32 protein-coding genes are annotated in these 40,608 nt (G+C 54.0%); 17 read left to right on the top strand and 15 right to left on the bottom strand.

The annotated features are described in order from the left end of the window. Positions 1 to 63 precede the first annotated feature (63 nt). From H559_RS0112810 to H559_RS0112800, 3 genes are all read left to right on the top strand, one after another. A complete protein-coding gene (locus H559_RS0112810; RefSeq protein ID WP_001067855.1) occupies positions 64 to 768 on the top strand; it encodes an IS6-like element IS26 family transposase in 705 nt (234 codons plus the stop codon). A gap of 39 nt (positions 769 to 807) precedes the next feature. Beyond that, entirely contained in the window at positions 808 to 1,032 is a 225-nt protein-coding gene (locus H559_RS22745) for a hypothetical protein (protein ID WP_245579374.1), read from the top strand. 231 nt (positions 1,033 to 1,263) lie between these two features. Next, positions 1,264 to 4,230, top strand: coding sequence for a Tn3-like element ISPa38 family transposase (locus H559_RS0112800; RefSeq protein ID WP_003100881.1), 2,967 nt, complete (start codon positions 1,264 to 1,266; stop codon positions 4,228 to 4,230). Positions 4,231 to 4,236: 6 nt separating this feature from the next. Here H559_RS0112800 and H559_RS0112795 read toward each other — a convergent pair whose 3' ends face one another. From H559_RS0112795 to zorA1, 9 genes are all read right to left on the bottom strand, one after another. Further along, entirely contained in the window at positions 4,237 to 4,653 is a 417-nt protein-coding gene (locus H559_RS0112795) for a hypothetical protein (RefSeq protein WP_155845419.1), read from the bottom strand. Positions 4,654 to 4,687: 34 nt separating this feature from the next. After that, the gene (locus H559_RS0112790) at positions 4,688 to 5,458 is read right to left on the bottom strand and encodes a DUF4391 domain-containing protein (RefSeq protein WP_028453011.1); all 771 of its coding nucleotides are present in this window, start codon (positions 5,456 to 5,458) and stop codon (positions 4,688 to 4,690) included. Next, on the bottom strand, positions 5,455 to 8,649 hold the full coding sequence (locus tag H559_RS0112785) for a helicase-related protein (protein WP_028453010.1): 3,195 nt from the start codon (positions 8,647 to 8,649) through the stop codon (positions 5,455 to 5,457). Before H559_RS0112785 ends, H559_RS0112790 begins: the two co-directional genes overlap by 4 nt. Before the next feature lie 597 nt (positions 8,650 to 9,246). Next, complete coding sequence (locus tag H559_RS22300) at positions 9,247 to 10,122, bottom strand: 3'-5' exonuclease (protein WP_081413052.1); 876 nt, start codon at positions 10,120 to 10,122, stop codon at positions 9,247 to 9,249. Positions 10,123 to 10,199: 77 nt separating this feature from the next. Next, positions 10,200 to 11,318 (bottom strand): hypothetical protein, encoded by a 1,119-nt coding sequence (locus H559_RS23050; RefSeq protein ID WP_211230942.1) that lies wholly within the window; start codon positions 11,316 to 11,318, stop codon positions 10,200 to 10,202. 849 nt (positions 11,319 to 12,167) lie between these two features. Next, positions 12,168 to 15,398 carry a type I Zorya anti-phage system protein ZorD gene (zorD, locus tag H559_RS0112755; RefSeq protein ID WP_028453007.1) on the bottom strand — a complete coding sequence of 1,077 codons (3,231 nt, stop codon included), beginning with the start codon at positions 15,396 to 15,398 and terminating at the stop codon, positions 12,168 to 12,170. A gap of 2 nt (positions 15,399 to 15,400) precedes the next feature. Beyond that, positions 15,401 to 17,128 (bottom strand): type I Zorya anti-phage system protein ZorC, encoded by a 1,728-nt coding sequence (gene zorC / locus H559_RS20325; RefSeq protein WP_081413051.1) that lies wholly within the window; start codon positions 17,126 to 17,128, stop codon positions 15,401 to 15,403. A 7-nt stretch (positions 17,129 to 17,135) separates the two neighbouring features. Continuing rightward, positions 17,136 to 17,864 (bottom strand): type I Zorya anti-phage system protein ZorB1, encoded by a 729-nt coding sequence (gene zorB1 / locus H559_RS0112745; RefSeq protein WP_028453006.1) that lies wholly within the window; start codon positions 17,862 to 17,864, stop codon positions 17,136 to 17,138. Positions 17,865 to 17,877: 13 nt separating this feature from the next. Further along, the gene (gene zorA1 / locus H559_RS0112740) at positions 17,878 to 20,085 is read right to left on the bottom strand and encodes a type I Zorya anti-phage system protein ZorA1 (protein ID WP_051279429.1); all 2,208 of its coding nucleotides are present in this window, start codon (positions 20,083 to 20,085) and stop codon (positions 17,878 to 17,880) included. A 501-nt stretch (positions 20,086 to 20,586) separates the two neighbouring features. Between zorA1 and H559_RS20320 the strand changes: the two genes are divergently transcribed. The 4 genes from H559_RS20320 to H559_RS0112720 all read left to right on the top strand — a co-directional run bounded on the left by H559_RS20320 (position 20,587) and on the right by H559_RS0112720 (position 23,015). Then, on the top strand, positions 20,587 to 20,796 hold the full coding sequence (locus tag H559_RS20320; protein WP_051279428.1) for a WGR domain-containing protein: 210 nt from the start codon (positions 20,587 to 20,589) through the stop codon (positions 20,794 to 20,796). 82 nt (positions 20,797 to 20,878) lie between these two features. Beyond that, positions 20,879 to 22,162, top strand: a complete 1,284-nt coding sequence (locus H559_RS20315) for a hypothetical protein (RefSeq protein ID WP_034641269.1) — start codon at positions 20,879 to 20,881, stop codon at positions 22,160 to 22,162. A 236-nt stretch (positions 22,163 to 22,398) separates the two neighbouring features. Continuing rightward, positions 22,399 to 22,674, top strand: coding sequence for a type II toxin-antitoxin system Phd/YefM family antitoxin (locus tag H559_RS0112725; protein ID WP_028453004.1), 276 nt, complete (start codon positions 22,399 to 22,401; stop codon positions 22,672 to 22,674). Continuing rightward, positions 22,674 to 23,015: a type II toxin-antitoxin system RelE/ParE family toxin gene (locus tag H559_RS0112720; RefSeq protein ID WP_028453003.1), complete on the top strand. Its 342-nt coding sequence runs from the start codon at positions 22,674 to 22,676 to the stop codon at positions 23,013 to 23,015. Before H559_RS0112725 ends, H559_RS0112720 begins: the two co-directional genes overlap by 1 nt. Before the next feature lie 389 nt (positions 23,016 to 23,404). Here the strand turns inward: H559_RS0112720 and H559_RS0112715 are convergent, their stop codons facing one another. Continuing rightward, positions 23,405 to 23,959 carry a hypothetical protein gene (locus H559_RS0112715; RefSeq protein ID WP_028453002.1) on the bottom strand — a complete coding sequence of 185 codons (555 nt, stop codon included), beginning with the start codon at positions 23,957 to 23,959 and terminating at the stop codon, positions 23,405 to 23,407. A gap of 402 nt (positions 23,960 to 24,361) precedes the next feature. Here H559_RS0112715 and H559_RS23330 point away from each other — a divergent pair, with 402 nt between their 5' ends. After that, entirely contained in the window at positions 24,362 to 29,512 is a 5,151-nt protein-coding gene (locus tag H559_RS23330) for a RecQ family ATP-dependent DNA helicase (RefSeq protein ID WP_028453000.1), read from the top strand. Here H559_RS23330 and H559_RS0112700 read toward each other — a convergent pair. Next, complete coding sequence (locus H559_RS0112700; RefSeq protein ID WP_028452999.1) at positions 29,497 to 29,928, bottom strand: hypothetical protein; 432 nt, start codon at positions 29,926 to 29,928, stop codon at positions 29,497 to 29,499. The two genes, H559_RS23330 and H559_RS0112700, sit on opposite strands and share 16 nt — an antisense overlap. 189 nt (positions 29,929 to 30,117) lie before the next feature. Continuing rightward, positions 30,118 to 30,609, bottom strand: coding sequence for a hypothetical protein (locus H559_RS0112695; RefSeq protein WP_028452998.1), 492 nt, complete (start codon positions 30,607 to 30,609; stop codon positions 30,118 to 30,120). Between the two features lie 344 nt (positions 30,610 to 30,953). On the opposite strand from H559_RS0112695, the gene H559_RS20310 reads away from it, so the two are divergent. The 4 genes from H559_RS20310 to H559_RS0112675 all read left to right on the top strand — a co-directional run bounded on the left by H559_RS20310 (position 30,954) and on the right by H559_RS0112675 (position 33,272). Continuing rightward, positions 30,954 to 31,571 carry a hypothetical protein gene (locus tag H559_RS20310; protein WP_034641266.1) on the top strand — a complete coding sequence of 206 codons (618 nt, stop codon included), beginning with the start codon at positions 30,954 to 30,956 and terminating at the stop codon, positions 31,569 to 31,571. A gap of 600 nt (positions 31,572 to 32,171) precedes the next feature. Further along, the gene (locus tag H559_RS0112685) at positions 32,172 to 32,642 is read left to right on the top strand and encodes a hypothetical protein (protein WP_028452996.1); all 471 of its coding nucleotides are present in this window, start codon (positions 32,172 to 32,174) and stop codon (positions 32,640 to 32,642) included. Between the two features lie 229 nt (positions 32,643 to 32,871). After that, positions 32,872 to 33,096 (top strand): hypothetical protein, encoded by a 225-nt coding sequence (locus H559_RS22735; RefSeq protein ID WP_155845416.1) that lies wholly within the window; start codon positions 32,872 to 32,874, stop codon positions 33,094 to 33,096. After that, a complete protein-coding gene (locus H559_RS0112675; RefSeq protein WP_028452995.1) occupies positions 33,093 to 33,272 on the top strand; it encodes a hypothetical protein in 180 nt (59 codons plus the stop codon). The genes H559_RS22735 and H559_RS0112675 overlap by 4 nt, the downstream gene beginning before the upstream one ends. Positions 33,273 to 33,423: 151 nt before the next feature. Here H559_RS0112675 and H559_RS0112670 read toward each other — a convergent pair whose 3' ends face one another. Then, positions 33,424 to 33,855 carry a DUF29 domain-containing protein gene (locus H559_RS0112670; protein ID WP_028452994.1) on the bottom strand — a complete coding sequence of 144 codons (432 nt, stop codon included), beginning with the start codon at positions 33,853 to 33,855 and terminating at the stop codon, positions 33,424 to 33,426. A 403-nt stretch (positions 33,856 to 34,258) separates the two neighbouring features. Between H559_RS0112670 and H559_RS0112665 the strand changes: the two genes are divergently transcribed. From H559_RS0112665 to H559_RS0112645, 5 genes are all read left to right on the top strand, one after another. Next, positions 34,259 to 35,071, top strand: coding sequence for a hypothetical protein (locus tag H559_RS0112665; protein ID WP_028452993.1), 813 nt, complete (start codon positions 34,259 to 34,261; stop codon positions 35,069 to 35,071). 194 nt (positions 35,072 to 35,265) lie between these two features. Further along, positions 35,266 to 35,724: a DUF4262 domain-containing protein gene (locus H559_RS21825; protein ID WP_051279426.1), complete on the top strand. Its 459-nt coding sequence runs from the start codon at positions 35,266 to 35,268 to the stop codon at positions 35,722 to 35,724. A 135-nt stretch (positions 35,725 to 35,859) separates the two neighbouring features. Continuing rightward, positions 35,860 to 36,081: a helix-turn-helix domain-containing protein gene (locus H559_RS0112655; RefSeq protein ID WP_028452992.1), complete on the top strand. Its 222-nt coding sequence runs from the start codon at positions 35,860 to 35,862 to the stop codon at positions 36,079 to 36,081. After that, positions 36,081 to 37,469 carry a HipA domain-containing protein gene (locus H559_RS0112650; protein ID WP_028452991.1) on the top strand — a complete coding sequence of 463 codons (1,389 nt, stop codon included), beginning with the start codon at positions 36,081 to 36,083 and terminating at the stop codon, positions 37,467 to 37,469. Before H559_RS0112655 ends, H559_RS0112650 begins: the two co-directional genes overlap by 1 nt. Positions 37,470 to 37,743: 274 nt before the next feature. After that, complete coding sequence (locus H559_RS0112645) at positions 37,744 to 39,018, top strand: DUF5623 domain-containing protein (RefSeq protein ID WP_028452990.1); 1,275 nt, start codon at positions 37,744 to 37,746, stop codon at positions 39,016 to 39,018. Positions 39,019 to 39,130: 112 nt separating this feature from the next. Here the strand turns inward: H559_RS0112645 and H559_RS0112640 are convergent, their stop codons facing one another. Further along, a complete protein-coding gene (locus tag H559_RS0112640) occupies positions 39,131 to 40,408 on the bottom strand; it encodes a Y-family DNA polymerase (RefSeq protein WP_034641262.1) in 1,278 nt (425 codons plus the stop codon). Beyond that, positions 40,405 to 40,608: LexA family protein (locus tag H559_RS0112635; RefSeq protein ID WP_028452282.1), on the bottom strand; the 204-nt coding region annotated here is incomplete at its 5' end. The genes H559_RS0112635 and H559_RS0112640, both read right to left, overlap by 4 nt.

Genomic DNA, 40,608 nt, shown 5'->3' with positions numbered 1-40,608 from the left:
GGCACTGTTGCAAATAGTCGGTGGTGATAAACTTATCATCCCCTTTTGCTGATGGAGCTGCACATGAACCCATTCAAAGGCCGGCATTTTCAGCGTGACATCATTCTGTGGGCCGTACGCTGGTACTGCAAATACGGCATCAGTTACCGTGAGCTGCAGGAGATGCTGGCTGAACGCGGAGTGAATGTCGATCACTCCACGATTTACCGCTGGGTTCAGCGTTATGCGCCTGAAATGGAAAAACGGCTGCGCTGGTACTGGCGTAACCCTTCCGATCTTTGCCCGTGGCACATGGATGAAACCTACGTGAAGGTCAATGGCCGCTGGGCGTATCTGTACCGGGCCGTCGACAGCCGGGGCCGCACTGTCGATTTTTATCTCTCCTCCCGTCGTAACAGCAAAGCTGCATACCGGTTTCTGGGTAAAATCCTCAACAACGTGAAGAAGTGGCAGATCCCGCGATTCATCAACACGGATAAAGCGCCCGCCTATGGTCGCGCGCTTGCTCTGCTCAAACGCGAAGGCCGGTGCCCGTCTGACGTTGAACACCGACAGATTAAGTACCGGAACAACGTGATTGAATGCGATCATGGCAAACTGAAACGGATAATCGGCGCCACGCTGGGATTTAAATCCATGAAGACGGCTTACGCCACCATCAAAGGTATTGAGGTGATGCGTGCACTACGCAAAGGCCAGGCCTCAGCATTTTATTATGGTGATCCCCTGGGCGAAATGCGCCTGGTAAGCAGAGTTTTTGAAATGTAAGGCCTTTGAATAAGACAAAAGGCTGCCTCATCGCTAACTTTGCAACAGTGCCAGCGTGGCTACCAGGCGTTTCGTGCGAGCGGCAGTCTCCAAGACTTCCGGCCTCAGCTCGACGAGCTGGGCCGCCTGCATCGGCAATGGCTGTCCGACCTGGAAGCCTTCAAAGACTCGCTGCGCACGCAGGGCGCAGAACCCAAGGTGCTGGAATACGTGAACGAGGCTTTCGGCCGCCTGGCCGAGCGCATCAAGCAGCTTGCCGGTTGATCGCCGGAATTTTCGGCGGTTCCGGCTTTGTCGCGCCGTGCACAAGAGTTCTGAGCAATTCCGATCTCTCGCGGCGCTTCGTGCATAGAACTTCTGACCGTTCCCGGTCAGAAGTTCTATGCACACACGGCGGCCAGCCCAGTGAACTGGTGCAGTCGCCTTCTGAAAACGACAGCCGGTTGCCTTGGCGGGCTTGTCACAAACCTACGTTTTCAAGAAGAAGGAAACCGCATGCCCCGCCGTTCGATCCTCTCCGCCGCCGAGCGCGAAAGCCTGCTGGCGTTGCCGGACACCAAGGATGAGTTGATCCGTCACTACACGTTCAGCGAAAGCGACCTCTCCATCATCCGGCAGCGGCGCGGCCCGGCCAATCGGCTGGGCTTCGCGGTGCAGCTCTGCTACCTGCGCTTTCCCGGCGTCATCCTTGGCGCTGATGAGCCACCGTTCCCGCCATTGCTGAGACTGGTCGCCAACCAGCTCAAGGTCGGCATCGAAAGCTGGGACGAGTACGGGCAGCGTGAGCAGACCCGACGCGAGCACCTGGTCGAGCTGCAAACGGTGTTCGGCTTCCAGCCGTTCACGATTGGCCACTACCGGCAGGCTGTCCAGTTGCTGACCGAGCTGGCCATGCAAACCGACAAGGGCATCGTGCTGGCCAGAGCCTTGATCGAGCACCTGCGGCGGCAGTCGGTCATTGTGCCCGCCCTCAACGCCGTCGAGCGGGCGAGCGCCGAAGCGATTACCCGCGCCAACCGGCGTCTCTACGACGCCTTGGCTGAGCCGCTGACGGACGTGCATCGCCGTCGCCTCGACGATCTGCTCAAGCGCCGCGACAACGGCAAGACGACGTGGCTGGCCTGGCTGCGGCAATCCCCGGTCAAACCGAACTCGCGGCACATGCTGGAACACATCGAACGCCTCAAGGCGTGGCAGGCGCTCGACCTGCCCTCCGGCATCGAGCGGCTGGTTCACCAGAACCGGCTGCTCAAGATCGCCCGCGAGGGCGGCCAGATGACGCCCGCCGACCTGGCGAAGTTCGAGCCGCAGCGGCGTTACGCGACCCTGGTGGCGCTCGCCATCGAGGGCATGGCCACCGTCACCGACGAAATCATCGACCTGCATGACCGCATCCTGGGCAAGCTGTTCAATGCCGCCAAGAACAAGCATCAGCAGCAGTTCCAGGCATCCGGCAAGGCGATCAATGCCAAGGTGCGGCTGTTCGGGCGCATCGGCCAGGCGCTGATCGAGGCCAAGCAAGCGGGCCGCGATCCGTTCGCCGCCATCGAGGCCGTCATGTCCTGGGATGCTTTCGCCGAGAGCGTCACCGAAGCGCAGCGGCTCGCGCAACCCGAGGACTTCGATTTCCTGCACCGCATCGGCGAGAGCTACGCCACGCTGCGCCGCTACGCGCCGGAATTTCTCGACGTGCTCAAGTTGCGGGCCGCGCCCGCCGCCAAGGACGTACTCGACGCCATCGAGGTGCTGCGCAGCATGAACAGCGACAACGCCCGCAAGGTGCCCACCGACGCGCCGACCGAGTTCATCAAGCCGCGCTGGCAGAAGCTGGTGATGACCGACACCGGCATCGACCGGCGCTACTACGAACTGTGCGCGCTGTCGGAGCTGAAGAACGCGCTGCGCTCCGGCGACATCTGGGTGCAAGGCTCGCGCCAGTTCAAGGACTTCGAGGACTACCTGGTGCCGCCCGCGAAATTCGCCAGCCTCAAGCAGGCCAGCGAATTGCCGCTGGCCGTGGCCACCGATTGCGACCAGTACCTGCATGACCGGCTGACGCTGCTGGAAACGCAGCTCGCCACCGTCAACCGCATGGCGCTGGCCAACGAGCTGCCGGACGCCATCATCACGGAGTCGGGCCTGAAGATCACGCCGCTCGATGCGGCGGTGCCCGATACCGCACAGGCCCTGATCGACCAGACGGCGATGATCCTACCGCACGTCAAGATCACCGAATTGCTGCTGGAGGTAGACGAATGGACGGGCTTCACCCGGCACTTCGCCCACCTGAAGTCAGGCGACCTGGCCAAGGACAAAAACCTGTTGCTGACCACGATCCTCGCCGACGCGATCAACCTGGGCCTGACCAAGATGGCGGAATCGTGCCCCGGCACGACCTACGCCAAGCTGGCCTGGCTGCAAGCCTGGCACATCCGCGACGAAACCTACGGGGCGGCACTGGCCGAGCTGGTCAACGCGCAGTTCCGACATCCCTTCGCCGAGCATTGGGGCGACGGCACCACGTCATCGTCGGACGGCCAGAACTTCCGCACCGGCAGCAAGGCCGAGAGCACCGGCCACATCAATCCGAAATACGGCAGCAGCCCAGGGCGGACGTTCTACACCCATATCTCCGACCAGTACGCGCCGTTCCACACCAAGGTCGTGAACGTCGGCGTGCGCGACTCGACCTACGTGCTCGACGGCCTGCTGTATCACGAATCCGACCTGCGGATCGAGGAGCACTACACCGACACGGCAGGGTTCACGGACCACGTCTTCGCGTTGATGCACCTGCTGGGCTTCCGCTTCGCCCCGCGCATTCGTGACCTGGGCGACACCAAGCTCTACATCCCGAAGGGCGATGCCACCTACGAGGCGTTGAAACCGATGATCGGCGGCACGCTCAACATCAAGCACGTCCGCGCCCATTGGGATGAAATCCTGCGGATGGCCACCTCGATCAAGCAGGGCACGGCGACGGCCTCGCTGATGCTCAGGAAGCTTGGCAGCTACCCGCGCCAGAACGGCCTGGCCGTCGCCCTGCGTGAGCTGGGACGCATCGAGCGCACACTGTTCATCCTGGACTGGCTGCAAAGCGTCGAGCTGCGCCGCCGCGTGCATGCCGGGCTGAACAAAGGCGAGGCGCGCAACGCGCTGGCCCGCGCCGTGTTCTTCAACCGCCTGGGGGAAATCCGCGACCGCAGCTTCGAGCAGCAGCGCTACCGGGCCAGCGGCCTCAACCTGGTGACGGCGGCCATCGTGCTATGGAACACGGTCTATCTGGAGCGGGCCGCGAACGCCTTGCGTGGCCACGGTCAAGCCGTCGATGACGGCCTGTTGCAGTACCTGTCGCCGCTCGGCTGGGAGCACATCAACCTGACCGGCGATTACCTCTGGCGCAGCAGCGCCAAGATCGGCGCGGGCAAGTTCAGGCCGCTACGGCCGCTGCAACCGGCTTAGCGTGCTTTATTTTCCGTTTTCTGAGACGACCCCATTTAGCACTTCATCGACGAAAAAAAGGATGAAGGCCAACGATTCCGACAGTGTTTGCTCGTCTTCTTCTTTGTGGTCGTAACGATGATGCTCAATCCGATTTCGACGACCTTGCATCTTCTCGATCACTTCACGCGACTGCTTGAAAAGTCCGAGCCCAAGATTATCGAGACGGTTCATCGCCTCTTTTGCACCGACCGTGATTGAATCATCTTTAACGGGCTTGTCGATATCCCGATAAATAAGCAGGGGGTTGACGCGATAAAGTTGTTCCTTGAGGAAAAGCTCTATCGCATGGAAAACCGTCATGATGGCGTGTTTGCGGCTCGAATAGCTCGAATCACGCATGAAGTAGTCGATCCCAACCTGAAGCGAATCAATCGCGTTCAAATAGATTTCGCTCCGCTGGCTATTCGCCTGGCCCTTACAGTTTTCCAAGGATTACCCCCAAATCGACTTGAATCCGTTTGATTGCGAGGTTCAGTTCAACCTGCTTGGCAACCTGCCTTTCCTTGGCGGCCAGGCTTCGGAGACGCCCAAGTTCAGTTTGCAAGCGTCTCGATTCCTGCAACGCCCGATGACGCTCAGCCGCCTGTTCGCGGGACGACGAAATACAAAAGACGCCCGTTACGAAAGCCGTTTGCAGCGCGAGCACGGTATCCATCCAGCCCTGGTAAAGTGCGTGAAGGGATGAGCGTGGCTGCTTTTCCAGCGGCAAGGCATCGACAAACAGTTCAACCAGGTCTGGCCGTTCAGTTGAATACAGGTTGGCCTCCAGGATGTCGCCGTCCAGCACAGTCTTGCCAGCTTCGTTTTGCGCCCAGCGTTTATGCGCCAGCGAGATGCTGATGCCGCCCTGGGATTGCGCCATCAGGAATGTCGGATAGGGGATGGCACGATGTACCAGTTCGGCAATACGGCTGGCTTTGGCCTCCGGGCGCAGGCTGATGCTCAGGATGGCGATTTCGAGGTAATCACGGGCCTCATCCTGATAGGCCGGAATCCCTACCGTTCCCGGCTTTAGTGCAGCCAGCCAATGAATGTCATCGATGCCGTCGGTGATGGCGCGTTTGTCTGCTGCCGTCGGCGCGCCCGTTTCGACCAGCATTTTCTTGGGAATACGCTGGTTGACCGCAGCATTCTCTGGGTAGCCCAGGGCTGCGACGAGATGAGGAAGATCGAAACTGACGGTCAAGCTGACTGCTCCGGCAGGATCACCATGTAGGCGATGACTTCAAAATCGTTACTACCAGCGAACTCACCTTTCAAGGCATGGGTTCCACCCGGCGAAAACAGGCTGGCTATCGCCCGTTCCTCACTCTTGCCGACAATCGAGGCTACGGCTGCCGCCAGCAATTGCTGCACAGAAGCCATGTCCGCGCCGTGCCTGGTCTGCTTGTCGAAACGGTGGATGGCCGCTGAGTCAGGGGTGTCACGGCCAAGGCTGACGCGCTTGAGCCAGTCCAGGATGCGCTTTGCCTGTGTGTAGGGCAGTTCGACCGCCCCTGCCTCGCTGACGTGGACGAGGAAATGCGGAGCTAACGGGTAGCCCGCATCGGTAATCTTCTGTGCGGCGGCCCCTTCGGCCCGCAGGCAAAAAACAACACCGGGCGTAATGTCAGCATCCATGCTGGTGGTAACGGAGCAAGCGCCCAGCGGCAACGATTCGAGCTTCCCGGGGTGCGCTTTGAGGTACTGCGCCAGGTCGATACGGAAATCGGTCAGCGTCAAATCGGTAATCGACACACCGGAAGACAGGTCTTCAAGGTCGATCACCGTGTCCTGCAGCTTGAGCAGTTGCTTGCGGCGGTACTCTAGGTCGTTCATGGGGTTGCCGGACTGCTGTTCAATCAGGTTTTCTTCGCCGGTTGCCGAAATGTCGAGCAAGACCATGCGACCACTGACCCGCTGTTCAAGATTGATGTACTCGTCCAGCTCCATGTTCGGCCAGAAATTCACCAGTTGAATGCGCTCGTTGGGGGAACCGATGCGGTCGATACGGCCAAACCGCTGGATGATACGAACCGGGTTCCAGTGAATGTCGTAGTTGATAAGCCAGTCGCAGTCCTGCAGGTTCTGGCCTTCGCTGATGCAGTCGGTGGCAATCAACAAGTCCAGTTCGCCTTCATGTGCCAGATCGGCGGGGCGCTCCTTGGATCGCGGTGAAAAGGCGGTCAGGATGGATGCGAGATCCTTGCGGAGATGTGGCAGGCTAGTCTGGTTCCGCCCGGAGCCTGTCACCAAGGCGCTTTCAATACCCAAGTCAGCCTTGGCCCAGACCGATAGCTGTTCGTAGAGGTAGGTTGCGGTATCGGCAAACGCCGTGAAGATGATGATTTTCTTGTTGCCTGCATTGGTTGGATGCTGGCACTTGTGGGCAATGACTTCGCGCAAGGCGGTCAATTTGGCATCCCGAGCCGCATCAACCTGCTTGGCTGCCGCATAGAGGGCTGCCAGGCGATTGCGATCCTCGATCAGGTCATGCCGCCAACGCAGTAGATCAACGTCAGTCAGCAGCACCTTGACTTTGCGCCCAACCAGCAGGCTTTCAAAGGCTGGATCGTCAATGTCTACGTCGGCAATGTCCAGTTCTTCAATCTCGGGATCGTGGGCCTCGATACGTGCCAGCGTTGCTTCCACATCCTTCAGTTGGCGCTGAACAGTCAGCGTGAAGGACGACACCGCGCTTTCCATACGCTTCAGCACATTGACGCGCAGCAGGTGGATCAGGCTCTCTTCACGGTCAACCTGCCGGAAGAAGCTTTCGCCGCCGCGAATCTGGGTGCTGTACTTGGCGTCGTAGTCAGCTTGCTTGTGCGGCAGGACATAGCGAAGCGGCGCATAGGCAGCCAGGTTCAGCCGACGAATCTCCAGGTTAATGTCTCGTATCGAACGGAATTCACCGGCGCGATCCACATCGGGCTTGATGTTGATCGGGGGCAGACGCTGAGGGAAGGAGCCGGTTTCAGCCGTACCGTAATACTTCTGAATGTGCCTACGTGACCGAGCAATGGTCAGGTGGTCCAGCAGCGTGAAGTAGTCGAAGCCCAACATCTCAACCAGGCGACTGGGTGTTTTCTCTTCATCGTCGAGGCTCAGCCAGCGGTTGAACTGGGCTTGCGCCTTGCGCGTGGTGGCCTCGATGCTGGCGATGCCATGTTCCATCAATGCCGTGTCGTCGCCTTCGGTGGCAAAGGCGATCTGGTTCCGTAGATCAGCAAGTCGGTTATTGACCGGCGTGGCCGATAGCATCAGCACACGGGTTTTGACCCCTTCCTTGATGATGCGGCGCATCAGGCGGTCGTACCGTGATTCGCGGCCCTTGTGCGTGGCCTTGTTGCGAAAGTTGTGTGACTCGTCGATGACCACCAGATCGTAGTTACCCCAATTCACATGGGCCAGGTCAATATCGCCCGACGTTCCACCTTCCCGCGAAAGGTCGGTGTGATTGAGTACATCGAAGTTGAAGCGGTCGGCAGCCAGCACATTTCGCTTGTCGTTGGCCTTGTACAGCGTCCAGTTGTCGCGCAACCGCTTCGGACACAGCACCAGCACTCGGTCGTTACGAAGCTCAAAATATTTGATGACGGCCAGGGCCTCAAAGGTTTTCCCCAGACCCACGCTGTCAGCAATGATGCAGCCGCCAAACCGGTTCAGCTTGTCGATGGCTCCGACGACGCCATCACGCTGGAACTTGTACAGCTTCTTCCAGACCAGCGTGTTGCGGATGCCGGTGGCAGACTTAACGATGCGCTCCTCATCCATTTCATCTTCGGCATGGCTGAAGAGGTGGGAAAGAATCAGCGCGTAGAGTGTAAATGGGGGGCAGTCGGCAGCCAGAGTTTCCAACGACTCGATAAACGCCTGCTTGCTGGCTTCATCGTGAGGAAGGCTGTTCCACTGCATGTCGAACCACTGGCTCAACATCGCGGCTTCATCAGCCGTATCGGATGCCTGGATGAGGTTGAGGGGGTTGCCAGGGGTAATCCCCAGACCATCGCTGGTTAGCCCAAAGGAGCCCATCACCACTTGCTGGGCAGCGCCATTCGAGTCACGGACAACCGCCACTCCTTGCGGCACCTTGCCTCTGGCAACGCGAACCTCTGCCTTTCCTTTGGCCCACTCCGCACATCGCTTTGCCAGCCAACGTGACAACAACTGATTCCTGGCCGGTCGGTCAGCTTCGTTACCCAACAATTTCAGTTCGCCATCAACGGAAGGAATAACGATGTTGCTCTGCTTGAGTGTCGCCAGCTTGGGATGCAGCGCCGAAAACGCGAACAACGAGAACTCCGGGGTCACAACATCGAGTTGACCGTCCTTCTGCAGCTTCGGATCAAGCAGGTCGATAACACGATCAGCGCCTGAATTTTTGAGCAAACGCATGGCCTAGTTCTCCCCTGGATTCTGCGCGGTCGCTGACGGTTGTAGCTTCGCCTTCTTGGCGTAGTCCCTGACCAGCACCTCGATCATGGACGCAAGGGAACGGTGTTCTTGCTCCGCAGCCTGACGTAGCAAGTCCTTAATCTCGGCAGTGGTCCTGATAGTCAGCGTTTCGTTCTTTTGGCGTGGCATGGCGGACCTCGTTGGCAAGACTGCCAATGTACTGCCATTTTGGGGGCAACTCAATGCTAAGCACTCAATATCTTGCTTGCACGAAAGGCCGATAGTGGGTAAACGAAATTTTACACCAATTCAAGCTTACTATTAATAATCCATCGGCATCAGTTAAGGCCGCTCCAGCGTCAGTTCGTCGCTATGCCGCAGTTCCTGCAATAGCATCCGACAGTGCTTCAATAACCAGGCATTCAAGGCCGTAAAGCTGCTTCAGGACGCAATCGTCTCTAATTGCGCATTCCGCCACCCACACAGCGTCATTCGACGGCACGCATAAAGAGAAGTATCGAAAGAGGATGGCGAGATTATCTCTGCCGGCACCCAGCCTGAGGCTAGACATGGCTAAATTTCAAACAGCCAATTAACTTACTTGATCCAGAATCCCCGAGCCGGAACAAACCCAAATCCAAGTGCCCGCAACTCCCGTCCCAGGTCACTGGAGCTTTCTCGATACTCAATCCAGAATGCCCCGCCTTTACTACGAAAATCATGAGTACCAATACCGTGGCTATGGCCTAATACTAGTTGTGTCGCCCTGAGGATCGACGCATCAACAGCGGCCTTCGACTTCATGGTTTGGTTGCGGACTTGAGGCGTCTGTGAGCTGGAACCTATGCGATCCAGTTGTGCCATCGGATTTGTCGAGCTTGCGAAGATGCTCACTAAAGCATCAGCTCGGACGCTTTCTGCTCGTTTGAGAGCGGCAAGCGTCAGCGCCTTACCGCAAGCCAGTTTCTCTGCATTGGACAGGATGCGCAGGAAAAGTCGTGCAGTGACATCGGCATCGACCAACGCACGGTGGAAATTGCCTTCGGCAGAAAGATTCAAACGTGCAGCCAGCGTACCCAATTTGTGGTTCGGCATTTCCGGATAAAACCGTCTTGCCAGCAACAAAGTACAGAGCGAGTCTGTTTTCGTTGAATGGCCTGCCAGCGCCGCCTCATGGGCGAGAAACTTCATATCGAACGACGCATTGTGCGCAACAAAGGTTGCCCCTTTTGTCAGAGCGAGCACTTCAGACATTACCTGGTGCGCAGCAGGAGCCTTGGCGACCATGGCATTACTGATCCCCGTTAACTGTGTGATGTGTGCCGGGATATAGACCCCTGCATTCACAAGACTCTGATAACGATCAGTGATGACACCTTGCTTGATCATCACCACGGCCACTTCGGTGATTCTGGCTCCCTGCGCTGGGCTGAGGCCGGTAGTCTCGAAGTCAATGACTGCAAAATTGTCCATGGTTCATCTCGGCAAATTGGCCGCAACAGGATTGAATAAGCCACCCAATGTTTCATGCTGCATAGGGCAATCGCCTGCTACGCAAACAGCTTTCCAAGCACCTGCTCCGATGCCCCACCAGTACGGTCAAACACCTCAAGCTCATCTACAGGCAGCGTGGCTAACCTGAAGGCGCCATTTCGGCGCGTGAGAACGCAGCCTTCGGAAGCACCTTCCTGCCATACCAGGACAAAACGTGCTTCACCATACTGGGAACACTGCGGCTCAAGTTTTCCTGAGAGCAGTGCCTTTGCCCCCTTAGGACCATCGATGGCATTTTCCAAGGAATGATGCGTGTTGACCTTCCGCCAGAGATGGTTTGCTTGAATTGCACGATACTTGATTTTGCCGCTGCCGCGCATCGCGGCTGTGATATGTAAGTTGTCGTTCCTGGCTTTCTGTAAGACGCTTGGAGCAATGACAGAGGCTACCGCTGCCGTAACTGGATGGCCCTGATTTTTTCCCTGCTTCGCCACCTTTGGTTGCGTGTTCGGCGCGGGACTAGCCTGCACATTGGGTGATCCCAAGGTCTGCACGGCATGGCCTGGCTTCACAAACCTCGGAAAACCTGGATACAAGGCTGTATGTGACCCAGCATGGTTACTCATCCCAGGAGCCGTCAACGTACCTTTGGGCTCGGCATAACTTTTGATCCAGCGCTCCGGGCTCTCACACCAACGAATATTGAATGCGGCTAATCGTGAGAAGAAGTACAGGCTGCTATATGGCAAATGATCGTGGATCCACCAGGCCATTTCCTGCCATGAACCACCCCGCTCAATCTGGTCGACTAACCAGGGTACCACGATGCAGGCAGTCGCACCGATGTGGCCATTTTTGTCGCGATAATCCCAGATGTGGTGGCCATAGTTGGCTGCATTACTTGCACAATTGAGCTTATTGCGATTGCCAAAATCATTCACTTCTGGAGAGCGATAAGCACTCCGAATATGAATCCGTCCAAAGGTATCCTGCAGTGGCTCCAGCAGCTCCTCACAGAGCCGTCGACCTGCATGGATGGCCAGGTCGGGAAACTCAGGCATGTTGACCAGCATGTAGGAAGCTGCGATTTCGCTATAGAGAAAATCGCGCATGAAGAAGCTCTTTGAAAGCCTCACTCGGGACAGCTCTTCCAGGGATTTGTAATCCTGCTGCATAGCCTTTCGCTCCTGTGGTGACCATGATGCTACTGCATGCCATGCGCGTATTCGCACGAGTGCATAAGCTGCACAACTCGTTTGCTTTTAACGGCCCCGCACAGAGGATGCGCTGTCTGGTCGCGGGCCGGCCGACGCGGTAAGTCGATACAATTCAGCGGCTACGACAGACTCGAGGGCCGCTTAACCGCTTACGTCGTCATCCCGGCTTAGCAAAATCTCTGCGATCAAGTTGCGAGACACCGCTCTGCACATTGGTCAGTTACAGGAACAATACCTAATAAAACGCACAATGTCATCATAATGATGACCATATGTGCTCATATTATATATTAATGCCACAGAATGATGACAGAATGTGCCAGATGTGGAGTCGCCTAACTGGGCGTCTGGATTTGGCGAGCGAGATAGTACAGCACCTACTCAGTCGCCCCTGAACAATTCATAGGCCAATGATTTAAATGGCAAAACATGCCATTTCTCTCCCATGAATTTGCAAGTGTTCATTAAAATCGACGCGTTTCCTTGCAAATTTTCGATACCCGCATGGGCCCCAAACCGCTGACACCGGAGCCCAATGATCTGTTTCGCCAACGTCTGGATGAGCTGGTCAATCTCCGGCACCCGCTGGTACAACTGACGCAGCATATTGACTGGTCTGTGTTCGAGCGGGAATGTACGTCATTTCTCGTCCGCTAAGCCGATTTCAGTCTGTTGCACTTACTCGTTGAATCCGCCACATGACACTCATGTTTCCCGGCGACCAAGGTAGCTGTTATATGACCAACAGCACTCGCTCCAGCTAGGCCGCGTCATGTGCAGCCACCGAGCCCACCGGCACCGAGAGCTTCAATTCACAAGGTCGTTCAGCTGCACCTCTTCGCCTCCGTTGTACATGTCACTGGCCAATTCGCGTTTCTGACTCAGAAGAATGTCGAGTTTGTTTTCAAACGTCGCATACCCTTCCGCCACGATCGTCGGATAGTAGACATGCACCGGCTTCTCCTGTCCGATCCGGTAAGCCCGATCGGTTGCTTGATCTTCCTTTGCAGGATTCCATGGTCGGGTGAAATGGATGACGTGATTCGCAGCCTGAACGTTTACCCCAAAACCAACCGCTGAAGTGGACAGAATAATCACGCCGAAGCCAGGCTGCTTCTGGAACTTGTCGATAATGAGCTGTCGGCTTACACCCTTTTTCGCCGTTGCACTGGTGTCCCCGTTTACAACAGGAACATCATCAAGATCGAAACGATCCATGATCACGATTTTTAGATCGCGCTGAATGTCACGCAACTCAGTGAAAATAATGGCTTTTTCCTGTTTGTCGCGAATGTGATCAAGCTGCTGGACCAGCCACTTCATCTTTGGCGAAACATCGAATAAGGGTCCTTCCGCTTTCACCGCATGCGGGTGGGCGCACACCAGTTTGAGCGTGTGCAATAAACCAAGCATCGCGATGTTTCTATCCCCAATACGCTGTAGCAGTTCTGCCTTGTGACGATAGGCAGCCAGTTCCGATTGGTACAGTCGATCCTGCAGAGGGCTGATAGGTAATCGTCGACACGCAGCATCTTCAAGCTTCGGCGGCAAGTCCGCGACTTCAGCCTTAGTTCTGCGCAAAAGTTGGGGAGCCACCAGAGCCCGGAGCTGTTCCAGGGCATGACGGTCCTGGTCTGTATTGCATTCGATCGGCCTGCGGTATAGACGTCCAAATTCGTTTAAGGCGCCAAGGAGACCTGGCTGGGCAAAATCGAACAAGCACCAGAGATCAATCAATGAGTTTTCAACAGGTGTGCCCGTACAAGCAACACGGAAACGTGCGTCTAGTGCCTTGGCGGCTTGGGTGACGAGAGCCCCTGGATTCTTGATTTTCTGTGCTTCGTCACAGACCACGATACTCCATTTCTGGCGTCCAAAGGACAGCTCCTGATCACGCAATGTCTCATAGGTTGTCAACACAATAGCCGCATCAACACACCAGCCAGGGCGAAGCAAGTTGCGAATGCCTTGTGCTTGCAGCGATGCAGGTATTTCACTGCGCTTGAGCTTTACGGCGGCCAAGGCATCACCATATAACTTGAGCACGGGCATGCCTGCAGTGAGAAAGAAGCGGTCGAATTCGCGCTCCCAGTTATCCAGCAACGAAACAGGGGCGATGATGAGCACCGGTGGTGATTGAGGTTCCTGCTCGCGCTGCCATGCAATGAATGCCAACAACTGAAGTGTCTTACCTAGACCCATGTCATCGGCAAGCACGCAGCCTCCAACTTGCTCAGGTGAATGACGGTATAGGCACTGCAGCCATGCTAGGCCATAGCACTGATGCTGCCTTAGGCTGATTTCTGGTCTGAGCGTTGCAGGTAAGTCAGGAGAAGCATCCGCTGGCAAACTCTGAACAGCGCTACGCCAATTTTCAACATCGTCCGTATTGGACTCAATTTGCAAACCGATGCGGGGACCAGCATTACCGGCACCTGATCCCTCAGTTTTATCCTGAAATTTCTTCGCCCACTCATCCCGTACCATCTTCGCCACGAGAAGTCGCACTTCCAGTTCCAAGCCGGGTATGCAGACTTTTTCGAGCTGTTGGGTCTCAGCGGCATCAATCCGCTCACAAAACTCATCGAAGTGCAGACGATTGTCAGTTTCCCAACGGCTTAGCAACTCAGGATCAAGTCCGAGTTCCGCCAACTTCTCTTCAGGCAGCCAGCTTTGCTTGTTTTCTGGCTGGATAAATACAGACTTGGGAGCTGTGAGCTCTCCAATGCCTACAACGCGACTGCCATATTGGCTAAGGTCGAAAATCCCTTCCAGCCATTGACCCAGTGCTTGCTGCTGCCAGTCTTCTAATAGTCGTTGTAATCCCTTGAGTGCGTCGAGGTGGAAATCAGCCAGTTCAATTTCATAGCCTTCCCAGAATCCGCATTGCGAACCAGCGGCAAGGCGGACCTCCAGTTCCTGGACAAAAGCTGCAAATCGCTCAGGCATGTCATAGTTGAAGGTCACTGACGGCTGTTCAACTACCGAAATTGGCTCAAGCGTTATTACGACCCTTGCGATCTGAAGTTCATCAGACAGGTAAGGTTGGACGTTGAAGCGATGGAAAAAGATCGCCGCTTCTTCTCGGGATCTTTCAAACTCATCCAGATCGATGACAGAAAGTTCCTCATTGCCAAGGAACTGTGCTGGATTACGAACAAATGCTAAGGCGGAGTCTCCCACCACACGACGACCCGGCAAACGCTTGATGTTGCCAAGTACTTCTTTGACTTCAGGTGGAACCAGAATATGAACGATCGAACCATCCTTCTCAAGGATGTGATAACGATCCTGTACTTCCTGATAAGCATCGAATTGGTCTAACCACGAAGCAGGCTGGTCTGCAAAACCAGGCGATACTTCGATCAATGCTCGGTCACCATGCACGGACTTACGCATATTGATGTTGATGCGATCCGGACTCAAGACGATGGTTTTGGCAAGAAAACCGTCCATCCTTGCCTGGGCGATTTTGGCTACCTTGCGAATCTTGGCCCAACCCTTCTGATTGGTTGCTTCTCCAGGCGATTGTTGCTGCTGCACTGCCAACTCTTTCACGGCATTTAGCACCCTCCAACTCGCCTCCGGCATGACTCCAGTTGTTTCAGCTTCACAAACGAATGCTCCAATGCGTTGCAAGCTGCCAGACATCTGCGTTCCATCACCCAGCTCCCAACCCTTGATCGACACTCTGAAATCAGCATCGCTCAGGGATCCTTGGCTGACTAAAACAGGAGTGATTGCTAGCTGTGGTAATACATTCAGCAAGTAAAGGCTGCTACGATGCTCTTCCTCATGCAGAAGCTGGAAGTATTCTTCCCAAGGTAAGAAAGCACTGTCTTGCATCGAAACAAGCAGACCTTCTTCATCCAGTTGCTCCAGATAAAGCCTGATTTCACGCGAGGCGCCCTCACGATAGAGCTCTGCCCGGTGCAGCGGCGGAAAATGTAGACCATCTTCAGCATACTCGGGAGTAATGCTAGAAGTTGACGCTAGGGGCTTGTCTTGTTTCTTTCGCTGAAACAGATTCTTGAACATGTTCATTTAATCCAATAGCCACGTGCCGCATATTTAAAGCCCCACCCTATCAGCTTTCCATCCACTGAAGCTATCCGGGAATTCGTGATAAACCAAAATACTCCATCTTTACTGCGGTTATCGACTTCGGGCAGATTGCAATTCTTGTTTTTTAGCTCATTGCGCGCAGCGCGAATAACATCGTCTACTCGCCGCTGATGCTCTGCATCTCGAGGATTCGTTGAGCCACGACCAGCCATTGATGGTAATGAATTATTCCGATCATGCCCTGTTCTCTTGATTGACTGGCTTGAACTACCGGTCGGCCTTGGGGCGCTAGAATGCGGATCTGCACTAATTCCAAGCTTCAATAAGAGCTGATCCGCTTTATCTTCCCAGCCTGACATGTGATTAAATTTGTTTTGCTTTATCCCTACAACGCCAAGCGGCATCAGTTTCTTCAAATCATCGTTTAAATGAAGATACGCAGATTCAATACGATATGGCAACGTGTCATGATGATAAACGTAACATGCATTGCCGGTTCCAGAGAATTCAACAAAAACATAGTCTGCTATTCGCATCATGAATGCATTGTCATATGGTCTTCCACCTCGCAGTTTTGCGAACCGACCTTTGTTCTTCTCTCTGAATTCTATGAAATCAGCACTTTTATCATAGAATGCATCGTCACCAAGTACGAGTCTAGTGAACGCCATTTGATTCACAAATCGTAGCCAATAATTGAGTCGGCGTTGATCTACACCGTCTTCACCTTGAAGCAGCTTGAAGAAATGTTCAAGATCATCTTTGGCAAACCAGCGTAAAACCATCTTGAGCACATCTTCATTTACATGCTGTAGCCACAAGTTCTTTCTAAGTCCAATCTGTGGACTACCCCATCGCTCAAGGGCAATGTCTTTTAGTTTGTAGTGAATCGTGTCGTGAGAATCACTGACTGAATAACGTGCAAGGATCACAGAAAGAATAAGATCTCCGTGCAATACAAAAATATCAATAAGTCCGATTAGCTTATCGATCCGACCATAGAATTCAGAATCCCCCATTCTTTCAAGACTGCTAGCCATGTCATCAAATAGAGAAGACCAGAGCCAGCTACTTTCTGGTATTTGCAGTGTGGCTTTGAGTTCTGATAGTTCAGATAAGTCACCATCCAATATTCTTTTGGCCAAATGTAATGATGGGGTGTCAGAAAAAACTGACACATGACGTTTGACAATCGAAATCCATTTCTTGGCGATGGTTTGCGATGACTCGATCTGTTTGAAGCCGGAAAATATCAATCCACGAAGAGCGATCCATGCTGGGTTGTCTTTACGCCGTTCATCGCAGAATCCAAAATAGGATGCAACCAGTCCAAACCATGTTTTCCGGCGTAAATCGGCTTTTCTTATCTCGTCAACGTAGTGAACTCTGACCTTTTCAAATAGGTCAGTACGTTGCAATATACATTTTCCATCGATCACTGCGTCAGTCAGGCCGTAGCTGATCAGGCGCCAGTCGCGCATACTCATCGATTCGCCTGCAATCAGCTTGCGAATTGCTGCACGCCTTTGATCTAATGGAGGAATGGGAGGTGCGCCAAAATCAAAACGTTGATTGACATCATGGCTAGCCTGTTCCAGCCCAGTGAATTTTCTCAATGGCGATATATCGCGCTGTGTAGAAAACCCATGCCTGATCAAGATAGAAGCCAGCTTTTCTTCAAGGTTGCGTAATGAATGACTCATGGCATGCTCAATTCAACTTGCATAGCTCGGGCTTGGTAATCTTGAACTCTGGCTGCCCTTCCCCCTTACCGGTTTGTTCTTTCAAGCCGTAAAATTGCATGCGGAGTTCAACACGGCGACTTGCTTCTTTACTCTCCTTGGCATTATTGAATGAAACGCCACCCGCCAAGAAAAGATCACGAACAAGTTTCTGCTGCCTAGCGTCCAGATTCATCTCCTGCACTCTTCGCTCATCCAGAAGGCTGCACATCACCCATTCAGAGCGTTGCAGGCTCAAATGTAGGTTATAGAGGTAGGAGCCATCGGTATCAGTAAAGCCTTCAATCAAAATTTGTTTAAACCACTTTTTCCCTTCCGGACTCTCGGCTGCCTCCAATACCAATGGAACAATATCACGCAATGCGGCAACACCTTCAGGTCCGAGTCGATAGTCGTCGTATCCAAAACGGCCGGCTTCGCCAAAGTTGATGCGATTTTCCTGGCAGTTAACATTTATATTTCGATTTTGTTGTGCCGCCTTGAGCTTCAAATCAGCGCACAAGTTTTTAATTTCTGCAGCCCGATCCTTCTCACCTTTGGTTTCAATTGCAATTTGTTGTGTAACCATCAGCAGCGATGCCACCATCACCACCAGAAACAAGACCATCAATGCAGTCATCAGATCAGCGTATGAGATCCAAAACGGTTTTTCGCCTTCATCTTTGTTGCGCGGCTTTTTGGGAGGGAGTCCAAGCATGACTTACTCCTTATCACTTGACCAGGCGCTTGCCCAGCACTTCCGCGATGGATTCGACACTGTCGTTCAATTCTTCTACTCCACCCGCAAGCGCTTTTACGGCTTTATCCAGCTCGGCGTCCATGCTTCCAAGAGATTGATTCAGACTCTTCACTACTCCATCACCGAATGTATTGAAGCTCTTGCTCAGGATACCTTCGGCCTTATCAAGGAATTCCGAAGACTCTCTGTTTACCCGCTGCATGCTTTCAAAAATGGTCTGCAGTTCAGCCTGCATTTGGTTGCGCGATTGCGCATCAAGACGACTCTGTGCGATTACGGTTTCCAAGGTGGCCATCATCTTTTGTACGGCTTCGCGCTGATTCCGATATTCAGCAATCTGCTCGCTGAGGCCTTGAATGGCTGAACTCACGCCTTGAGCACCTTGTTGCATCTTGTCAGCTGCGGCACCACTTGCTTCACTCATCCGCTGCGCAGCAGAGGCTGCAGCGCCAAATACTTCCGCCGCGGTACGCATCTTGTCAGCACCAGCCTTCATGCCTTCGAGGCTACTTGCCGTGGCTTGTGCCAACTGCTCGATCGTTGTCTGACTTTGGCTATGCTGCGTATCCATCGCAGCAAGCAAGCCATCAATTCGCTGACCAAAGCTCTCCAACATGGCGATGCTTTCATTGCGCAACTGTTCTTGGGCAGCATGTGCTGTTTGGTCCATACCATCACGGCTCTGCTCCAAGGTCTGCATGACTCCTTGTAACTGAGAACCCAGCGTGTCCACTGTGGCGGCCATTTTGGTCATGGTTTCTTGGTGTGCAGATCCAACCGAACTCTTCAACCCATCAACAAATTGATGGAATTGTTCCGCCATTTGTTGCTGCCTTGTTTCGTTTTCCGCGAATAATTTGCGCATTTGTTCTGCCATTTCTGCACCGGCACTCGCGCCTTGTTCACCTATCCCGCTTACAGCCTTTTGCAAACTAGCAATCATTTCATTCATGCTGGCTTGCATGACACTCTGACTGCTTTGCATATCTGCCAAGGTCTTGGCGAGTTCCTCGCGCACTTGGCGACTTCCCTCTGTGCTAGCATTCTGCATTTGATCAATCAGTCCGTTGAATGATTGCTGCATCTGCTGCATCGACTGCACGCTTTGCTGCATCATCCCCTGCATTCCACTGAATTGCTGACCAAAGGTTGATTCGAGTTTCTGCATGAACGTAACGAGCACATCCTGCAACAGGCTATGCACACGTTCGCTTTGATCACCGCTGGCAGCTTGTACTGAGTCAGCGATTTTGGTGAGAGGATCTTTGAAGCTGTGCTCAATACTTTGGCTGATCGTTGCCGCCATGTTTTGACCGGATTCACGATAGACCGAGCCAAGTGAATCAGCAAGCCGCATGTTTTCTCGTACTTGACTATCAACAATGTTCTGGAGCATCTCTCGGAGATCAGTCACCAGGCTGTCTTTGAGCATTTTTGCTTGTTTTGCGCTTTCCTCACTGCTGCGGACCAGAGAAGCCAGATATTCCTCGCCGACTCCTGAGTCGAATAGATGGTCAATAGCTTCTGTAAGCTCTTCGAGTTTTGCATAACAAATCCGAAGATTTTTCTTTTCGGAGTTTGTTACATACATTGCCATTGCAATGGCAAGGAATGACGCCAGAAATGCATCCCTGACACCGCCGAGAAGCAATGTAACGCTCCCCTGGATTTTCGTTGGGTCAGTTGGATCAAATGCGGAAAGCCCTACCAACAAACCAAGAAAAGTACCAACAATACCAATGCCCGTTAAGATACCTGGCAGATGCTTGAAATATTCCGTACGCAGTGGCGTATCAATGATGTTGCTTTCTGCAAAATAGAATGATGCGGGCACCGTTGAACGGGTGCGTATAACACGATATTCACCCTCTACATCTTGCATCTGATCGTGAAGCGTTTCCTGATATTCACTCCACGTATGCTGAAGGGAAGTAGTCGAGAAAATCTTGGCTAACTCGCTCTTGCGTGCACCCGATGGCAAAGCAGAAACCTTGTTGATTTCGATGGTCAATTCGGCAAGCATCCTCTGCATCTTTTTTGCAGGGAAACGATATTCCTTCAAGTATCTCAGCAAAAAGCAAACGAGTAGTATGCACACCAGAAGAGGCACAGCCAATTGTACATAGGGGACAACGTGCGCGGGGATCGACACGAAAAGGAAATCAATATTCTTTTCCACAAGAACTCCAAAATTCAATTACAATTACAGAATTCAGTCAGGTTTGAATCTGGCAAATTGTCGTAAAGCGATAGGCCTATAAATAACCTTGTCATGGATGAGTGTAAGGATGCATATTTTTTTAATGCTCATCCAAGAAGCAGTTTCAATCTAAATTTGGTTGAAAGAGCCAGATTTTCGTACGTGATTTTTAGGCTTACTCGCATAGCAATTTACGGATGTTAACATTACCTGGGGTCTCTACTTGCCGGTTCGCTTCAATAAGTCAGGGCATTCGGCACACGCTCAGCACCATCATATCAATGCTTTAACATCATCATTTTGATCCTCTGGACCGTATCTAGGCAAGCATATTTTGTCAGACATGCAACATGTTGGGGTCATCAAACCGATCAATTCGTAAGGGTTTGAATAGTAAGGAAGTGCGTCACTCATGGTATCTGATCGGAATTAGTACCCCTATGCCACAAACAACCCTGTTCCAGCTATGAGGAGGTCTGCATGTACTTTGAAACTGAAAACCGGTGGTACAGCATCGAGATTGCCCAAGACCTCTTCGATCTGATCGTTGTGAGGCGCTGGGGGGGACGCCACAACAGGATTCATGGCGAACTTCGACAAGCTGTTCTGTCACAGCATGAAGCGACATCTCTGGCTGAGAAGTACTGCATGCAACGCATGCGCCGCGGATACGCGCTAACAACGACGTAATCCGTACGCAGGCACATCTTCCTCCGCCACAAATCATCAGCTATTCTCTGCGCCCCACTGGAATGACATAGGGAATCTAGCTATGGAACGCAATCAATTCGGATATTTCGCTGGCCAATTGAAGCTTCTCGGCGAAGGAGGCATTGATCATCCTTACTTTACTTTAGGCAGAGATCGCGACTATGAGCTGCGCTATATCCCTTTCGAATACGTCAACCAATACGCCCAGTTAGTTATCGTTGGTATAACACCGGGAAATAATCAACTATCTCTCGCCTATTCGAAGGCACAACAATTAATCCAGCAGAATCGCTCAGAAGACGAAATTCTGAGAGAGATCAAAATGGCGGCAGCCTTTGGTGGTTCCGTAATGCGGCCAAATTTGTTGAAACTGTTGCGTCACTTTAGATTCGACCGTTTACTCGGCATCAACGATGTTGAAACGCTGTGGGGTGTAAATGCGCACTTACTAGATTCTACATCGGTAATTCCGCATGTCACCTTCAAAGCAGGGAAAATGTTCGCTGGAAGCTTCAATGAAATATTGGGTTCGCCATTACTCTCGGAGTGCTTTCTTGATTGCTTTGTTCCTTCGGTTTGCGAGATGCCGAAGGAAGCTATGTTTGTAGGACTTGGCCCATGTCCACAAGCCGCGTTGGAATGGTGCGTAAACGAAGGGATGCTCCAGCAGAAACAAGTTTTAGGAGCTTTCTGTCATCCATCCAGCGCTGGTGGTAGTACGACCCGCTACTATCTGCGGGAAATCAAGCGGTCTGATTTAGCAGCAGGGAACCCAGTTATTCATCGTTGTGACTGGCTTGATGCAGCATATTCTCAGATGAAACATTCTACAGATGAATTACATGCTCGTTTGGCGCTCGCGGAAAAAGAACAAACCCCTTCACCAGTCTCCTCCAGAGCTCCTTTTTTTCCAACACAACAGCCTGCAATAGATGCAGCCATGCCTTCTCCCGCTATCGGTACATCTATCCATGGCATCGAGCAGGAACACGATGCACTCATGATCAGTGAAGCTATAAAATATGGCTATACTCTTAAAAAGATGACCAAAAAGATTGTTGAATTTTCGTCACCTGCAGGCCAGATAATTTATCTGATCAGAACTAATTCAAGCATAAATAATATCAAGGCCATGGTTCATCCAGCATTTGAAAAATCAGAACTTAGCAAATTTGACGGAATTGAAAGCATCAGTGATGATTACCGTTATCACTCAAACATGACGGGTTTTCCAAAGAAAAAGCACAAGGGTGAAACTGAAACTGCGTATGGATGGCAGATAGAACTACGAAGTTTTAATGGCCTTGCTCAATTCCTTGCATCGTTTAAGCTAGCCACTCCATAATCATGTTGATGGTCCCGTCTTAATGACGGGACACCATAAAATTGCATACCAAAACCGATTATCACCCATAATCAATCGTGACTAGATAATGTCCAGCTTTAAACACCAACGCGCAACAGTAGTTTGAACGCTGTGCGTACTAATGCGATGGCGAATTCTCCTTAAGCCTTCTCCATACCTTGTCTCAAGACCATAAAAAGACTATATTAAGTCTTACTCGAGACTGGAGCACCGCCATGCGCTTCTCATCACAAGTCAAGCCGATCAGCTATCTCAAAGCCAACGCAGCCGAGGTTCTGACTCACCTCGCGGAGCAGCGCGAACCGATGGTCATCACCCAAAACGGTGAAGCTAAGGCTGTGCTGCAGGACGTCGCTTCGTTCGAAGAGACGCAGGCAACACTGGCCTTGCTAAAAATTCTCGCGTTGAGTAATCAGGATGTGGTCGCAGGCAAGGTCAAGCCTGTGGCTGACGTCGTTGCACGCCTCCGAGCCAAGCGAGCCTCAGTCTGATGGCAGACACATCCGCCAAGTTTGAGGTCCTGCTCACTGAGGGTGCGGAGCAGGACTTGGAGGCCATCCACGACTACATCTCCGAGTTCGACTGTGTGGGCAACGCCAACTATGTATTGAATGAGTTGATGGACGTTGTGGATAGTCTCTCGAAATCTCCGGAACGCGGCAGCTATCCAAAGGAACTGGTCGGCCTTGGGATTAAAGAATACCGCCAGACCTTCTTCAAACCCTATCGCGTGGTCTACCGTGTCATAGGTAACCAGGTCATTATTTACCTGATTGCAGACGGACGTCGTGACACGCAATCGGCTCTCGCTCGCCGCCTGTTAGGCGCTTGACCCGCAGCAACACGCGGCAGTGCTCATAAGCTCGGAAGGCCAGCCAGCGATCCAGTTGTGCCTTCGGTTTCGACGTTGCAGTGAAGTTGCTCGCTAGAGTGTTAAAGCCTTTTGCATTCCTTAATTGCTAAGATCTGAGGGCTTGGTTCAGCGCTTTGGCCCAGCACAGGTATTCGTCATGGTCGTGTCACCGGAAAATCAATGGTCAAGTTGTGCCTGGATTACGGACTCCATGAACTGTACTTCTACGGGTAGGCACAGGTGGTGGTCTATCCAAATCAAAAGGATACGCGCAATAGTTCAGCGTCGATTAAGGCCTCCTGTCGGGCATTGTACGCCCCCAGACGGTGTCACGAGGTTGTTGTGGTTCAATGATTTCGGACACCAACTTAGGTCCTTGTTTGCCAAAGCACAAGATCTAGCTTCTTCTCATCTGACGTTCCCGTATTGGGATAGGCACGGTTAAATTCTTGAACAAGGTACTTCCCGGTGCTGGTCTGAAGATATGAAGCAAACATGTGTTCAAGCTCCGCATGAAGCTTGCAGATCTTTGGGCCACGATCTAGTACGTTCGGAGAAGGCAAACGCAACCCCAGGTTTTTTAGTACGACCGAATCTATAACAGGCTTCGAGGTCTGCAATGTAGCAATGAGCTTGCTTGCGAAAGATGCTTCATATCGACCAGTTGCCTCTAGTAGCAGATCTAGAACCTCTTGAAATTGAAGTTGTTCGCGCTTGGCCTGGGCCATAAGGCTATAAAATGTGTTTTGCCACGCAGGCCCGCGACGCACACGATAGAAATGGTTGTAGCGTCTCCGAAATTCAACATCTTCAAAGAATGGGTCAATGCTGACCCTGGCCTGAAGCCACAAATATTGCTTCAGGCCAGCTTCGATTTTCGGAAGTGCGGCGTCAATCTGCGCGGTAGAAAGTTGTATATGCATTGGGTATGGAGCCTAACGAGAAATATGCACCTGCACAGATTCATATGGGTTGAATATGAATCACTGCATGCTACGCGCATTTTTTATAAATTTTCAAACATGTCACGTTACCTATGCCTGAACGAACACCGTTTGATTGAGCCGCCGCGCCATGCGTACTCAATATGCTTCTACATTTCCATTATGAGTAGCGAAGGGCCGGAGGATGCTCAGCTCACCTGCAAACTGAGGGGGTGCCTAGTGGTGCACCAACAGTACCTTCTTCATTTCAGGAAGTTCGGGGATAGCTAAGTGCGATAGTGTGCATCATCCACGCCAGCATGCTGTCCTGTGGCTGTGTTCATATCTCTGCAATAAGGTATGCTTGGCGTAAGCCAATCGTATCGATGCCATGAGCGCAGTATGTCCGCATCATTAACCCCCAAATGCCTGATTTTTGATCTGGAAACCGTTCCACAAACTGGGAGCGAAGAGGAAAAAATCATCAAGATCGGCGCATTCCGTCCGGACACCCTGCAAGACCTAGAACTTAAGACAAATAAAGAGAACTTACTTCCAGCGCTCTCCGAGCTGGATAGCCTGTCCGAAGGAGCCAGTTTTGTCCTAGGACATAACATCCTGGCGCATGACCTGCCGATCCTGCAGCGGCAGAATCCGGATCTGAGACTTCTGCAACTTCCTGCCATCGATACGCTCCGTCTCTCACCACTCGCCTTTCCCCAAAATCCCTATCATCGACTGATCAAAAACTACAAGCTGATCAGAGATACCATCAACTCACCGCTCGCTGATTGCCGCGCCACCTATACGCTGTATCAGGATCAATGCCTGGCCTTTGACAAGCTGGCTGCACACGATACACACGAACTTCGGGTCTACCATGCTTTGATTGCCCCTATCCCGGGACCTGGGCTCGGTAATTACATGCTTTATCTCGCGGGCGAACCCGCCCCTGGGCTGACTGAATTGCGCAAACTCATTCCTGATCTGCTGCAGGAATCAGATCCAGCGGTTCGGCGCACTCTAAAGGTCTGTGTCACTCGGCTGCAGCAACTACTCGAGCAGGATCTGACCAACAAAGCGATGCATTGGCCGATCGCCTATACCCTGGCCTGGCTACGTGTGTCCGGTGGCAATTCGGTATTGGCTCCCTGGGTGCGCCATCAGTTCCCGGCCGTCGCCAAGCTGATCCATGAGTTGCGTGACGTCCCCTGTGGCAGTTCGGAATGCTCCTATTGCCGGTCAATCCATGACCCTCGTCATGAGCTCAAGCGCTATTTCGGCTTTGATCATTTCCGTAGTGAACCCCGCAACACCCAAGGCGGTAGCCTCCAGGAGGATATTGTGCTGGCCGGGATGCAGGGCAAACATGTGCTTGCGATTCTGGCCACAGGCGGCGGCAAATCACTCTGCTATCAGTTGCCAGCGCTGAATCGCTATTACCGGAACGGTGGTCTGACCATCATCATCTCGCCCCTGCAATCCTTGATGAAGGATCAGGTTGATGGCTTGCTCAAACGAAACGTGCACAGCGCGGCTGCTCTCAATGGGCTGCTTACTATGCCGGAGCGGGCAAATGTGCTGGAAAAGATCCAGATGGGTGACATCGGCATTTTGCTGGTGTCACCTGAACAGTTCCGGAACAAGGCTTTTCGTAATGCGATCGAACACCGGCAAATCAATGCCTGGATCTTCGACGAAGCGCACTGCCTCTCCAAGTGGGGCCATGACTTCCGCCCAGACTATCTGTACGCCGCACGTTTTATTCGCGAATTTACCAGTCATGGCGATTTGGCTCCGATCGGCTGCTTCACGGCGACCGCCAAACTGGAAGTGCTGGATGACATTCGTGACCACTTCAAGCGTGAACTCGACGTGCAATTCGCAGAGTTCTTCGGTGGTCATGAACGAACCAACCTGGATTTCAGCGTGATTCAGGTCCATCGATCCGAGAAATGGTCAGCAACCCACCGTTTGCTGACTGACTCTCTGGAGCATGCCCCAGGCGGTGCCGTGGTGTTTGTCGCTCGCCGCAAATCCGCCGAAGAACTGGCGGAGTTCCTCAAGTCGCAACGCTGGGCTTGCGAACATTTTCATGCGGGGCTCAAGCCCGAGCATAAGAAGGAAATCCAGGAAGCCTTCATCGCCGGCGCCTTGCGCGTGATTGTCGCAACCAATGCCTTTGGCATGGGCGTCGACAAGCCGGATATCCGATTGGTGATTCACGCAGAGATACCTGGCTCCCTCGAAAACTACCTGCAAGAGGCGGGTCGCGCTGGACGTGATCAGCATCAAGCAGAATGTGTACTGCTGTATGACCCGGATGACATCGAAACCCAGTTCGGCATCACTGAACGCTCGAAGCTCAGCAAAACCGATATTGACCAGATTCTCAAAAAACTGCGGAATTCCGCCAAACGGGTCAAGGATGGAAAGGTCATCATTACCGCTGGCGAAATTCTGAGCGATCAGTATGTGCATACCAGTTTTGAAGCCGATGATCGCGACGCCGAGACCAAAGTTGCAACGGCGATTGCCTGGCTCGAACGTGGGCATTTTCTGGAGCGAAACGAAAACCACACGCAAGTTTTCCCCGCCAAACTTCGCTTTACCAGCATGGAAGAGGCGCAAGCGCGCCTTGCCAAGGCCGATTTGTCAGATCGACGACGGCAGGAATACTCCTCGGTGCTATCCATTCTCTATGCAGCCGAGGCAGACGAACGCGTCACCACAGATCAGTTGATGCAGCATACCGGCCTGACCCAGGACGAGGTAACCGCAACGCTTCGTCAGTTGGAAGAGCTGGAATTGCTGGTGAACGATACACAAATTACCTTGTACGTTCATGCAGGCATTGCGAATGGATCGCTGCAACGGCTCGAACGTTCCATCAAGCTCGAGAAAGCGCTTTTCAGTTTGCTGCGTGAGTATGCTGCCGATGCCGATCTTGGTGAGTGGCAAGTCTTGAATATTCCGGAATTGACCACTCGCCTGCGGGAAGAGACACAAGAAGAAGTCATCCCACTGCATGTGTCTCGATTGCTCAATGCCTTGTCCTCAGACTCGGATGACTCTGGAAAATATCGCGGTAGCTTTGAACTCAAAGGGTACGCGCAAGACTCAGTCAAAATCCGTATCAAGGGCATGCGCACTTGGTCAGATATTGAAGAAATGGGCGAAAAACGCCGCCTGCTCGCTCTGAAAGTATTGGACTACTTACTCAAGTGTGTCGAAGGCCAACGTGGCAAGGATCTCTTGGTCGAGACCACGCTGGGTAGCTTGGTCGGAATTATCGAATCTGATCTCGAATTGTCGACCATCGTACGGCCAGATAGGCGCCAACCCGCCATACAACATGTACTGCTCTACCTGCATCAAGAAGAAGTACTGGCATTGAATCATGGGATGACCGTGATGCGGCGGGCGATGACCATTCAGGTCAATGACGAACAAAACCGGCGTTATCAGAAGGATGATTATGACCCCCTCGCCGAGCACTACAGCGAGCGGCGGATCCAAGTGCATGTCATGCGCGAATATGCAGAGATTGCACTTAAGGAGATGGCCGATGCGCTCCGGTTGGTCATGCACTATTTCACCTTACCGAAGCGAGATTTCCTGAAGCGGTACTTCTCAAGCAAGAAGGAAGTACTAGGCCTTGCGACCAGTGAGTCTTCCTGGCGCAAGATCATTGACCCGCTCAATGAGCAACAACGCGCCATCGTCACGGATGAAGAGGATCATAATCAGCTGGTTCTGGCTGGTCCCGGCTCAGGCAAAACCCGAGTCATTGTCCATCGGGTCGCATACTTGCTGCGCGTCAGACGCATTCCAGCGCAAAGCGTGATTGTGCTTACCTTCAACCGCCATGCCGCCAATGAAATACGCAAACGCTTGTACGCTCTTGTGGGAGCGGATGCATTTGGATTGACTGTCCTGACCTATCATGCAATGGCCATGCGCTTGATGGGCGTGAGCTTCAAAACCAAAGACCGCGTGGATGAGAACGAACTGGCTCAAGTTATTCAGCAGGCAGTTGCCTTGCTCGAAGGTTCACGTGAGGCGATGGGCGAAGATGAACTCAGGGATCGTTTGCTGCAGGGTTATCAGTACATCCTGGTGGATGAATATCAGGATATCGACGATTGGCAATACCGGCTGGTGTCGGCATTGGCAGGACGGAATCAGGATCCGGAAAACAAGTTGACCATCCTGGCGGTCGGCGATGATGACCAGAATGTGTATGCATGGCGCAATACCAGCAATCGCTACATTGAGCAGTTCCAGCAAGACTATCAGGCCAGGACTGCATTTTTGGTCAGCAACTATCGTTCGACACGGCACATCATTGCCGCTGCCAACATTGTTATTTCTCACTGCCATGCCCGTTTGAAAGCTGAGCGCCCGATATGCATCGACCCTCTGCGCCAAGCCACGCCACTCGGGGGACGTTGGCAGTCACTCGATGGTGAACGACAGGGGAAGTTGCTGCTACTTCAGTTACCTTCGGATGATCTGGGTAGTGGCAATGTGCAATGCCAGGCAGTGATGAACGAGCTAAACAGACTGCTGCAACTGGATCCGGGAAGTAGTTGGACAGATGGTGCCGTTCTCGCACGTACGCATGAGTACCTCCATCCTTTCCAAGCCTGGTGTGAACATCACGGGATTCCCTATGTGCTGGCCGCCGACAAGAACAACCAGCTACCCATTACACGGCAGCGTGGCTTTGTTCTTGCAGTGGATCGACTCCGCGCACTGGCTCAACAGGACATAGCAACCACCGATGCCATCCGAGTGATGAAGGATGGCAGCGATGATCCTGAGTGGCTTACATTCTTCGACTCAGCAGCAGAACAACTCAAGGCTGAATTTGGTGACTGTACTCTGGCGATACCTCTGCTCGTGAATTGGCTCTATGACTATGCTCGGGAATGCAGACACTCAGGGAAACGAGGTCTCTATCTGGGGACAGTCCATTCAGCGAAGGGCCTCGAATTCAAGCATGTCGCTATGCTGGATGGCGCCTGGAATGAGGCATCGGATGAGGAACGACGGCTGTTCTATGTGGGAATGACCCGAGCAATGGAGACGTTAACGCTATGCCAGTTTGAACAGCATCGGCACCCTTTCATCAAAGCGCTGAATGGGTACGAAATGCTCGTTCGTCCTCAAGCCTTTACTCCCCTCCCCCAGCTCAATCTGCGCTATCACCAGCTTAGCCTGAAAGAAATTGATCTTGGATTCGCGGGTCGACACCATTCCGCCGATGCGATCCATCAGCACTTGAGTGGCTTGCGCGTTGGGGATCGCTTGACACTGCAGACCGAGACCAGTGGCCGCTGCCTGTTCATCAACCAACAGGGGGTTGTTGTTGGCCGAAGTTCGAAGGCATTTAAGCTACCTGAGCATCTGCATGAGAGTGAAGTTGCTGCGATTCTGCTGCGAGATAAGGTTGATCAGGAAGACCAGTATCAATCGAGTTGCAAAGTTGAGCGTTGGGGAGTCATAGTGCCGCGCGTGATTTCCATGGACATTCAAGCAACAGTATAGAACTCTTGCTGGCCTGTTACTTCGATGACCTGCAGCAGCCGTCTAGTCGCTTCTGCCTCTTTGTCCGTGCACTGCCTGAGCATGCCGTGGACCATGCTCGGATCATCCTTGGCAATATCGACAATGCGCAGCATCTCAGCGGTAGCCAGTGCATCAAAGTCGGAGCGTGCATCGGCGGCATAGTGCTGTGCAAACGCGGGTTTCCGCTCCATGAGCTGGCCCACAAAACGCGTGTACCAGAACTGCCCCGGGCTCGTTAACAGCAACATGTGCCCGTGCCGGAACTGTAGACAACCTTGTGTGGCTTCATACTGAACACGCAACTTACCATCGCCGAGCTTGGCTAATGCACGGTTAATGAATTCCAGCTCGCGGAAAAATGCAGCCATGAAGGTAGGACTCTTCGGATTAAACATATCTTCCCCTTAGGATCGGCGCCCGGCCAGAAGGCCAATCACGCGAGCGGCAACACCTTCATCAGCCAATCCAGAATTGACTGTCTCCGCACTCACCACAGAGGCACCCGCGATAGGGGGCTCAGCAGATGTGCACAGATGATGGTTTTGCCAAGGTTTCCAGAATAGTTAATGGTTACGATACGCATTTCATTTATCCTCGGTTGGTTTTTTCAAAAGTTTGTTTGGACCGCTATACACACTAAGGTCGATTTTTTTCCCAAATCGAATTTGATCTGGCGTTGTTATCTCTCCCGTCCACAACCCTGCAGCTATCAATCTTTCCTTCGCTTCTGGCGTTATATGGCTCAACCCTCCTGTTGATTGATGGTGTTTCAATTCTTCCGATGGAACTTGGGCAATATCATCCTTAACAATGACACCATCGTTCATTACTGCAATCTCATCCGAATTTACTTGAACATTGTGCAGGACGGCTTTGGCAATTTTCTCTGGTTGAAGAGCCTCCTCTTTGCGAATTCGTTTTATGTATGTATCGAAAACAGAAGGAGTCATTTTCATTTCCTTCTCACGATTCAATACTTCAAGAACCTCCTCGCGGGTCATCCGTAAAAGTAGGCCTTTAACTTCAGGCCAGATGGCACGGAACAGCTTCATCTTCTTCTTGGTTTTATGAATCATGTCGCAAAAATCCTTTCGATCATGTCTTCCGTGAGTATTTGATATGTTTGTCCCATGTTTGTCCCTCTTCGACAAGAATTTTCACTATAGGGTTGGGCATTTTGTCCCGTGTTTGTCCCGTGTTTGTCCCATTTTTGTATCATTCTTGACCCGTATTTGTCCCATTTGACCCGCCACGCAGCATTGCCATCCTGATTTGTCCCTTCTTTGTCCCTCTTTTGTCCCATGCTCCCTTGACCCGCCCTCGGCCGTGCGCTTCAAATACGAGCCGACTCACCCCCTTCCGAGCAGAACGCATTAGAAGTACACTGAGACCCCCAATTATCACCAGCAGCTTCGAAGTAATGACACCGCCCGTTTCGCGCAACGCTAACCGTATCGAGCTACTGCAACCGCCACTTCGCCCTGTGCACTTCAGCGAAGACCGGCCACGAGTTCACCAGCTGCCGCATATTTCGGAAGCCTTCGCTCTTGGCTATCGCCTCATGCGCATGCAGGAAGGCCTGGATAGAATTGATGCCCTGCTGGACCGAATCAGCGAGCTACTCAAACAGTCCCAGCCAATTAAGAAGCCAGGGGCGTTACTGATCAATTTCGATGTCGTCGAAGATTCAGATGGACGCTTGATGCGGCCTTACCCTTATGTCGTGATCAGTAGAACAAAGACATGGAATCCATGGAAGCGACTACCTGTTGCCAATTTAGCCCGCCGCCCCAAAACGTCTGGTGACTTCACGCACAACCTTTACGCGACCAAATTACTCATCCATCATGCGCACAAACTTCTATCGAAACGTGCAATGTATATGGATGCAATCGACCGCTTCAAAAAAGCAATCAGTGGCATCGAGAAAAACCTGGACACGATTGAGGCAGATACCCTCGCGACCTTTAAGGAGGTCGAGACCTTTATTGAGCCAATTCCACCTTCACCGCCTCGGGCTCCTCGCACCCGCCGCTGATTCGCACCACAGGCCGCCACGAATTAGGCGGCTTTCTTTTCAAAGCAGAATCCTTTTCTGATTGGCTTTCTCCATCCCCGCTCGCTTGCTCGAGCGAAGCTCTCCCGCGCTCGCTCCTTCACAGCATCCTGATCTTGTAGCTGCCCTAGACCACACTGGGAGCCTTTTGCAGCCCAGCGCCCAGCATCCTTCATGGGCAGTGCACGACCCAGCCCCGCGCCTTAGCCGGCAGGCCGGCTGCGTCACTGCGACATCCAAACCTGAACTTGCCCAGGTGCACCCTAGCCAGCCGCAGTCGTGCCGCCACCCGTTATGAATGGTGGAAACCGGAACCGGCCAACCGGCAGTGTCGGCCTTTGCGGCCGGCAACCGGCGCATTCCAGCGCGACCTTTGGCACGGCTCAGGTCGGGAACAAGCCCTCCCATCGCCGTGTGAGCCTAGGCTTAGATCTTTTCGAAAAGGCGGTGTGTGTGTGTGGTGAACCGGATTTTGACCAATCAGAAAAAGAGACTGGCCGGCTGCGCCGCCTGCAGTGGCTGCGATTACAGGCATCCGCACAGCAAATCCGAGGCAATGTTAACCACACTTGGAGATCTGTCATGCTGCAACGTCTGTCTGTTCTGTTTGTTGTTCTGGTACATGCCGCTGCCTGGCTGCGCGCATTCGGTGTAGCCGTACTGAGTGACCCACTGGACGCCTGGTTGAGTCGGCGTGCCTTCGACAAAGGCTATGAAGCGCCAAACCAGCCGGCACCACACTGGCTGGCCAGCGCGCCGATGCTGCTGTCGTATCTGGACGGCCAACGTGCCCGTGAACGGGATGACGAGGAGTTTCGGCAGCACCAGCGGCTGATGAAATACCTGCCCGCCATGCTGCTCTCGACTTACCGAAACGGGGAAGACATCGTGTTCCTCAACCACCAGTTCCACACTCACAACTGTGATGCACTGATTATCGGGCCTTCCGGAAAACCGTGTTCCCTTGGTCCGGTTGCTACATTGAACGAGCGCATCTGCCGAGATGTCATCGAGCAACTGTCTTCCGGCCACAAACTGGGCTTTGCGCGCTAAGCTGTCCCCCCGATACCCGTTCCCATGTGGAGCGGGCATTTTCTTTTGCACACGTGTGTCTAAAAGTTACACGTTTACCTGTGGTGTCTCGCAGCCATCGCTCTCGTCCTGTGAGTCTTAAAGTTACAACGGTACTGTCGGCAATCGTCTGTACCTAAAAGTTACACCACCTCGGTTTAGAAGGTCGCGCACCACCAAACTCCGTGCAATGCCAACCCATGGAGACATCATGCAAGACCTCAACACCCTTGACCTGACAGGCCCAGCTCTGGACTGGGTTATAGCCAACCTTCTCACTCGTCAAGCCGTCTACCGGTTGCACCAAAACAGTATCGGCGCATCGGTGTATCGCACCGAAGGACTGCACCAGGCCGGCATCAGCTTCGCCCCCGGCAACCCGGGTGTGACGTATGCCAAAGATGTCTGGCCGATTCTGACCAACCCTGCATCGTGAGCATCGATCGCAGTGAATGCACCGGCATCTGGACGGTGATCGCACGGGAAGCCGAAGCACTCTGGTCCGCCAGCAGTCTGATCCTGAATGAGGCCATTTGCCGTGCCTTTGCCTGCGCCAAGCTGGGCAGCATTGCATCCATACCGGATGATCTGCTCGCCGCCTGCGCGCGCTAAGCAATCCATGCCGATCCTGATTTCAGGGTCGGCTTTTCTTTTGGCCGGTGTACCTAAAAGTTACATGTCGAACCTCCATGGCCACAATGAAAAACACCACCAGACAAGCTGGTGGTGTTCAGGTTGTACTGCCAAATCTCACCAACGAGTTTCAATCGGGCAAGAACTCAGCATTCATCACTTCTTCAAATGTCCACGGGCATTGCTCGGAGAACATATTTTCACTAAGGCCAGTTTCACGTTCTGCCATGGTTTTTGCCACGTCATACGCGTCAGTCATTATTTCGTCCAAGCTAGATTTCAAACTTGGACTCTTGCGTAGGCGGATAATGATCCGCTTACGTTGTTCCTGAATGGTCAACCTCCAGCTTGAGCCGCGCCGACTTGGTTGGAATTGCCATTTCAACAAGTGTTGCAATAACACCTCAAGACGTGATTCCAACTCGTGTCGCTCGCTATTTCCCACGCTTTCAATCTCCTCAATCAGGTGTTCCAGGTCTACTTCGTCCAGACGGCCAGAGCGCAGCAGGTTTACCTGCTCCAGTGTCCATCCGTAGAAGTCCTGCTCATAACGAATGCTCATTGCTGCTCCTTTATCTGCACTTCGTCTTTCCATGGGTTTCCCCGTTTGTGGCACTCAGCCTGTCGCTTGCCAAGACGACTCAAGACTCATTAAACCGCCGTCCCTCCAAACTGGCTGTTCCACCCATTTCGGTGTGAGGGCTGTCTACCCGGGGATTCCCACCCCAAGCACTACGCATGACGCTGCGCTGCGATATGCACCAGAACCAGGCTGCACTAGCCATTCCTAACCGGTTCAAATTCATCATACCTGATCCGTGCCAGTCGACGAAGACACCCAACACAGGTGGACTGCCAGCATCTGTACCTAAAAGTTACACCTCGGCATTACCTCCCCGCGCACCGGTAATCCATCCGCAACGCCAACCAATCACTGCGCCTGTTGCGGCGCTACGGAGAAAATCATGTCGTATTCCACCGCTCTGCAAATTTCCACTGAAGATGTTCTGTCGGTACTGAGGTCCCATCCGGTTAACCTTGGCAAGTTTGAGCCGTCGCTGTTCAGCCTCTCCATCGTGGAGCTTGCCGAGCAGATCTTCGCCGGTCTGGATGTCGACGCCATCGCCAGGGCCACGCTGAAGGTCTGCGGCGCCGAAGCGGAGCTGCTGGATTTGCAAACGGCTGAAGTGCATCGGCGGATAGCGCAAAAGCTGGCGGCCGACGGCATCATCGAGTGGATCGGCGATGAGGTGTCGCTGGCCTTCAACATCGAGCTGTCCCGCACTCGCATCGTGTCCGATCTGCTGGGCCAGTTCATGGATAGCGATCACATGCCGTGCATGGAAAGCGAACTGGCTGCACACTGCTTCGAGTCCCTGCTGCTGAGCCTGCACCACAATCGCGTGATCCAGAGCGAGAAGGGATTGCACCAGGCCATTTCGGCATCGGTGCACGCGGTCGCGATGAACCTGAACGACGGTGTTCGCGTGTTCACGCACGAAACCATCGCTTGGGATCAGTTCAAGTCCTTCCTGGCACATGCCAGAGAAGAGGACGCCACCGGCGGTATTGTGGCCTATCGCTGGGAAGCCACAGCAGACCAGACGTCCACGGAACCGGTGCTGCGTCGCATCGATCGCGACGATGACATGTTGAGCCGTCTGGTTGATATGAAGCAGTTCAGTCTGCTGATGATCGACAGCGGTAATTCGGCTGGCGATTCGTGGAAGTACATCTTCCATCCAACGCTGGGCCTGGGCATCTACGTCCAGGAATAAGCAATCCTAACCTGCGCCGGTTTCAGCTTTTTCTGAGCCGGCGTTTTTCATGCGCGCTTGCCGCGTGCGTCGTGAGCGCTTTGGTGTACCTAAAAGTTACACCGCGACAGCTGCGGCATTAGAGCGTCACGCACGAAAAGTATTCCCGCAACGTCCTAACAACTGCGCCACGCTGCGGCGCATCGGAGAACCTTATGAACATCGCAGAGTTTGTCGAAAACAATGTCGCCCTGCACGGCCTCGCCGTCATCGCCGTATTCGGAGACCAGAACAATCCACCGTTCGCATACACCATCGGTCTGGCGCAGCGTGGCCAACCGGATCTGCTCATCATTGGCGTGGGGCAGGAGGCAGCACACTTCTTCCTCAACGAAGTGGCCCGGCGCATGCAGGCTGGCGAATCGTTCCCTGATTGCGAGCCGATTGCGGAGCTGGCCAACCTGCCGTGCGCGCTGCGCGACATCCCGACGGCGGCAGCCATCGAGCGGCATGCCATTCAGGCCAACTATTATTACGCCGACAAAGGCATCACGGACTATCGCTTCCGGCAACTGGTGATTTCCGATCGCGCAGGGCTTCTGCCCTGGGAAGATGGATACGACCACGCCTATATGGATCCGCGGCAAGCTTGCCTCTGGCGCCAGGCTCACTAACCCCACCACCCGACTTGCCTTCTGGCCGGTCGGGTTTTTCATGCCCTATCACCACCCAATAATGTGCAATAATGCACATACCGAAAACCAGTGCAATCTAAATGGGCAAAAATGCACAATCCAACGCGCCCCCTCATGGACCAGATTTATACGCTTGCTGCCCGCCGCGGACTCAATAAATCGCAGCTGGCCGCCGCCGCCGGTATCGATCCATCCGTGATGGCTCGGTCGTATCGCCGCGAAGCGATCAGCCTGGACAATCTGGCTTCGCTGGCCAGCGTGGTCGGCCTGTCCATTGCCCTCACCGAAGCCCAATCGGAGCTCGCCCGCCAACTGGATGAGGGGAGCCTGTTCTAATGGATCAGTTCGGGGTGATCTGGACACAACTGGACGGCCAGCCGGTCAAGCTGGCCGATATGGTGCTCACCGATACCGAATTGCGTATCACCCGGCATCCGGAGGGGGATGGTTGCCCGGGCTTCAGCATGCTGCACGACTTGGCAGGCAAATCCGGGATGAGCTGGCCGCGCGCTCAGGGACAGGATCTGCCGCCGCAGCTGCAGGCTCTGCTGCCCCCGCAGGATCCGCACTCGCCAATGCGGCGTCTCATGTACCGCTTGCTGGATGACCGCAACCTTGAACGGCGCGGCCGGCAGCCGATCGAACAGGAGTGGCTCTTGCTAACCCAGTTCGGCGCCGGCGGCATCGGCCACCTGGATGTGTTTGCCGACGACCGTTGCGCACGCCACTACTACCAGCAAGGCGGATCCGTGGTACCGGAGCTGACGTCGGCCAGTGCACTCTGGGCGAGCTTGCGCGATGGCTTGGCCAATCAGCATGAGGCTGATGATGCGGCGGCCATTCTGGCGCACATGCAGGTTACCGGTGTGTCCGGCATGATTCCGAAGCTGTTCACCCACCTGGGCGATGATCATTCCCCGGTACTGGTGAAGGTCGAGCCGCCCGAGTATCCGCGCGTGCTGGCGATTGAGGCGCTGGCGTTATCGTTGCACCGGCAGGCCGGGCTGCCCGTTCCTGATTGGCAGTATCACGAGTTTCCGTATGGCGAAGAGCTACTGGCCGTGCTGGTGCTGGATCGCTTTGATCGCGACGGGCAAGGCCAGCCCATCCCACAGGAGTCGTTCTACACCTTGCTGCGCACCGGGAATCCGCGCAAATATCCGACCCGTACCGATGGAACAATGGAAACACTGTTCACGGTGGCCAGTACCCCCGGCCTGGTCGCCAATCCGCACGCGGTCAAACTCGGCATCTTCCAGCGCTTCGTCATGGCACTGGTGACCGGCAACGGTGATCTGCATTCGGACAACTTCGCGCTGATCGGCCGGGCGGGAGAGGCCACGCTGGCACCGGTCTTCGATCCGGCGCCCATGCGAGCGTACCGCCGCTTCAACAAGAACCACGACATTCTTTCGGCACTACCGTTCTCGGGCATCGGTGGCGTTGATGCCACCGACGGTGATGGCGGCCCTCTTCCCTATACTTCCTCGGGCAACATACCGCCCGATCTGCGCGCACGCGTGCTGCAGTTGGCCAAAGCAGGCGGCATCCGCACCAACGAGGCGAATGACTGGATTGATAACGCACTGACGGTCACGGCGGACTTTGCCGACCAGGCCTGCGAGCTGCTCGAACAGGCGCCGGAGGCAGACCGCAAGCTGAAGCGACCCGATGTGGACGGTTTCCGGGCCACGATTGCGGCCATGCGGGCGGCACTGGCGTAATGGTTGTGTCTAAAAGTTACAGGTATACAGCTGGCCGTGCAGCCGATGCGGTGTAACTTTTAGGTACACCGCTTGCCGCCATGTACTGCCGGATGACGCCAGTTGACACTCCATCCAAAATGGTTGTAATTTTGTATGGCGCTGGCACGCGCATGATACCGTCTTCCGAAGCTCCTCGAGCAGTGCTTTCACGATAATTTGGCCGATGCTTTCATCCTGGCCTAATGCGGTGGCGACGGTGACACTGCGTACTAGGCCGTTAGGATTGAACGCAATGAATACAGCCAGCATCCGTCCGTCCACCGTGGACGGCATCAAGCAGCTCGCCAAGAAAATCCGCCGCGAGCGCAACATCACCCACACCATCGCTCTTGATGAAGCCAGCCGCCAGGCCGGCTTTGAAAACTTCGTGCACGCGCGCCGCCAGCTTGAGCAACCACTTTACCCGGTCTATCTGACCGTCCACTGGACGCTCCCGCAATCCGAACCCGGCGAGCTGCGCGCCGGCCGCGAAATCTGGCGCATTGACCTCAACCGACCCCTTCCTGACATTATTGCCAAACATCGTGTCCGCGCTGCGCGGGGTCTTGCCGGCTTCCGCATGGAATACGAAGATCATCTGGAACACCGCACGGATACAAAGGGACAGGATCTGGCAAGACAGGTACTGTTGTCCGCGGCTCGCGCCCTGCGTTTCATTGAGGTCACCGGCTTGCAACCCGTTTCGACCCAGAAGCACCGTGATTGCCTTCGGCAATTAGCACGCGTCCCCGGGCGCGATCACCAGTCGCAATGGTTTGATCCACTCACCGGCGCCTGCCTGATGCTCGATGAGCCGTATGAAAATTTGGTGCGTCACGTAGCGGAAGATCGGCAGAGATGGCTCGATCACCATCAATTCAAGGAGGCTTCACTAGCATGGGAAGGCATTCACCGCCCCGGTGAGTGTTCTCCACGTATGCTTGGCGACGACGCCGATCTGTTGCAGCGTATCGCGGTAAGAGTGGCGAAGTTGAAGCCCATTTCCATGCCGGCGATTTGGCCACATGAGACCTCCCCCTATGGCGATGAGTTCACCAGTCCGAAACGCCAGGCTGATGCGAATCCACGCCGCCCGCGTCCTGGCCCGATCCAGCATCCGCGCAAACATACCGTGCCTTACGGTGGAGCCCCCGGCATCCCTTCTGAATGGCGCCCCAAAAAAGCCATGCCGTTTGAATTGCACCAACAGCTCGGTCCGCTCATGCACTCACTCAGCTCCGGATTCACTTCTCGAGTCACCACGAAGCTGAGGCGAGTCCATACCAAGCTGGAGGATTGGGTGATTCTAGAGCATAAACATGAGCACCCGGATGCAGTGTATGACGTGTATTTTGGCCCTCAAAAATCTTCTCTCTGCTCAACGGATAACGAGCGACTGGTGGCGCTTATCAAAGCCCGAACAATCGTTGTGCAAGGCTACGACAACTGCGTACCACGGCGCGAACTGCTTGCGGCCCTGGACGCCGGTATCGCTGAAGTCGAAAAGTACCTGTATCAAAATCAGTAATTGCGGAACGGCAAGACCACAGCCAGTTCGGGGGCACGAGCTGGCTGTTTTTGTTTTCATGTGCCGGTGTAACTTTTAGGTACAGCCCGTCGATGCCGTGGGCGGTTGTCGCTCAGGCCTTGGCCACGGGAATCTCATCCCATCGGGTTGTCCAGCACGGCGATACCAGGTTCTGTCGCATCTTCCAACTCTGATTGTTGCCGGTGCTGGCCACGCGCAACGTGCCACGCCCCCAGCGCCGGTTGATGGCATCCATGGTGTCATTGAGCAACGCCCGTTTCAGTGGATCGGCTTGCTCGGCAAACAGGTACCCCTGGATGCCGGTACGGGGCTGCAGATCCAGCAGCATCACACCCGCCTTGGCATAACTGAATCCGCGCCGGTAAATGCGCTTGAGCACCCACAGGGCCGCCCGCGTGAGCAGCAAGGTGTCATCACTGGCTTGTGAGAGCGGTACCGCAATATGCTTGCTGTATTGCGGATCATCCGGCCGGAACGGGTTGGTGCGGATGTAGACAGCCAGCCCGCCGGCAAGCGATTGCTGTTTGCGCAACTTTTCTGCGGCACGGGCCACATAGGTGCTCACGGCTTCGGCCAGTTCGCGGTACCGGCAAATCGGCTGGCCAAACGAGCGAGAGCAGAGGATCTGCTGCTTGTCCGGCGCATGATCTTCCAGGGCAAGGCAGGAGACGCCATTCAACTCCAGCACCGTGCGCTGCAGAACCACACTGTAGCGCTGCCGGATCTGTTCGGGATCCGCACGGGCCAGATCGGCTACACAGTGGATACCTTCGGAATTTAGCCGCTTGCTGATGCGCGGACCGACGCCCCAGACCTCGCCCACCTCAACATCCAATAGGTATTGCTGGCGAGAAGCCGGGCTGAGTACGTCCCAGTCACATACCCCGGCGAATACCGGACGTTTCTTGGCCAGGTGATTGGCAAACTTGGCCAGCGTTTTGGTTGGAGCGATGCCGACACAAACGGGTAATCTGGTCGCCTGCCGCACGGTATGCCGGATGGTCTGGCCAAGCACGGTGAAGTCCGGATACACGCTGGCCAGTCCCCCCAAGCCGAGGAAGCACTCATCAATCGAGTACACCTCCTGATCGGGGCTGAATTCCGCCAGCACCTGCATAACACGGTTGCTCATGTCGGCATACAGCGCATAGTTGCTGCTGAACGCCAGAATGCCGTATTGGTCTGCCATGTCGCGCAACTGATGCCACGGGTGCCCCATACGAACGCCAAGCGCTTTCACTTCATTGGAGCGCGCCACCACACAGCCATCGTTGTTCGACAGCACCACCACCGGCTTGCCTTCCAGCACCGGCTGGAACACCCGCTGGCAGCTCACATAGAAGTTGTTGACGTCGATGAGGGCAATCATCGTGGCTCCATGAACCAGGCCACAACAACCCCCCAGATGCTCAGCTCCTGCTCCTCGCACAGCACAATCGGCGGAAACGCCGGATTCTCGGCAATCAAGGCCAGGCGCTGCCCGCGTGCATACAGGCGCTTCACCGTGAAATCGTTATCGATGACCGCCACCACAATATCGTCATGCCGCGCCTCGCGGCGGCAATCCAC

This window comes from Chitinilyticum aquatile DSM 21506 (genome assembly GCF_000430805.1).
GTDB classification, from domain to species: domain Bacteria; phylum Pseudomonadota; class Gammaproteobacteria; order Burkholderiales; family Chitinibacteraceae; genus Chitinilyticum; species Chitinilyticum aquatile.
Note: the sequence above shows the minus strand (reverse complement) of the source record. Positions and strands in the feature narration are given on the sequence as shown.

Bases quoted from the DNA above. Each gene is read 5' to 3' on its own strand.
- H559_RS0112810 (WP_001067855.1), top strand. From the start codon at position 64: ATGAACCCATTCAAAGGCCGGCATTTTCAGCGTGACATCATTCTGTGG.
- H559_RS0112800 (WP_003100881.1), top strand. From the start codon at position 1,264: ATGCCCCGCCGTTCGATCCTCTCCGCCGCCGAGCGCGAAAGCCTGCTG.
- H559_RS0112785 (WP_028453010.1), bottom strand. From the start codon at position 8,649: ATGCGTTTGCTCAAAAATTCAGGCGCTGATCGTGTTATCGACCTGCTT.
- H559_RS22300 (WP_081413052.1), bottom strand. From the start codon at position 10,122: ATGGACAATTTTGCAGTCATTGACTTCGAGACTACCGGCCTCAGCCCA.
- H559_RS23050 (WP_211230942.1), bottom strand. From the start codon at position 11,318: ATGCAGCAGGATTACAAATCCCTGGAAGAGCTGTCCCGAGTGAGGCTT.
- zorD (WP_028453007.1), bottom strand. From the start codon at position 15,398: ATGTTCAAGAATCTGTTTCAGCGAAAGAAACAAGACAAGCCCCTAGCG.
- zorC (WP_081413051.1), bottom strand. From the start codon at position 17,128: ATGAGTCATTCATTACGCAACCTTGAAGAAAAGCTGGCTTCTATCTTG.
- zorB1 (WP_028453006.1), bottom strand. From the start codon at position 17,864: ATGCTTGGACTCCCTCCCAAAAAGCCGCGCAACAAAGATGAAGGCGAA.
- H559_RS20320 (WP_051279428.1), top strand. From the start codon at position 20,587: ATGTACTTTGAAACTGAAAACCGGTGGTACAGCATCGAGATTGCCCAA.
- H559_RS20315 (WP_034641269.1), top strand. From the start codon at position 20,879: ATGGAACGCAATCAATTCGGATATTTCGCTGGCCAATTGAAGCTTCTC.
- H559_RS0112725 (WP_028453004.1), top strand. From the start codon at position 22,399: ATGCGCTTCTCATCACAAGTCAAGCCGATCAGCTATCTCAAAGCCAAC.
- H559_RS0112720 (WP_028453003.1), top strand. From the start codon at position 22,674: ATGGCAGACACATCCGCCAAGTTTGAGGTCCTGCTCACTGAGGGTGCG.
- H559_RS0112715 (WP_028453002.1), bottom strand. From the start codon at position 23,959: ATGCATATACAACTTTCTACCGCGCAGATTGACGCCGCACTTCCGAAA.
- H559_RS23330 (WP_028453000.1), top strand. From the start codon at position 24,362: ATGTCCGCATCATTAACCCCCAAATGCCTGATTTTTGATCTGGAAACC.
- H559_RS0112700 (WP_028452999.1), bottom strand. From the start codon at position 29,928: ATGTTTAATCCGAAGAGTCCTACCTTCATGGCTGCATTTTTCCGCGAG.
- H559_RS0112695 (WP_028452998.1), bottom strand. From the start codon at position 30,609: ATGATTCATAAAACCAAGAAGAAGATGAAGCTGTTCCGTGCCATCTGG.
- H559_RS20310 (WP_034641266.1), top strand. From the start codon at position 30,954: ATGACACCGCCCGTTTCGCGCAACGCTAACCGTATCGAGCTACTGCAA.
- H559_RS0112685 (WP_028452996.1), top strand. From the start codon at position 32,172: ATGCTGCAACGTCTGTCTGTTCTGTTTGTTGTTCTGGTACATGCCGCT.
- H559_RS22735 (WP_155845416.1), top strand. From the start codon at position 32,872: ATGCAAGACCTCAACACCCTTGACCTGACAGGCCCAGCTCTGGACTGG.
- H559_RS0112670 (WP_028452994.1), bottom strand. From the start codon at position 33,855: ATGAGCATTCGTTATGAGCAGGACTTCTACGGATGGACACTGGAGCAG.
- H559_RS0112665 (WP_028452993.1), top strand. From the start codon at position 34,259: ATGTCGTATTCCACCGCTCTGCAAATTTCCACTGAAGATGTTCTGTCG.
- H559_RS21825 (WP_051279426.1), top strand. From the start codon at position 35,266: ATGAACATCGCAGAGTTTGTCGAAAACAATGTCGCCCTGCACGGCCTC.
- H559_RS0112655 (WP_028452992.1), top strand. From the start codon at position 35,860: ATGGACCAGATTTATACGCTTGCTGCCCGCCGCGGACTCAATAAATCG.
- H559_RS0112650 (WP_028452991.1), top strand. From the start codon at position 36,081: ATGGATCAGTTCGGGGTGATCTGGACACAACTGGACGGCCAGCCGGTC.
- H559_RS0112645 (WP_028452990.1), top strand. From the start codon at position 37,744: ATGAATACAGCCAGCATCCGTCCGTCCACCGTGGACGGCATCAAGCAG.
- H559_RS0112640 (WP_034641262.1), bottom strand. From the start codon at position 40,408: ATGATTGCCCTCATCGACGTCAACAACTTCTATGTGAGCTGCCAGCGG.